This is a genomic window from Candidatus Methylomicrobium oryzae (genome assembly GCF_016745425.1).
GTDB classification, from domain to species: domain Bacteria; phylum Pseudomonadota; class Gammaproteobacteria; order Methylococcales; family Methylomonadaceae; genus Methylomicrobium; species Methylomicrobium oryzae.
Genome location: NZ_JAERVK010000005.1, coordinates 1 through 57,671 on the forward strand (window position 1 = coordinate 1; position 57,671 = coordinate 57,671).

Annotated in this window: 47 protein-coding genes; 35 read left to right on the forward strand and 12 right to left on the reverse strand. The window is 56.0% G+C overall.

The genetic code is table 11. The features are described from left to right. The first annotated feature begins 695 nt into the window (after positions 1-695). The gene (locus tag JJL52_RS21280; RefSeq protein WP_236994106.1) at positions 696-1,133 is read left to right on the forward strand and encodes a hypothetical protein; all 438 of its coding nucleotides are present in this window, start codon (positions 696-698) and stop codon (positions 1,131-1,133) included. 218 nt (positions 1,134-1,351) lie between these two features. On the opposite strand, the gene JJL52_RS06620 is transcribed toward JJL52_RS21280, so the two are convergent. Both JJL52_RS06620 and JJL52_RS06625 read right to left on the reverse strand, forming a co-directional pair. Beyond that, positions 1,352-4,867, reverse strand: coding sequence for a sensor domain-containing phosphodiesterase (locus tag JJL52_RS06620; protein ID WP_202051623.1), 3,516 nt, complete (start codon positions 4,865-4,867; stop codon positions 1,352-1,354). A gap of 155 nt (positions 4,868-5,022) precedes the next feature. Beyond that, complete coding sequence (locus JJL52_RS06625) at positions 5,023-5,883, reverse strand: LysR family transcriptional regulator (protein WP_202051624.1); 861 nt, start codon at positions 5,881-5,883, stop codon at positions 5,023-5,025. A gap of 189 nt (positions 5,884-6,072) precedes the next feature. Between JJL52_RS06625 and JJL52_RS06630 the strand changes: the two genes are divergently transcribed. From JJL52_RS06630 to JJL52_RS06710, 17 genes are all read left to right on the forward strand, one after another. Next, positions 6,073-6,918 (forward strand): hypothetical protein, encoded by an 846-nt coding sequence (locus JJL52_RS06630; protein WP_202051625.1) that lies wholly within the window; start codon positions 6,073-6,075, stop codon positions 6,916-6,918. Positions 6,919-6,944: 26 nt separating this feature from the next. Next, positions 6,945-7,358, forward strand: a complete 414-nt coding sequence (locus JJL52_RS06635; RefSeq protein ID WP_202051626.1) for a hypothetical protein — start codon at positions 6,945-6,947, stop codon at positions 7,356-7,358. 227 nt (positions 7,359-7,585) lie between these two features. Beyond that, positions 7,586-9,154, forward strand: coding sequence for a DHA2 family efflux MFS transporter permease subunit (locus JJL52_RS06640; RefSeq protein WP_202051627.1), 1,569 nt, complete (start codon positions 7,586-7,588; stop codon positions 9,152-9,154). After that, on the forward strand, positions 9,151-10,593 hold the full coding sequence (locus JJL52_RS06645) for an efflux transporter outer membrane subunit (RefSeq protein ID WP_202051628.1): 1,443 nt from the start codon (positions 9,151-9,153) through the stop codon (positions 10,591-10,593). Before JJL52_RS06640 ends, JJL52_RS06645 begins: the two co-directional genes overlap by 4 nt. A gap of 8 nt (positions 10,594-10,601) precedes the next feature. Further along, positions 10,602-11,768 carry an HlyD family secretion protein gene (locus JJL52_RS06650; RefSeq protein ID WP_202051629.1) on the forward strand — a complete coding sequence of 389 codons (1,167 nt, stop codon included), beginning with the start codon at positions 10,602-10,604 and terminating at the stop codon, positions 11,766-11,768. Positions 11,769-11,910: 142 nt separating this feature from the next. After that, positions 11,911-17,781 carry an alpha-2-macroglobulin gene (locus tag JJL52_RS06655; protein WP_202051630.1) on the forward strand — a complete coding sequence of 1,957 codons (5,871 nt, stop codon included), beginning with the start codon at positions 11,911-11,913 and terminating at the stop codon, positions 17,779-17,781. 150 nt (positions 17,782-17,931) lie between these two features. Next, a complete protein-coding gene (locus JJL52_RS06660) occupies positions 17,932-18,546 on the forward strand; it encodes a PIN domain-containing protein (RefSeq protein WP_202051631.1) in 615 nt (204 codons plus the stop codon). Positions 18,547-19,141: 595 nt separating this feature from the next. Beyond that, a complete protein-coding gene (locus JJL52_RS06665; RefSeq protein WP_202051632.1) occupies positions 19,142-19,444 on the forward strand; it encodes a hypothetical protein in 303 nt (100 codons plus the stop codon). 115 nt (positions 19,445-19,559) lie between these two features. Further along, complete coding sequence (gene pbpC / locus JJL52_RS06670; protein WP_202051633.1) at positions 19,560-21,920, forward strand: penicillin-binding protein 1C; 2,361 nt, start codon at positions 19,560-19,562, stop codon at positions 21,918-21,920. Positions 21,921-22,139: 219 nt separating this feature from the next. Next, entirely contained in the window at positions 22,140-22,652 is a 513-nt protein-coding gene (locus JJL52_RS06675; protein ID WP_202051634.1) for an aspartate carbamoyltransferase, read from the forward strand. Positions 22,653-22,895: 243 nt separating this feature from the next. Next, positions 22,896-23,690 (forward strand): prolipoprotein diacylglyceryl transferase, encoded by a 795-nt coding sequence (gene lgt / locus JJL52_RS06680; protein ID WP_202051846.1) that lies wholly within the window; start codon positions 22,896-22,898, stop codon positions 23,688-23,690. A gap of 35 nt (positions 23,691-23,725) precedes the next feature. Next, a complete protein-coding gene (thyA, locus tag JJL52_RS06685; protein ID WP_202051635.1) occupies positions 23,726-24,559 on the forward strand; it encodes a thymidylate synthase in 834 nt (277 codons plus the stop codon). Between the two features lie 153 nt (positions 24,560-24,712). Next, on the forward strand, positions 24,713-25,375 hold the full coding sequence (locus JJL52_RS06690; protein ID WP_236994107.1) for an inorganic pyrophosphatase: 663 nt from the start codon (positions 24,713-24,715) through the stop codon (positions 25,373-25,375). Positions 25,376-25,386: 11 nt separating this feature from the next. After that, complete coding sequence (locus JJL52_RS06695) at positions 25,387-25,656, forward strand: DUF4160 domain-containing protein (protein ID WP_202051636.1); 270 nt, start codon at positions 25,387-25,389, stop codon at positions 25,654-25,656. Further along, positions 25,643-25,888: a DUF2442 domain-containing protein gene (locus JJL52_RS06700; protein ID WP_202051637.1), complete on the forward strand. Its 246-nt coding sequence runs from the start codon at positions 25,643-25,645 to the stop codon at positions 25,886-25,888. The genes JJL52_RS06695 and JJL52_RS06700 overlap by 14 nt, the downstream gene beginning before the upstream one ends. Positions 25,889-25,960: 72 nt before the next feature. Then, positions 25,961-29,443 (forward strand): DNA polymerase III subunit alpha, encoded by a 3,483-nt coding sequence (dnaE, locus tag JJL52_RS06705; protein ID WP_202051638.1) that lies wholly within the window; start codon positions 25,961-25,963, stop codon positions 29,441-29,443. A gap of 237 nt (positions 29,444-29,680) precedes the next feature. Next, positions 29,681-30,067: a DUF488 domain-containing protein gene (locus tag JJL52_RS06710; RefSeq protein WP_202051639.1), complete on the forward strand. Its 387-nt coding sequence runs from the start codon at positions 29,681-29,683 to the stop codon at positions 30,065-30,067. An 86-nt stretch (positions 30,068-30,153) separates the two neighbouring features. Here JJL52_RS06710 and JJL52_RS06715 read toward each other — a convergent pair whose 3' ends face one another. The 3 genes from JJL52_RS06715 to JJL52_RS06725 form a co-directional block, all read right to left on the reverse strand. Further along, complete coding sequence (locus JJL52_RS06715; protein WP_236994108.1) at positions 30,154-30,537, reverse strand: hypothetical protein; 384 nt, start codon at positions 30,535-30,537, stop codon at positions 30,154-30,156. Positions 30,538-30,671: 134 nt separating this feature from the next. After that, on the reverse strand, positions 30,672-31,238 hold the full coding sequence (gene cobO, locus JJL52_RS06720; RefSeq protein WP_336885046.1) for a cob(I)yrinic acid a,c-diamide adenosyltransferase: 567 nt from the start codon (positions 31,236-31,238) through the stop codon (positions 30,672-30,674). Positions 31,239-31,470: 232 nt separating this feature from the next. Continuing rightward, entirely contained in the window at positions 31,471-32,364 is an 894-nt protein-coding gene (locus JJL52_RS06725; RefSeq protein WP_202051641.1) for a carbohydrate kinase family protein, read from the reverse strand. A 160-nt stretch (positions 32,365-32,524) separates the two neighbouring features. Here JJL52_RS06725 and dhaL point away from each other — a divergent pair, with 160 nt between their 5' ends. After that, complete coding sequence (gene dhaL / locus JJL52_RS06730) at positions 32,525-33,169, forward strand: dihydroxyacetone kinase subunit DhaL (RefSeq protein ID WP_202051642.1); 645 nt, start codon at positions 32,525-32,527, stop codon at positions 33,167-33,169. Here dhaL and dhaK read toward each other — a convergent pair. Continuing rightward, complete coding sequence (gene dhaK / locus JJL52_RS06735; protein WP_202051643.1) at positions 33,152-34,141, reverse strand: dihydroxyacetone kinase subunit DhaK; 990 nt, start codon at positions 34,139-34,141, stop codon at positions 33,152-33,154. The genes dhaL and dhaK overlap by 18 nt on opposite strands. Continuing rightward, a complete protein-coding gene (locus JJL52_RS06740) occupies positions 34,138-34,995 on the reverse strand; it encodes an HAD-IIA family hydrolase (protein ID WP_202051644.1) in 858 nt (285 codons plus the stop codon). The genes dhaK and JJL52_RS06740 overlap by 4 nt, the downstream gene beginning before the upstream one ends. A 528-nt stretch (positions 34,996-35,523) precedes the next feature. Here JJL52_RS06740 and hxlA point away from each other — a divergent pair. The 7 genes from hxlA to fbaA all read left to right on the forward strand — a co-directional run bounded on the left by hxlA (position 35,524) and on the right by fbaA (position 43,572). After that, positions 35,524-36,165 carry a 3-hexulose-6-phosphate synthase gene (hxlA, locus tag JJL52_RS06745; protein WP_202051645.1) on the forward strand — a complete coding sequence of 214 codons (642 nt, stop codon included), beginning with the start codon at positions 35,524-35,526 and terminating at the stop codon, positions 36,163-36,165. A 2-nt stretch (positions 36,166-36,167) separates the two neighbouring features. Beyond that, a complete protein-coding gene (gene hxlB, locus JJL52_RS06750) occupies positions 36,168-36,701 on the forward strand; it encodes a 6-phospho-3-hexuloisomerase (RefSeq protein WP_202051646.1) in 534 nt (177 codons plus the stop codon). A gap of 120 nt (positions 36,702-36,821) precedes the next feature. Further along, positions 36,822-38,816: a transketolase gene (gene tkt, locus JJL52_RS06755; protein WP_202051647.1), complete on the forward strand. Its 1,995-nt coding sequence runs from the start codon at positions 36,822-36,824 to the stop codon at positions 38,814-38,816. A gap of 121 nt (positions 38,817-38,937) precedes the next feature. Next, a complete protein-coding gene (locus tag JJL52_RS06760; protein WP_202051648.1) occupies positions 38,938-39,642 on the forward strand; it encodes a hypothetical protein in 705 nt (234 codons plus the stop codon). Positions 39,643-39,645: 3 nt separating this feature from the next. Beyond that, the gene (locus JJL52_RS06765) at positions 39,646-40,953 is read left to right on the forward strand and encodes a hypothetical protein (RefSeq protein WP_202051649.1); all 1,308 of its coding nucleotides are present in this window, start codon (positions 39,646-39,648) and stop codon (positions 40,951-40,953) included. 423 nt (positions 40,954-41,376) lie between these two features. Beyond that, entirely contained in the window at positions 41,377-42,384 is a 1,008-nt protein-coding gene (locus JJL52_RS06770; RefSeq protein WP_202051650.1) for a transaldolase, read from the forward strand. 108 nt (positions 42,385-42,492) lie between these two features. After that, positions 42,493-43,572, forward strand: coding sequence for a class II fructose-bisphosphate aldolase (fbaA, locus tag JJL52_RS06775; RefSeq protein ID WP_202051651.1), 1,080 nt, complete (start codon positions 42,493-42,495; stop codon positions 43,570-43,572). A 79-nt stretch (positions 43,573-43,651) separates the two neighbouring features. Here the strand turns inward: fbaA and JJL52_RS06780 are convergent, their stop codons facing one another. The 3 genes from JJL52_RS06780 to JJL52_RS06790 form a co-directional block, all read right to left on the reverse strand. After that, positions 43,652-44,035 (reverse strand): 4a-hydroxytetrahydrobiopterin dehydratase, encoded by a 384-nt coding sequence (locus JJL52_RS06780; RefSeq protein ID WP_202051652.1) that lies wholly within the window; start codon positions 44,033-44,035, stop codon positions 43,652-43,654. A gap of 593 nt (positions 44,036-44,628) precedes the next feature. Beyond that, a complete protein-coding gene (locus JJL52_RS06785) occupies positions 44,629-45,225 on the reverse strand; it encodes a hypothetical protein (protein ID WP_202051653.1) in 597 nt (198 codons plus the stop codon). 692 nt (positions 45,226-45,917) lie between these two features. Further along, on the reverse strand, positions 45,918-46,430 hold the full coding sequence (locus JJL52_RS06790; protein ID WP_202051654.1) for a hypothetical protein: 513 nt from the start codon (positions 46,428-46,430) through the stop codon (positions 45,918-45,920). A gap of 305 nt (positions 46,431-46,735) precedes the next feature. On the opposite strand from JJL52_RS06790, the gene JJL52_RS06795 reads away from it, so the two are divergent. Then, entirely contained in the window at positions 46,736-47,341 is a 606-nt protein-coding gene (locus JJL52_RS06795; RefSeq protein ID WP_202051655.1) for a peroxiredoxin, read from the forward strand. An 86-nt stretch (positions 47,342-47,427) separates the two neighbouring features. Here the strand turns inward: JJL52_RS06795 and JJL52_RS06800 are convergent, their stop codons facing one another. Continuing rightward, entirely contained in the window at positions 47,428-47,730 is a 303-nt protein-coding gene (locus JJL52_RS06800) for a hypothetical protein (RefSeq protein ID WP_202051656.1), read from the reverse strand. Between the two features lie 127 nt (positions 47,731-47,857). Between JJL52_RS06800 and JJL52_RS06805 the strand changes: the two genes are divergently transcribed. The 5 genes from JJL52_RS06805 (at position 47,858) to JJL52_RS06825 (ending at position 53,707) form a co-directional block, all read left to right on the forward strand. Next, complete coding sequence (locus JJL52_RS06805; RefSeq protein WP_202051657.1) at positions 47,858-49,990, forward strand: AsmA family protein; 2,133 nt, start codon at positions 47,858-47,860, stop codon at positions 49,988-49,990. Between the two features lie 6 nt (positions 49,991-49,996). Continuing rightward, positions 49,997-51,073 (forward strand): A/G-specific adenine glycosylase, encoded by a 1,077-nt coding sequence (mutY, locus tag JJL52_RS06810; RefSeq protein WP_202051849.1) that lies wholly within the window; start codon positions 49,997-49,999, stop codon positions 51,071-51,073. Then, positions 51,057-51,329 carry an oxidative damage protection protein gene (locus JJL52_RS06815; RefSeq protein ID WP_202051658.1) on the forward strand — a complete coding sequence of 91 codons (273 nt, stop codon included), beginning with the start codon at positions 51,057-51,059 and terminating at the stop codon, positions 51,327-51,329. Before mutY ends, JJL52_RS06815 begins: the two co-directional genes overlap by 17 nt. 66 nt (positions 51,330-51,395) lie before the next feature. After that, positions 51,396-52,061 carry a response regulator gene (locus tag JJL52_RS06820; RefSeq protein WP_202051659.1) on the forward strand — a complete coding sequence of 222 codons (666 nt, stop codon included), beginning with the start codon at positions 51,396-51,398 and terminating at the stop codon, positions 52,059-52,061. Then, complete coding sequence (locus JJL52_RS06825; RefSeq protein ID WP_202051660.1) at positions 52,061-53,707, forward strand: ATP-binding protein; 1,647 nt, start codon at positions 52,061-52,063, stop codon at positions 53,705-53,707. The genes JJL52_RS06820 and JJL52_RS06825 overlap by 1 nt, the downstream gene beginning before the upstream one ends. On the opposite strand, the gene JJL52_RS06830 is transcribed toward JJL52_RS06825, so the two are convergent. Then, entirely contained in the window at positions 53,682-54,536 is an 855-nt protein-coding gene (locus JJL52_RS06830) for a fumarylacetoacetate hydrolase family protein (protein ID WP_202051661.1), read from the reverse strand. The genes JJL52_RS06825 and JJL52_RS06830 overlap by 26 nt on opposite strands. A gap of 111 nt (positions 54,537-54,647) precedes the next feature. Here JJL52_RS06830 and rpe point away from each other — a divergent pair, with 111 nt between their 5' ends. The 3 genes from rpe to JJL52_RS06845 all read left to right on the forward strand — a co-directional run bounded on the left by rpe (position 54,648) and on the right by JJL52_RS06845 (position 57,475). Next, a complete protein-coding gene (gene rpe / locus JJL52_RS06835; RefSeq protein ID WP_202051662.1) occupies positions 54,648-55,322 on the forward strand; it encodes a ribulose-phosphate 3-epimerase in 675 nt (224 codons plus the stop codon). 78 nt (positions 55,323-55,400) lie between these two features. After that, entirely contained in the window at positions 55,401-56,888 is a 1,488-nt protein-coding gene (gene trpE / locus JJL52_RS06840) for an anthranilate synthase component I (protein ID WP_202051663.1), read from the forward strand. Further along, on the forward strand, positions 56,885-57,475 hold the full coding sequence (locus JJL52_RS06845; RefSeq protein ID WP_202051664.1) for an anthranilate synthase component II: 591 nt from the start codon (positions 56,885-56,887) through the stop codon (positions 57,473-57,475). Before trpE ends, JJL52_RS06845 begins: the two co-directional genes overlap by 4 nt. The last annotated feature ends 196 nt before the right edge of the window (positions 57,476-57,671 follow it).

Here is a 57,671-nt window from a genome sequence, read left to right on the forward strand (position 1 = left end):
GTGCCACCGGGGCGACAGGCCCTGCCGGCGCCACGGGCGCCGCCGGCGCTCCGGGTGCCGCCGGCCCTGCCGGCGCCACGGGTGCGGCCGGTCCTGCCGGCGCTCCGGGCGTAGCCGGTCCTGCCGGCCCTGCGGGCGCTACCGGGGCCGCAGGCGCTACCGGGGCCGCTGGCCCTGCCGGCGCCACAGGTGCAGCTGGCCCTGCGGGCGCTACCGGTGCGGCAGGTGCCGCCGGCCCAACGGGCGCGACCGGGGCGGCAGGCGCTAGCGGGGCCGCCGGTGCCACGGGCGCTACCGGCGAAACCGGCGAAACCGGCGAAACCGGCGCTACCGGCGCAACAGGCGCTTCAGGAGAAACCGGCGCTACCGGCGCAACAGGCGCCACAGGAGAAACCGGTGCGACGGGTGCTACCGGTGAAACAGGCGCTACCGGTACCGCCGGCGCAACAGGTGCCATGGGTGAAACAGGCGCTACCGGTACCGTAGGAGCTACGGGGGCTACAGGCGCTACCGGCGCAACAGGTGCAACAGGTGCTACCGGGGAGACAGGCGCTACCGGTGCAACAGGTGCTACCGGTGAGACAGGCGCTACCGGTGAGACAGGTCCTACCGGCGCAACAGGCGCTACCGGTGCTTCATCACCAGAAGAAGGATTTTCGGCCGCCATAGTCACCCCTGTGAGCACCCCAGCCACCATGCAACTGACCGGTTGGAGTGTCGCTAGTCCATATTTTGAGGATGGCTTCGGATTTGATGAGATAACGGGTAACTATACTGCCCCCGCTACCGGCACTTACTCCATCAAAGCAACTATCAATTACGCTGCGACTGCGGCAGTAACGGTCAGCCTAGGTGCAGGGGTGAATCCATATTTTGTAGTCAGAAGAACATCACCTGTGGCTACTGATTTGGTTGCTGGTCAAATACCGATATTTGATGTCAACGTAGTGCTTGTTTTGTCATTGAGGACGATTGTAAGCAGCGGCGTTGTGACTCTTGAAGGAGATGTTGATCTTAATGCCGGCGATGTCATCGGCCTCTTTTATGAGGCCGATGGTTTGGTAAGTCCACTCGACTTGGGTGGTACGGGGGTTAGTCCAGGCATTGTTTGGTCGGTGAATCAAGTTAGGTAATATTTCCTTTAGAAACTCTGAACAATTGTTTTTCCGGCTTTGTTCAGAGTGGGAAGAACTAAGTTGAGTTAATCGGGACGGCAGGCCGGTTTCCGGCCTGCCGCATTTACTGCAGTTAACCGGATACCCGCCGACTACAGGCCGCGCCTGCGTCAAAATGCCGAGTTCGCCATTAGGCAAATTAAACCAACCTTCATTGGCTAAATTGCTTCCCCAAGCTAACTACTGCTCAATATAAACTTGCTGCGCTGATCCAACCATTCAATCAAAGATTCTGCAGACATGGGCTTTGCGAAAGCGTAGCCTTGTCCGAATTCGCAGCCCATTTCGAGCAGTTTCTCAGCGTGAGCGTCGGTTTCGACCCCCTCCGCAATGCATTCGCGTCCGAAGGCGCGGGCCAATCCTATTACGCCGCTGAGAATGGCCAAGTCATCCTGATCTTCCAGCATATCCCTGACAAAACTTTGGTCGATTTTCAAGGTTCTGACAGGCAGGCGTTTTAAGTAAGTCAACGATGAATAACCGGTGCCGAAATCATCCAGAGCAAACCTGATCCCCATGGTTTTACAGGCCTCGATGACGGAGGATACACCGACAATATCATTCAATGCGCTTGACTCCAGGACTTCGAGTTCCAAATGGGCCGGATTAATATCCGGATACCTACGCAGTGCGTTGCGGATGTCGTTCAGGAAATTGGGATTCTGAAGATACGCCCCGTCTATATTGATGCTGATGGGGAGTTCGATCCCCGCATTGCGCCATTGCCTTAATTGATCCAAAGCGCAATATAGCACCCAATTGCCAAGCTCGATATGCAAACTGTGTTTACCGATGAAGGGTAAGAATTCGTTCGGATAGACGATGCCTTTTTCGGGGTCGAGCCATCGAATTAAGCCCTCAACGCCGATAACGCGATGGGTGCGCAAGTTGATTTTGGGTTGATAGTGAAGAAGAAATTCATGGTTCTGCAGGGCCAGACGGATGCGTTCGAGGCTTTGATGGTGTTTCCGCAGTAAAAGATCGTGGTCCGCGTCAAAAAAACAATACCGGCTTTTACCCGCCAATTTTGCTTGATACATGGCCTGATCGGCTTGCCGTATCAATTGGTCGGGTTCGATTTTGTCATATTGCGGATAACAGGCCACGCCGATACTTGCCGATATTCGCAAGCGCAAGCCATTGATACAAAAGGGTTTAGTGGCGGCAATCAGTAACCGGTCGATGATTTCTTGGCACATGGCAATATCATTAAGCTCCGGCAAAACCACGACAAACTCGTCGCCGCCGAGTCTGGCCAGGGTATCGCAATGCCGGAGGGCGTGTTTCATACTATCGGCAATGTGTACCAATAGCTGGTCGCCGCAGGCGTGACCGTACCGATCGTTAATTTCTTTGAAACCGTCCAAGTCAATATAAATTAAAGAGACTGTATGCGCATAACGATCGGCATGGGCCAATGCCTGCTGCAGCCTGTCCGTCAATAAAACGCGGTTTGGCAGATGAGTCAAAGGATCATAATGGGCAAGATATTCCAGTTGTTTTTGATGATCCTTGATAGCCGTGATATCGGAAAATAAGGCGACATAGTATTCTACGGCCCCGGCCTCGTTTTTTACGCAATTGATCGAGAGTAGTTCGGCATAGTGCTCGCCCTGCTTATTACGATTCCAAATCTCCCCCGTCCATTGACCTGTGACATGAATCGATTGCCACATTTCCGCGTAAAAATCGGCTTCGTGCAAGCCGGAGCGCAATAAATTCGGATTTTTCCCCAGCACTTCATTTTTTTCGTATCCTGTGATGCGGGTAAAAGCCCGATTCACATCAATAATATTGCAGGCGGAATCGGTCACTAAAATAGCCTCATTCGAATGATCGAACACACTCGCCGCCAAACGTAAATGTTCCTCATTTTTTTTCTGTGCGGTGATGTCTTCATAAACGCCTATCATCCCGATAACGACCTGTTGTGTATCCCGTAACGGCACTTTTGAAGTCCGCAACCACATTTGGTGGCCTTGCGGAGTGGTTTGTAATTCTTCAAAGCCAAGTTTTGGCTTACCGGTTACCATGACATTTTGATCGTCAACCTGATAAAGGGCCGCTTGTTCCTGCCAACACAATTGAAAATCATCTTTACCGAGTATGTCTTGTTCGGACCGGACACCGGCATCCCGAGCAAACAAGATATTGCATCCTAAATAACAAGAACCCTTATCTTTCCAAAAAATCCGCACAGGGACAGTATCGATAATCGTTCTCAGTAGGGCATGAGACTCCATCAACGCCCGTTCGTTGGCTTTGCGTTGATTCTCATGTTCAAAGTTGGTCAATGCAAAATCAATATCGGCTGCCAGTTCCAGCAGAAGTTTGCGTTCCTCTTCGCCAAAAGCGTTTGTATCCGCACCATAGAGCGTGAACCCGCCGATCACTCGGCCATTTCGGTGTAAAGGCAAAGAGGCCGATGCTCCCCAGCCATAAGGTTCAGCTCTTTCGCGCCAATAGGACGTGCCGGAATCTTTTTGAAAATCGTGGCACCAAAAAGCTCTATCCTCCCGCAACGCCGTGCCCGTCGGTCCTCTACCGCTCGCTAAAGATGCATCGGTTGTAATATCGATATCGTCCAGGTATTCGGTTCCGAGTCCGTAACTGGCAACCGGCTTGAGTTGGTACCCATTAGGCTCTATCAACCCTATCCAGACCATTTTCAAGCCGCCGAAAACAACGGTATCGCGGCAAATGACCTCAAATAGTTGTTCTTGACTGGTGGAGCGTACGATGGCCTGGTTGCACTGGCTCAAGACGGCATAAAACCGTGTCAGGCGTTGATTATTGGCTTCCGTAATCCGGCGGTCATTATCCAGGCGAGCCAGATTTTTTTGGGTTTCCGAAAGCCATGCCAGAACACTGTCGCGATGACCGGAGCTGACGGTAATGGGATCAAAAAACTCGCCCTGACCCAGCTTTGTGATCGATTGATACAACTGTTTGACCGAACCGCCCAGCACGTCGGTTAAAACACGGTAAGAGCGATACAATGTCCAAGTCCAAAACACACTGAATGCGATAAACGCGTAACGAAGTAACAGGGCGACGTCTTCAGCGTGACGAATGGAGCTCAGTGTGCGTTTATCGACGAGTTGATAGAATTCCCTAATTGGCCGCATGATCTTGGCTTTGGCCTGAAAATAGGCGTCATCGAACAGCATTCGGATGGCTGTTTCGCGGTTTTCCTGCAGGGACGCGCCGGGTTCGATCAGGCTCATCGCCTTGAATTCGGTTTGAGTTAACTCGTCGGAAGAGCGCTTTGCTTCAGCTAATTTTGCAAATTCCGCTTCGGTGAAACCGACCTGACGGAATAAATCCAATAACGAAATCGCTTGGCCTGAAGGCATTGGCCTTTGGTCATCGGCTAGCACCAAATCCCAATAGATGTATTTATAGTCGATGGGGCGCGGCTGTTTACCGTCCCGGATATCTAAAATCTCTTGAAAGTGCTTCTTATAGAGAGGATTGCCCGTTGCCACATAGGTGCGAACTTTCATGGTCAAATCGGCGGAAGATTGCCGCAATTCGTTGGCCAACAAGAATGCCAGATCGCGCCGCTCGTACGCACGGTCGATCTGTTTTTCGGAATAAACATAGATGCCGAACAAGAGGGCGAGCACAACAAATAGCCCGAGGCTCAGCCATAGATTTTGATAAAGCCTGGTTAAATATCTTCTTTGCATCCGGGACTAAGTTTTGTCGATACTTGCCTGAAACAGGCTATTGGGACTGCCATTTTGTCACCTTGGGCTGCAATATCAAAGATTATTCTCCGCAAGCGGGCGACAGAAAAAAAGCCCCCTAAGGCGGAACGCGCCAGCGGTTCCGCCGGGGAGCTTCAACTGTAACGGGCCTGCCGCTCAATCGCCGCCAGACGGCGCAAATTGCCCAGCACCTGCGTCAGTACCGCCGAATCGGTATCGAGCGGATACACCATATACGACGGCAGTTTGAACTCCGGACTGCCGGGGACGCGGTGCAGACGCCTTGCCCAGACGAAGGATTCGGCCATCCGGATCGGCAGGAAACACGAGCCGCCGTTGGACAAAATCAATTGGATGCCGAGCCAGCCGATATTGACCACTTGCGCGGGACGTTCCATATCGGGATAGAAGCCGCTGTGCTGAGCATAAAACTCGGGGCCCCAATCGACATAGATATAGTCGTCTCCCGGCCAGGGGTCGTTCGGCCGGGTAGTCAACAGTACCAGCGTTTCGTCGAATAAATGCTCGACTTTCAGCCCCGGGCTGTGCTGCGGGGCGTACATCATCCCGATATCCACGGTGCCCTCGATCAGCCGCCGCATCAAATCTTCCTCGAATCCGATCTCACAGCGCAGCGACACATCCGGCAACGAAGCGCGAATCTCGCCGATCCAGCGCGGCAGCATTGTTTCCCACAGCGCGATGCGCGCACCCACGGTAATGCTGGCTCGAAAGCGGCTGGGCAGACCGATATCGTGTTTCGCCTGCTCCAGCGTCAACAGCATCGATTTCGCATGCTTCAGGAACCGCCGGCCCTGCTGGGTCAGATGCGCCCCGGACCGGTTGCGCACGAACAAAGGCACCCGCAGATGCTCTTCCAGGCGCTGGATGCGCATGCTGACGGTCGATTGCGTCACATAGAGACGGTTGGCCGCCTCCTGAAAGCTGCCGTTCGCCGCTACGCTCAAAAAGGTACGGATCTGTTCGATATCCATGGTGGTTCCATTTGTTTTATCGATATTAAAGTCAAATATAAATCATTTGTTTCATTTGTAAATTGAATTTATATTGGATATTAAAAGTGATCGCCCTATTCTGGGTCATTGTCATCCGCTACCGAGTCGGGCGGTCCATTTCGGCGCAGAGATAAATTCTGCTTTCAGGGCTCAGGCAGGAGGTTCGTGATGTTCAAGAAATATGTACAAAAGGGTTGGTATTGGCTGTTGCCGGCGTTGATGCTGGCCGGCTGTCAGACGGCTCCCACGGTCAGATTGCCCGGCGCGGCAGCCTCGGCGATCAAAACGGTCAGAATAGTAGCCGTCGAGGCGCCCCCCCTGGAGGTGTTGCCCGACCAGCTCGAAGCCCGGATGCCGAATTACGCGCATGAATACAATATGGTTTTGCCGTTGCCCGGCATTAGCACTGCGCAGGAGGCCGTTTACCGGAGTCCGGGCGGTATCCTGATCGCCGGCAAGGTCGGGCAAGGCGACAGCGTGGAAATCGCCGACCTGTCGGCGAAGGGCGACGCTTCAGCCCTGGCCGGTTATTGGCTGCCGACGCGTGAACTGGCATCCGCCGCGGAAGCGCAACTGAAGGCCGCGCATATCGCGGCAGAGCTGAAGCCTCAAGCCGCCCGCCTGCCGATCGCCGCCGGAGAGCGCACAGCGTATATCGGGCATTGGCGGGACGCGGTCGATCGATGGTACGCCCAAAACGCGCCCGCATCCCTTGAAGGGGTGCAAACAGCCGACGCGGTGCTTGAAGTCGGCATCGGCCGCTACCGTATTTTCGAAGGCCAGACGTCCCTTCAGGTCTTGCTTAAATTGATCGATCCGCACACGGGCCAAGTGCTCGCCAAGACCAGCAAGAAAACGCTATTGATCGGTGATACGGCAATACCCGCACTGCTCTATCCGCAAGGCGAAAGATTCAAGGGTTTGATCCGCGAAAACGGCGGGCGGCTGATGGCGGAAGCGATGCAGGACATCGGCCTGACGCCGGTGCGCTTGTCGGAACTGACCGTTCCGTAGCCGGAAGCGGCTTGCGGAGAAAGGTTATGAGTATATCGCTGAAACAGAAGATCGGTTTCGGTTCGCTCATCGTAACCCTGGTGTATCTGCTGTCCGATACGTTGCTCGACCTGTTCTTCGAGCTCCTGGATTTGGCTTTCGAAGGTATCGAATACGTCTTCGATGCGGCCATCGAGCATCTGTTCGACACATCGCGCCATACGGCGCAGGTTGTCACTTTTTACCTGCTGTTTCTGATTGCGGCGGTCTTGCTCTACAGGCTGAGCCGCCGGTTGCCGGGTTGGTACGCGACATTCAAGGCCGATTGGGTTGATGCACGGCATCAGTTGTGTGCAGAGACGCTGGATTATTGGCATACCGCATCGGTATCGGATTTAGTGAAATGGGGATCGGCCGTCACTATCGGCGTGGGCATACTGATGTGGGGACTTTTGATCTGACGGGACTAAAAAGATTGTGGTACCTGATTAATTAATGCGTAGAGGCGCCGGCGGCGGTTAACAGGCCGGTCTTTTAAGGCCGCCGGCGATAGCGGGCCAGTGCCGCTCTCACTTTATCATAGTATCGATTCGCTGTTTTTTTGAGAATGTATAAAAACTTATGCTGCGGATTTTCCGTATGACCACATGCTTCGCAACCGCCATCCCCGTCAGGAAATCTTCATAGCATGGGCCTCATTTATAGTAAACGGCTGCGCGGCTGGCGCTTCGCGCTGTTCAACCTGTGCCTGGGCCTTGGTCATGCGGTCGTAATTTTCAATGCGGGGGCTTATATCGCGATGCTGCCGCGCGTGGCGGGCGGGCTTTCGATTCCTCCCAGCTTCGCGACCTGGACCCAGACCGACTACATGACCAGCCTGGCGCTCGGTTTTCCTGTCGGCGCCTGGCTGGCGCGGCGTAAAGGCGAATGCCGGCCGTTCGTCTGGGCCTTTCTCGTGTTTGCGCTCGCCTCGCTGGTATGCGCTTTTTCCGCTTCGCTTTACCCTTATCTGGCGGCGCGGATCGTACTCGGTTTCGCGGGCGGCGTAACTCTGCCTTTGGGCCAGACGCTGGTCCTGAAAGAATATCCCGACCGCAAAAAATCGGCCGGGATTGGCGTCTGGAGTCTGTTCACGCTGACGCCGTTCACGTTTGGCCCTCCGCTCGGCGGCTGGATCGCGGACCATCTGGGCTGGCGCTGGCTGTTTCTGTTCAATGTTCCTGTCTCGCTCGCGATCGCCGGCATCGTCGGCGCCTTGCTGTACGGGCGCGGCGCAAAAACCGCCTTCAGCCATTTCGACTGGGTCGGCTTCGGCCTGTTGGCGGTCGCGATGGGCAGCTTCCAGACCCTGCTGAATCAGGGCAACGACTGGGACTGGACGAACTCAGGCTACCTGAATGCGTTGATCATCATCTGCATCGCCTCCCTGTTGTACTGGATCGTCTGGGAAATCGGCAGCCGCCGCCCTTTTCTGGATGTGCGTTTATTCGCGCATCGCAATTTCACGATCGGCGTGCTGCTGCTTTCGGCCGGCTTTCTGTTTTTTCAGGGCCTTCTCTCGCTTCTGATCGTGCAGTTGCAGCTGACGATGGGCTATTCCTCGTTCCTCGCGGGCCTGGTGTTTTTGCCGATGGCGATTTTCGCGAAGCCGGTCGCGGGAGTCTTTCATGAAGTCGTCAAACGCTTTGATGCCCGCCCGCTGGCCTGCGCAAATCTGCTCGGCTTCGCGGGCGTTTACTTCTGGTTGAGCCGTTTCGACGATCCCGCGTCTTTCGACCGGTTGTTCTGGCCTAAATTGATCGAAGGCATTTGCCTCGGCACGTTCTTCGGGCCGCTGACCGCATTGATGCTGCACGGCGTGCCTCCGGCCCAACAGCCCCGCGCGGTCGATATGGCAGGCCTGATGCGGATCGCGGCCGGCGCGATCGGCATTTCGCTGCAAACGGTCGTGTTCTACCGGCGCGCGCCTTTCCATATGACCCGCCTGGCCGAGACCCTGACGCCGCTCGATCCGCCTTACGGCCTGGCAATGGATACCCTGACCGGCGCCGGGCTTGCGGAACCGGCCGCCACGGTGCAATTGGCGAAAATCGCCAAGCAGCAGGCGGCCATTCACAGCGTCAACGACGCTTTCTGGATCGCCGGCTGTGCCTTCACCGCGATGGCGCTGCTGGTCTGGCTGGCGCAGCCGACCCGGGAACCGCGGCGCCTCCCGTGGGTGCGCCGCGCACTGGAACTGCTCGCGAGGGAAGTATGAACGCATTACGGCGGCGTTTTGCCGTGTGTCTGAGCGTATTGCTCCTGGCCCCATCCTGCGCCTGGCTTCCCGAACCCGGCGTGCGCGCCGGCAAAATCCCCATGCCGCGCCTCGATAAAACGCTGGCGGCGGCTCGACAAGAGTCGCCGACCAACGCGCGCTGGCCCTCGGAGAAATGGTGGCAAAGCTTCGCGATACCGGCGTTGGACCGCTTGGTCGAAACCGCGCTGGCCGACAGTCCGACCCTCAAAACCGTCGAGGCGCGGCTGCGTCAGGCGCAAACCGGGGTCGATGCCGAAGCGGCCAACCAGTATCCGACCGTCAGCGCCAATATCGGTTTCAGCGCCCAACGCTTTTCCGCCAACAGCGTGCAGGCCAAACTGGCGGGCGAACACTTCCGGCAACTGTTGATCAATCCGTTTGTGCTGCGTTATCACCTGGATTTGTGGGGTGAGGACAAAGCGGCTCTGGAAGCCGCGATCGGCAAGGCGATGGCTTCTGAGATCGAACTGGCCGACGCCCGTCTGCTGCTGTCGGCCGCGGTCGCCGGCGCCTATTTCGATCTGGCTTCGGCATCGGCCCGGCTCGACGCCGCCGCACGCCTCACCGCCGACCGGAGCGAATGGCTCAAATGGGCCGAATCGCGGCTCTCTACCGGCCTTTCGTCCACTGCGCCGTTGTTGAAAGCGAAAATGGACCTCAACGATGCGAAGCAACAGGAGGCGGGGATTCGAGCCGAAATCCAGCTGCTGCAAAACCGTCTTGCGGCGCTGGTCGGGAAAGGGCCCGACTGGGGACGGCAAGTCGCGGCCGCCGCCCTGATCCTGCCCCGGCTGCTGCCCTTGCCGAACGATCTGCCGCTGCATCTTCTCGCGCATCGTCCCGATGTGCAGGCCGCGCGGCTGCGCGCCGAAGCCGAAGCGAAGCTGATCGATGTCGCGAAAACGGCATTTTATCCCGATGTGAATCTCGTCTCTTTTGCGGGGCTGCACAGCGTCAGCATGACCGATGTAATCTTGCAGGGGTCGAGCCTTGCTTATGCGGTCGGTCCGTCGATCGACTTTCCGATTTTCGAAGGCGGACGCCTGCGCGCCGAACTCCAGTATCGGGAGGCCGCCTACGACGCCGCGATCGAACGCTACAACGGCCAGGTACTGCACGCGGTGCAGGAAGTCGCCGACGCGCTGGCCGGCTGGCAAAAGATCGATGAACAGGTGAACGAGCAGCGGCAAACGCTCGCCGCGGCGGAGAAGGCGCGGCAGTTGGCGGAAAGCGCATACCGTTCCGGGCTGAGCGACCGCCGCGGTCTGATCGAAGCGGATACGGCCGCCTCCCTACAACGTCTCCGGCTGGCCGGCCTGGAAGGCGATTATTGCAAAACCGCCGTACAACTCGCCCGCGTCCTGGGCGGCGGCTATCTGAATAAGGCCGTTGAATAAAGGAAACCATGCATAAAACGATACGTCCCAGGGAAATCCTCCGGCGCCGCAAGCGCCGGCTGGCCGCCGTCACCTTGACGTTACTGCTGAGCGTCGCCGCTTATTTGGTTTACTGGTGGCTTGCGAACCGCGAATGGGTCGCGACCGACGACGCTTTCGTGACCGGCCACCTGATTACGCTGAAAGCGCAAACCGAGGGCACTGTCGTCGAAATCCTGGCCGAAAACACGCAGCGGGTGCGCCAGGGGCAGGTCCTGGTGCGCCTCGACGGCGTCCGCGCGCAGCTGGATTTCGAAAAGGCGCAGGCCGAGCTTGGCGAAACGGTCCGCCGTCTCGAAAAACTGACTGCGGGAATTCAAACCTTGCGGCAGCGCATCGCGGCCAGGCAGGCGGCTCTGAACCAGGTCCGCCACGATTTGGACCGCTATCTGGCTGCCTTCCGCGACGGCGCCGCTTCCGAACAGCAGGTGCAAAACGCCAGGGACAAAATCCAGGAACTCGAAGCCGCGATCAAGGAAGCCGAAGCGGAGAAAACGGGCATCGAAGCCGAGGTAGGAGGCGTCGACATCGACCAACATCCTTCGGTCGAAAAAGCCAAAAGCAAACTGCGCCAGGCGTACCTGGAATATAAGCGCCGCCATATCGTCGCGCCGGCTTCCGGCTATGTCGCGAAACGCCGCGCCGAGGTCGGCGACCAGATCAAGCCCGGCGCGCCGCTGCTGGTGATCGTGCCGCTCGACGATCTCTGGATCGAAGCGAATTTTCTCGAAAACCAGATCGCCGGCATCCGCCCCGGCCAGCCTGCCGAAATCCGGGTCGACGCTTACGGCGACCGCCTTGTGTACCACGGCCGCGTACAGGGCATCAACCCCGGCACCGGCAGCCCGTTCGCGCTGTTGCCGACCGACAATGCCACCGGCAACTTCATCCACATCGCCGAACGGGTCCCGGTCCGTATCGGCCTCGATCCTGAGGAATTGCGGAAGAATCCGCTGCAGCCGGGGCTTTCGACCCTGACCCGGATCAGGACCAGCGAAAAAGGCGATGCGCTGCTGGCCTCGCATACCGAAACCGCAAGTGCGGCCTATCGTACCGGCATTTACGAGCACGAGCTGGATGACGTTGAGAAACGGATCCTCGATATTGTGTCGGCTAACCGGTTTAACGTCCGTTAACCTCTTCTGAAAGCGATGAATACACTCCAAATATAACTTCCGTTTCTCCTTCAAAGCCGGATCGCATCCCTGTTGCCCGAATCACGGATAGAGTACAATCTCAGCCGCTTCGTTGCCCTTGTCTTCTCAGGAGAATCGATCGATGGCCAGGTTGTTTGCGGTGTTGTCCTCATTATGGCGCTATTTGCTGCTCGGCTGGCGCGGCCTGTTCGGCGTCTGGCACTGGGATAGGCCGGCCTGGGTTCATCGATCGAGCGGCTGGCTCGAACCCCGCATCCGCTATCTCCAAAACCATCTCTGGCAAAGCATCCTGGCCCTAACCCTGGCCGCAGGGGCCGGCGCGGCAAGCTGGTACGGCTATCAACTGTGGGAAAGCCGCCCCAAGCCGGTGTCGGTCGACTTTTCAGTCGCCGCGCCCGAGCGGATGAAAATCGAGGAAAAAAACGCCAAACCGAATCCCTTGGTAATTACCTTCCAAGGATCGGTCGCGCCGCTGGATCGGGCCGGAAAGGACATTAGCGAAGGCGTCTCGATCAAGCCGGAAGTCAAAGGCCGCTGGCAGTGGCTGGACGACCGCCGCCTGGCGCTGCAACCCGACCGGGAATGGCCGGTCGGACAAACGTTCGAAGTCGCTTTCGAAAAACATCTGGTCGCGAAACAAATCCGGCTGGCGCGCGACGAATTTTCGTTCGCGAGCCCGGCTTTCACCGCCGCGCTCGACAAAGCCGAATTTTATCAGGACCCGCTGGACCCGGTGCTGAAGAAGGCGATTTTCCAGATCCGCTTCAGTTATCCGGTCGATAGCGCCTCGCTCGAAAAAGCGGTCGAGATATCGCTGATCAGCGCGCAGGATCCGAAAATCAAACCCGAGCCGATTCCTTTCACCGTCAGCTACGACAAACTGGGGCTGAACGCCTTCATTCACAGCCGGCCGCTCGCGATTCCCCAGCATCCGCAGCAGGTCAATTTTTTGTTGAACAAGGGCGTCAAGGCGAAAGGCGCGGAGGCGGAAACCGCGTCCGAATTACGCAGCGAAGCGCGCGTACCGGGCCTTTACGACGAACGGATGATCGAGAATATAGAGCTTACGGTTGCGCCGAATCTCCAGTCCGGCCAGCAGGAACAGGTTCTGATCGTGACTACGTCGGTGCCGATTCATGAACAGGAAATCGTCAAAGCGGTGCAGGTCCGGCAATTGCCCGAATTCGCACCCGAGACGCCCGAAGAGGAGCGCGATCACCCGACTTACTGGTCCGTGGATCAGGTTAGCGCGGAAATCCTGAAATCCGCCCAACCGGTCGACCTGCACACGGTTCCGGCCGAAAACGAGTACGGCACATCCCATGCGTTCCGGCTCGAAGCCGATGTCGGCCGTTATCTGTATGTAGCCGTTTCGAAAAACTTGCGCTCGTTCGGCGGCTACCGGCTGCCGAAACCGCTTTACCGGACTCTGCAAGTGCCCGAGTTTCCGAAGGAGCTGCACATCATGGGCCAGGGATCGCTGTTGACGCTGAGCGGCGAAAAGAAAATCGCGGTGATGAGCCGCGACCTGAAGGGCTTGAAAGTCGAACTGGGCCGGCTGTTGCCGGACCAGTTGCAGCATCTGGTCACCCAGACCTCCGGCGATTTCGCGCATCCTGAATTCAGCGGCGATCTCGGGCAGGACAACTTGACCGAACGCTTCGAGCTCAAGCTGCCGCTGCCGGAGGCCGGGCAAGGCAAGCCGCATTATCAACCGGTCGACCTGAAAACCTATCTGGTCGATGCGGAGGGGCAGCCGAAACGCGGCATTTTCCTGCTGACCGCAAAAAGCTACGATCCGGACAAGCCTGAACAAGAGGAAACGGACGATACCGACGGGCCGGAAGAGAAGCGACTGGTGCTGGTGACCGATCTCGGGATGATCGTGAAAACCGAACGGGACGGCTCGCAGGTCGTTTTCGTGCAGTCGATCCGGACCGGCGAACCGCAGGAAGGCGTTGAGGTTTCGGTGATCGGCAAGAACGGGCTGACTCTGATGAAGGGGCTAACCGATGCGGACGGCAAGGTCCGCTTCGCGAAACTGGCAAAACTCGAACGCGAACGCGAGCCGGTCTTTTACCTGGCCTCCGACCGCGGCGACATGAGCTTCCTGCCGCTCGGCCGGGACGACCGCAACCTGAATCTTTCGCGCTTCGACATCGACGGGGCGGCCAATGCGGTCGATCCGGGAGAACTCAGCGCTTATCTGTTCTCGGATCGCGGCATCTACCGCCCCGGGGACGCGTTCCATATCGGGATGATCGTGAAAGCGGAAAAATGGGACATCCCGCTCGACGGCCTGCCGCTGGAGGCCGAAATCCTCGATCCGCGCGGCCTCGCCATCAAAAAAACGCGGCTGAACCTCGGCCGGGGCGGCTTCAACGAGCTCGCGCACGAAACGCTCGACAGCTCGCCGACCGGCACTTATACAGTCAACCTGTACACGGTCAAGAACGCGAAGTCGGACAAATACCTCGGCTCGGTGTCGGTCAAGGTCGAAGAATTCCTGCCCGACCGGATGAAGGCGGCGATCCGGTTTTCGCAGCCGGTTCCCGAAGGCTGGGTGAATCCGAAAGACTTGCAGGCGACCGTAAACGTGCAGAACCTGTACGGCGCGCCGGCGGAAAACCGGGCCGTCGAGGCCAGTCTGACCTTGAGCCCCAGGTTGCCGGAATTTCTCCGGTACAAGGATTACCGATTTTACGATCCGCACTACGCCGAGCACGGCTACGATGAAGAGCTGGATCCTGTAGAGACCGATGCGGGCGGCAATGCATCCTTCAGCCTGGACCTGGAAAAATACGCGAAGGCGACCTACAAGCTGCATTTACTGGCGCGCGCATTCGAAGCGGAAGGCGGCCGCAGCGTCGCGGCCGAAGCGGATATCGTCGTCTCCGACCTGCCGTATCTGGTCGGCTACAAGGCCGACGGTGCGCTCGATTTCGTCGCCCGCAATGCGAAACGCAACGTCGAACTGATCGCGGTCGATCCGAATCTGCAAAAAACCGCCGCCGACCAGCTGACGCTCGAGCTGATCGAACGCAAGGCGCTGTCGGTGCTGATCCGTCAAGACGACGGCACTTACCGCTACGAGTCGCGAATCAAGGAAAGCAGCCTGCACAAAGCGCCGCTGGCCCTGCCGAAGGAAGGCCATACGCTGGCGCTCGACAGCAAGACGCCGGGCGATTACGTCTACCAGGTACGGAATGCGGAAGGTACGGTGCTGGCCAAAATCGCCTACAGCGTTGCCGGCCTCGGCAATGTGTCCCGGACGCTGGACCGGAATGCGGAACTGCAGCTGACGCTCGACAAGCCGAGCTACGCGCCGGGCGAGACGATCAGCGTGAATATCCGGGCGCCTTATACCGGCGCGGGGTTGATCACGGTTGAGCGCGACAAGGTCTACGCGAGCCGCTGGTTTAAAGCCGACACCCAGTCGACCGTGCAGACGATCGATGTACCGAAGGAACTGGCCGGCAACGGTTACGTATCGGTGCAATTCGTCCGCGATCCGGGCTCCGACGAAATTTTCATGAGCCCGCTGTCGTACGGCGTCGCGCCGTTCAAGATCAACCTCAATGCGCAAACGCAGCCGTTGACGCTCGACGCGCCGGAACGGATTAGGCCCGGCGAACGTCTGCCGATCAAGGTAACCAGCGCCGGCCCGGCGCGGGTCGCCGTGTTCGCGGTCGACGAGGGCATCCTGCAGGTCGCGCGCTATAAGGCGCCCGATCCGCTCGGCCATTTCTTCCGGAAGCGCATGCTCGAAGTCGACACATCGCAGATTCTCGACCTGATCCTGCCCGAATTCACCAAACTGCTGCAACTCTCCGCGCCCGGCGGCGACGGCGAGGAAGAGGAAGCCGCCTCTTACCTGAACCCGTTCAAGCGCAAACGCGACAAACCGGCGGTGTATTGGTCCGGCATCACCGATATCGACGGCGAGAAAACCTTCAGCTACGACGTGCCGGACACCTTCAACGGCGCGCTGAAGATTTTCGCGGTCGCGGTCGGCGATCTGAAGATCGCCAGCATGACCGGAAGAACCCAGGTGCGCGGCGACCTGATCGTCACCCCGAACGTGCCGTCGATGGTCGCGCCGGGCGACCAATTCACGGTCAGCACCGGCATCGCGAACCACGTCGAAGGCAGCGGACCGAAAGCCGAAGTCAAGGTTAGGCTGGCCGTGCCGCCGCAGTTGCAGATCAAGGGTAATGCGGAGCAGACGCTCGCGATCGCGGAAGGCCATGAAGGTGCCGCCACCTTCATCCTGCAGGCCGCAACAGATGTCAAAGCCGTCCTGGGCGATGCGGAACTGCGCTTCAGTGCGGAAAGCGGCGGTAAATCGGCCAAATTGAGCAGCCATCTCAGCCTGCGCCCCGCCGTGCAGAAAATGGCAAACCTGAGGTTGGGCAACTTCAAAGGCAAACAGGAAGTGAAAGAGCTGCGCCGGCTGTATCCGGAATACCGGAAGGTCAGCGCCGGACTGTCGCCGTTGCCGCTGGTCGCGATGCCGGGATTGACGGCCTATCTGGACAATTTCAGCCATTACTGCACCGAGCAGTTGACCAGCAAGGCGATGCCGGCAATCGTGCTGCGGAAGCGCCCGGAATTCGGCGACAAGCCTGAGCCGGCCAATGCCGAGATGGATATATCGAGACTGCTTTCGGTGCTGCGCACCCGCCAAAACGGCGAAGGCGGCTTCGGCTTGTGGACCGCCTCGCCCGATGCGCACGAATTCGTTTCGGTCTACGCGACCCACATGCTGCTGGAGGCGTCCGCGAACGGGCTTCCGGTGCCCGCCGACATGCTGCGGCAGGCGACGGATTACCTGCGAAACCTGTCCGCGAGCCCGGCGGAAGACCTGACCGGCCTGCGCACGCGCGCCTATGCCGCGTATCTCTTGACCCGGCAGGGCAACGTCACGACTGCCGCATTGGCCGGGATTCAAGAAACGTTGCGCGCGAATTACAAGGATGAAGAATGGCAGGACGACCTGGTCGCGGTCTATCTCGGGGCCAGTTATCAGTTGCTGCAGCAGCCTTCGGTCGCTGCTGAGTTGATCAAGATTCCGGCCGAGTCGCTCGGAAACTCGGCCGGCACATTCGAGTTCAACGACTATTACGATCCCTTGATCTATCAATCCCAGACCCTGTATGTGCTGGCGAAGCATTTCCCGGACCGGCTCAAAAAGCTGCCGCCTTCCCTGTTCTCTGCGATCGGCCGGCACTTGCAGGAAGACCGCTTCAACACGCTGTCCTCGGCGTATCTGCTGCTCGCTTTCGACGCCTACCTGGACGCGCTGCCGTCCGAAGAGGCGCAGCATCTTTCGATCACCGCGATCGACGGCAAAGGCCAACGCCAGACCCTGGCTCTTCCGCAAAATTTCGCGCCGCGCGTAGCGTTCCCTCTCGAAACTGCTGCGCTCGAATTCGAAGGCGGGAGGGGTATGCCGCTGTATTACGCGGTTTCCGAATCGGGCTTCGATATCGAGCCGCCGAAATCGGAGGTGCGTAACGGCCTTGAAATCGTCCGGAGTTTCCTGGACGACGAAGGCAAGCCGCTCGATAAAATCCCGCTGGGTGCTGAACTGACCGTTTCGATCCGCGCGCGGGCGATCGATCGCGACTTTATCGACAATGTCGCGATTGTCGATCTCTTGCCCGGCGGTTTCGAAGCGGTGCGGCAGAATCCGGCTGAGAAAGAACCGGCTGATTCCGAAGAGGATGCGGGAGAAGAAAATGTCCCAAGCTGGCTGGACCGCCTGAAAACCGGCGGCAACTGGACGGCCGATTATGTCGACATCCGCGAGGACCGGGTGCTTCTTTACGGCACGCTGAATAAGGACATGGCGGAATACCGCTACCGTGCGAAGGCGACCGCCGCCGGCATTTTCAACGTGCCTCCGGTTTATGCCGAGGCGATGTATCTACCGACTTTACGGGCACATTCCGGGTCAGGCACTGTGCGTGTTGACGAGAAAGATCCGTAGGATGGGTTTCGGCTGGCGCCTCTACCCATCCTACACGTTACAGGCTAAATTTGTAGCATATAAAATTTTTATAGTGCCGTTTTAATTACAATGTCTATTCAAGCCGCCGCTACTGCATTCGAAACGGAAAAACTACAGCATCGGATCCTGATGATCGATCTCGAAAATTGTCCAAGTCAAATTGGACATTTGATGGACGACTTGAAGCAGTATGCGCAAGTCGTTATATGCTATGCGCAAAGCGGGGCCAAAGTTCCGCTGGATTGGATCATGCCATTAACAGCACTGGTTAATGAAAAACGTTTGGAAATCGTCAAGATGCCTAATGGAGGTAAGAATGCCGCTGATTTTGGGATTGCTTTTTGGGCCGGAACTTTAATGGCGCAAACAGGCGCTGATACCCACTTCGATATCCTGTCCAACGATGCCGATTTGGATCATGTCGTTCGCCTGCTAAGCAGCCAGCAACGTAGCGCTAAAAGGATTACAACCCAAAAACCAAATGATCCCGTATCAAATAGTACTTTTATCCTGCCGACTTCAGTGCAGACATATTGCTTGCACTTGGATACTCATCAAAAGAACCGTCCTGTCAAAAAAGAAACTTTACTTAACCACATCAAAAGTAAATTTAATGGATCGGGTATCGATGCGGAAAAGCTATTTGAAGATCTGTGTAAACAGGGAGCTATTAAACTTGTCGACAATAAAATCAATTATATCCAGAAAAAAATCAGCGAACTGGCCAGCACGGCTGCTAAATGACATTTCCAGTTTTCAGAAAATCAGCATGCCATAAGATGTGCCGATAAATGCAGGACCGTAGGACCACAGGATGCGCTGACGACTGCATGGATGCAGGAGCTAGAGCAATGCATGGAGCAATTGCCGAGGAACGAAGGGCATCATTTCGCGTAAATTCAATTGATGCGCCTCCTGCGTCGGCACATCCTACGAGAGGTTTTTCGGCTTGGCTGCTTTGGGGCTGTATTCTTACGCTCAGACGCATCCCCCTTCCCAGAATCAACCGTTATCTTTATCTACTCGGGGAACTCCAACGCCTGAATTTAGCTTACGGTTGGCGTTTTCGGCTTGTTGACGTCACTCGATCAGTTTCTCTTCCAAGTGCCATTTACGTCGACCGGATTTAAGCCAAGCACAAACCCAACGGGTTAGGATAAGGGTTTCTCAACTAAACCTTCGGGCATAGATGCAATAAAAAATGTTTTCCCGATGCTCAAACTCATAGGTTTAACTTTGCGCGCATCGGCTAAAAAGATGCTCTAAACCCGGTTTTTTCAGGTCATCTGGTAAAATTCATCGTCTTCTATTAGTCCGCAACATTTAAGAGCCACTGATTATGCAAAATTATACTGTTCGAACGAAGTTTGCGATTTCATGTTTTATTTTAGCCCTTAGCGGCTGTGCCTCCGAACCGGCGCCGGCCCCGGAACCGCTCATTTCCGGCGAGGAAATGCTGCGCGAAAGCCAAGGCATCGCGAATTTAGGCGACAGATGGAAAAAAGGCAAGCAGTTGGTTGACCGGGGCAATGCCATGATCGCTGAAGGTCAAAATAAAATTAACGAAGGCAGGCGAATCGTCGAAGAGGGAGAAAGAGTCATGCGCGAAAGTGAGGAAAGCTATAAGAGTATCAAAAAATAACCGCGCGGAAATCTCTGACGAAATGCTGTCCAGGTTGGGCTGACGTCAGAAAGCCCAACCAGTACTTTTCCAGGCAGAGCATGTTGTCATTGTCTGAAACAAGGATGGCTGATAAATGACCCACAATCAAGCCGGCCTACTGCGCAACCCGTTGCATGCGAATAGGTGGTTTCGAGCCGCCGTTCTCGGTTTAGCGGCAGTTTGGCTTGTTCTTGGGGCGGTTAAGTATTTCCCCAAATCGTCACTTTCGGATTCCTACCCCAAATCAACCGCGATCTATGCCCGGTACGGGGAGCTGCTGCGCCTGACCTTGGCGAGCGACGGCCAGTTCCGGCTGTGGACTCCGCTGGAACAGATTCCCGTCCACCTCCGTACCGCCGTCCTGCTCTACGAAGACCGCTGGTTCTACCGGCACCCCGGCGTCAATCCCTGGGCCTTGGTACGCGCGGCCTGGGCAACCTTGACGAACAGCGGCCGGCAAGGCGGCTCGACGATCGCGATGCAGGTCGCCCGGCAGTTATACCGGATCGACAGCCGCAGTTATTTCGGGAAACTCCGCCAGATTGCGCTCGCGCTGTGGCTCGACCTTCGCTATAGCAAAGACGAAATATTGGAAGCCTATCTGAACGGCGTTTCGTACGGCGGCAATATCGTCGGGATCGGGGCGGCGAGCCGGATTTATTTTCACAAACCGGCGATGGAGTTGAACCGGGTCGAAGCGCTGACGCTGGCAGTGATCCCGCAAAATCCTGCGCGCCGCGTCCCGATACACCATGAACTGCCGAAGACGCTGCTGGCCGCCCGGCAACGTCTTTGGCAAAGCTGGCTGGAGGAATTTCCGGAAGACCGCCGCTATGCCGCCGATCTGGCTCTGCCTTTACCCGTGTACAGCCGCTCCGAATTGGCGATCGAAGCCCCGCATCTGACCGACCTGTTGTTGCAGCGCTGCGCCGGAACCGACGCAATTCACAGCGGCCTGGACTTGAGGGTGCAAAAGAGCTTGGAACGTTCGATCCGCCATTTCTTGGCAGCCGCCCGCGACAAAGGCATACGCAACGCCGCTGCCCTTTTGATCGATGCAAATTCGATGCAGGTGCGGGCGATGGTCGGCTCGGCCGATTACCGAAATGCCGCGATCGACGGCCAGGTCAACGGCACGCTGGCGAAACGCTCGCCGGGTTCGACTTTAAAGCCGTTCGTCTATGCGCTGGCGCTCGATCAGGGACTGGTGCATCCCCGTACGATCCTGGCCGACCTGCCGACCGCCTTCGGCCCTTACAGTCCGGAAAATTTCGACGGACGCTTCATCGGTCCGGTTACGGTGCAGGATGCGTTGATTCGCTCCCGCAACGTGCCCGCGGTCCGGATTGCAGCCAAGCTTTCCCGTCCTACGCTCTATCAATTCCTGCAGCGCGCCGGCGTGTCAAGGCCTCGGGATGAGCCGCATTACGGTCTGTCGCTGGCGCTCGGCGGCGGCGAGGTGACGATGGAAGAGCTGGCCGAGCTTTATGCGCTGCTGGTCAATCAGGGGAAACTCGGCAGGCTCGATTATTGCGGTAGCCCCGACCGGGCGGAACCGAACGCTCCCGAGCCCTTGGCGCTGCTGAGCCGCGCCGCGGCCTACATTACGCTCGCTATGCTGAAGCACAATCCACGTCCCGATTCGAAGCGTCCGGACCGGCCCGATACGGCCTGGAAGACCGGCACTTCCTGGGGATTTCGCGACGCCTGGAGCATCGGCATCGCGGGGCACTATGTGCTGGCCGTCTGGGTCGGCAATTTCGACGGCACTAAAAACCCGGCCCTGGTCGGCGGCAAAGCGGCCGCACCGCTGTTTTTCTCGATTACGGACAGCCTGCGGGCCCAAAGCCTGTTGCCCGGACTGGCGGACCCGATTCCCTCGGTCAAGCCCGATGCGGTTGCAGAGGTCGAGGTCTGCGCCGCCAGCGGCGACCTCCCGAACGCGGACTGCCCGGTACGGGCGAAGACTTGGTTCATTCCGGGCAAATCGCCGATCCGAACCAGTACGCTGCACCGCGCGGTTCATTTCGACCGGCAAACCGGCCGCATCGTCTGTCCGGACGCCCCGCAAAGCCGGCGCGAAATCGTCGAATTCTGGGACAGCGAGATGCTCCGCCTTTTCGAACAGGCCGGCATGCCGCGCCGCCCGGCTCCGCCATTGCCCGAGTGCTACCGGAACCCGGCGGAAGAGGACGGCGGACTCCGGATTATCTCGCCTTCGAAATCCGGCATCTACGCTTTCCGTCTCGGCAAACCTTCGACCCTGGCCTTGAAAGCGACCACGGCCGCGAACGGCAGCATTTATTGGTTCGCCAATCGAAGTTTCATTGCCAGAACGGCTCCTTCCGAAACCTATTCCTGGCTGCCCGGCCAGCCCGGCCATTACCTGATCAGCGCGGTCGATGCAGACGGTCATGCCGCATCGACCGAAATCCGGGTCGAATTGGCGCCCTGAAACCGAGGTTTGCGAGCTCTCGCAACGCAGAAACGCATCCGGATCGAAATTATCCGTGCCGATCGTACCCGAATGGCGGAACCTAGAGTCCATCCGGCCGGTCTTGGTAGATATCCCGAAGCACGGCTTTCAGGGATCTCTGAAGTACCCCGTCCGAACGTTTTCAAAAATCCGGCGTGCCATGGGCCGGCCGGGTACAAATACACGAGGAGAACGATAATGAAACACGCAGCCTTAATTTCGATGGGACTTTTATTTTTCGCAGCGTCCGCGTTCGCCGAGGAAAATGCGGCGCCGCAGCGGCGGGAGGATGTCGAGCAGCGCCGCCAGGAACTGGTGCCGTATAATCCCGCCCAGGCGCTGGAAACTTTTTCGAAAACCGTTCACGGCGGGGTCTTGCACGTGGTGACCAAATCGGACAATCCCGAACAGGTTAAATTGATCCAGGGGCATCTGAAAGAAATGGCCGAAGAGTTCAGAAAAGGCGATTTTTCCAGCACGATGCGGATGCACGGCCCCGAGATGCCGGGCCTTCAGCAATTGAAAACTGCGCCGACCGACGACATCCGCTATGAATACAAACCGCTAACGAACGGCGCGCAAATTCATTTTTCCACCGAATACCCCCAGTATGTGCAGGCACTGCATGAATGGTTGGATGCCCAGGCAAAGGATCACGGCAACGCTCCGGTGCCCGAGCACATGAAACACCATTCGGGCATGTCGGAATAAAGGCACCGGTCTCGCTTCGAGACGGCCGGTTTCTTTACCATGCCAAAGTCGACCCTAAGCGGCCGGCAACGGCGTGGAAGCGGCGTTTTATGCTACGAGAAATATCCCCGGCTTTTCCATAAGCGGCCGACGACGACGCTTTCCGCGCTTTGCATTTCCGACAATGCCGTTATCCACCTGAAATTCAAGGTATGCCCATGTATAATGGACCTTTGTTTGATTTTCCAACTCGTCCTGGTAACCATGCTGACTTATCCGCAAATCGATCCGATCGCCATCGCCATTGGCCCGTTAAAAATCCACTGGTACGGTTTGATGTATCTGGTCGGATTCGCCGGCGTCTGGATATTAGGCAAGAAACGGGCCGAAAAACCCTGGTCGCCGATCAAGCCCGAGGCAATCGAAGACCTGGTCACTTACGGCGCGCTCGGCGTGATCCTGGGCGGACGCATCGGCTACACACTGTTTTACAACCTGCCCGAATTCCTGCATAACCCCTTAGTGCTATTCGAGATATGGAAGGGAGGCATGTCGTTCCACGGCGGCATGCTCGGTGTGTTTGCCGCCATGTGGTTTTTCGGCAAGCAGCAGAACTGCACGATGCTGCAGCTGACCGACATCATCTCGCCGCTGGCGCCGATCGGCCTCGGCGCCGGCCGGATCGGCAACTTCATCAACTCCGAACTTTGGGGACGGCCGACCGATGTGCCGTGGGGCATGGTATTCCCGAACGGCGGTCCTTTGCCGCGCCATCCGTCCCAGCTTTACGAAGCGTTTCTGGAAGGCGTGGTGCTGTTCGCGATCCTCTGGATCTATACCGCCAAACCGCGCCCGAAGATGGCGCCGACCGGGATGGCGCTGTTTTTTTACGGCTGCTTCCGCTTCTTCGTCGAATTCTTCCGGATGCCCGACGTGCAGTTGGGCTATCTGGCGCTCGACTGGGTCACGATGGGGCAGATCCTGTCCACGCCGATGATCCTGATCGGCGCCGGGATGGTTTACTGGGCTTACCGCAATCCGGTTCCGCAAAACGTTTGAATCCGCATGACGACAGGACTTGAATTCGGAATTTCATGCAACCTTATCTCGATCTACTGAACAAAATCCTGCACGAAGGCACCCGGAAGGGCGACAGAACCGGAAGCGGGACCTTATCGATCTTCGGGCACCAGATGCGTTTTCCGCTGGCCGAAGGGTTTCCTTTGGTCACCACGAAAAAAGTCCATCTGAAATCGATCATTCACGAACTGCTCTGGTTCCTGCGCGGCGATACGAATCTGGCCTACCTGCACGAACACAAGGTTACCATCTGGGACGAGTGGGCCGACGAAAACGGCGATCTCGGCCCGGTTTACGGCCGTCAATGGCGTGCCTGGCCGCTGCCCGGCGGCGGCACGGTCGACCAATTGAAACAGGTCGTCGAACAGATCAAGACTACCCCGAACAGCCGACGGATGCTCGTTTCGGCCTGGAACGTGGCCGATTTGCCGGACGAAACGATCAGTCCGCAGGCGAACGTCGCACACGGCAGGATGGCGCTGGCGCCGTGCCATGCGCTGTTCCAGTTTTACGTCGCGGAAGGCAAGCTGTCGTGCCAGCTCTACCAGCGCAGTTGCGATACCTTTCTGGGCGTGCCGTTCAATATCGCGAGCTACGCCCTGTTGACGCACCTGGTCGCGCAGCAGGCCGGCCTCGGCGTCGGCGATTTCATCTGGACCGGCGGTGATGTACACTTGTACCTGAACCATCTGGAGCAGGCCCGGCTGCAATTGAGCCGTACGCCTTATCCTTTGCCGCGGCTGGTCCTGAAACGCAAGCCTGATTCGCTGTTCGATTACCGGTACGAGGATTTCGAAATCGAAGATTATCGGGCGCACGATCCGATCAGGGCGCCGATTTCGGTTTGATGCCGGGGTTTTCGCGACTCCGGCCAGTCTATTTTATGCATCACCTCGATGGCGCATGCGCGATCGAGGCAGCTCATCCGTCTATCCGGTTTTACGCTGCATCGAGGCTACAGTTTATTTGTTCGATTCATCGCCTTCAAACGGAGCATGGCAATGAAACAAGACCGCCCCTTTATCGACCCCAATTACATGAACAACTACCATTACAAAGCCCATCCCTGGCACGGCATCAGCGCGGGCGACAATACGCCTTCGGTGGTCAACGCCTTCATCGAGATCGTGCCGACCGATACGGTCAAATACGAAATCGACAAACAGAGCGGCTACCTGAAAATCGACCGGCCGCAAAAATTCTCGAACATGGTCCCGACCTTGTACGGCTTCGTCCCGCGCACCTATTGCGGGAGTAAGGTCGCCGAATTCGCCGCCTTGAAGTCGGGGCGGATGGGCATCAAGGGCGACGGCGACCCGCTCGACATCTGTGTGCTGAGCGAACGCAGCGTATCCCACGGCGACATCATCCTGCAGGCGATCCCGGTCGGCGGCTTCCGCCTGCTCGACGGCGGCGATGCGGACGACAAGATCATCGCCGTGATGAAGGGCGACGAATTTTACCGGCAGTGGAATGACGTCTCCGACTGCCCGAGTTCTTACATCAACCGGCTGATGCATTATTTTCTGACCTACAAAAATCTGCCCGGCGAGGAGTCCACCTGCGAAATTACCGACGTGTACGGCCGCGCCGAGGCCCATGAAGTGATCAAGCGCGCGATGCAGGATTACATGAGCCTGTTCAACGGCATCGAAGATTTGTAAGAAATAATGATATGCCTGAAATAGCAAGATTTTACGGAATCATCATCAAGTTGTTTTTTGGCGATCATCCGCCACCCCATTTCCATGCTGTGTATGGCGAGTACGTTGGATTATTTAATATCGAAACGTTGGAAATGATCGAAGGCGATCTCCCGAACAGAGCTAAGAAATTGGTATTGGAGTGGGCGAGCACGTATAAAAGCGAACTCAAAGAAATGTGGGTGCGCCAGGGGAGTTCCATAAACTTCCTCCACTGGAATAATTGCCATGCATATTCCTAAAATAACCACGGCCTTCGCAGTTGATGATCGCACGCTTATCGTTCAATTTGATAACGATGCCCGAAAAAAATACGACATTACACCATTGCTGGATAAAGCGATGTTTGCACCTCTCAGAAATGTTTCACTATTCAAATCCGTTAAGGTCGAACAGGGTGGCTATGCAGTCGTCTGGAACGATGAAATCGACATCAGTGAATATGAATTGTGGATTCACGGTGAAACTGCATAATCGAAACAGGCTGTTTGCGATGCCCACAATCGGGTTTGCACGCCAACTTTTAGGCGCAAATAATTAATAAGCATGCCGCCCAAATTCATTCACCTGCGCCTGCATAGCGAGTTTTCGCTGGTCGACGGCATCGTCAAAATCAAACCGCTGGTCAAGCGCCTCGCCGAATTGAACATGCCGGCCGCGGCGGTGACCGATCACGTGAACCTGTTCGCGCTGGTCAAATTCTACAAAACCGCGATGGGCCAAGGCATCAAGCCGGTCGCAGGCGCGGACGTGCTGATCTTCAATCCGGACGAGCCGACCAACCCGTACCGCCTTACGCTGCTGGTCAAGAACCGGCAGGGCTATACCACGCTGACCGAACTGATTTCCAAGGCCTATCAGGAAGGCCAGCATCAGGGCGTGCCGATGCTCAAATACGAATGGATCGAGGCGAACCACAGCGGACTGATCGCGTTGTCCGGCGCGATGGCCGGCGATGTCGGCCGCGCGCTGATCGGCGAACGCAAGGAGGATGCGAAACGCCAGGCGCTGTATTGGGCAAACCTGTTTCCGGACAGTTTCTATCTGGAACTGCAGCGCGTCGGCAAGCCCGGGGAAGAGCATTACATCGCAGCCGCACTCGATTTGGCGGTCGAGGCAGGCCTTCCGGTCGTCGCGACGAATGACGTGCGCTTTTTGCATCGGAAAGACTTCGATGCGCACGAGGTCCGCGTCTGCATCAACCAGGGGCGCGTGCTCGACGATAGCCGCCGCCCGAAGGACTATACCAACCAGCAGTACTTGCGCAGCCCCGAAGAAATGTGCGAGCTGTTCGCGGACATTCCGGAGGCGCTCGAAAACACGGTCGAAATCGCCAAGCGCTGCAACATCACGCTGACGTTGGGCAAGAACTTCCTGCCCGACTATCCGGTGCCGGAGGGGATGACGATCGGCGACGTGATGGCCGAAGAATCGCGCAAGGGCCTCGAAGAACGGCTGCGCCAGCATCCGCCTTACGGCAGCGGTACCGAGGAAGAAAACCGCAAGGTCTACTACGACCGGCTCGAAACCGAGCTGCGCGTGATCACCCAGATGGGTTTCCCCGGCTACTTCATGATCGTCGCGGACTTCATCCAGTGGGCGAAGAACCATCAGATCCCGGTCGGGCCGGGCCGGGGCTCGGGCGCGGGCTCGCTGGTCGCGTACGTATTGAAGATCACCGATCTCGACCCGATCGAATTCGACCTCCTGTTCGAACGCTTCCTAAACCCCGAGCGGATCTCGATGCCCGACTTCGACGTCGATTTCTGCATGGACCGGCGCGACGAGGTGATCGACTATGTTGCCGAGCATTACGGCCGCGACCAGGTTTCGCAGATCATCACCTACGGTTCGATGGCCGCGAAAGCGGTTACCCGCGACGTCGGCCGGGTGCTCGGCTTTTCGTACGGCTTCGTCGACCAGCTCGCTAAACTGATTCCGTTCGAGCTCGGAATGACGTTGGACAAGGCGCTGCAGGACAGCCCCGACCTACGGCAGCGCTACGAAAACGAGGAAGAAGTCCGCGCGCTGATCGACATGGCGCGCTCGCTCGAAGGCATGGCCCGGAACGCCGGCAAGCACGCGGGCGGGGTCGTGATCGCGCCGACCAAGCTGACCGATTTCACGCCGTTGTACTGCGAACAGGGCGGCGGCAACCTGGTCACCCAATTCGACAAGGACGACGTCGAGGCGGTCGGCCTGGTCAAGTTCGACTTTCTGGGGTTGCGCACCCTGACGATCATCGACTGGGCGCTGCAGACGATCAACCGCAAGAAAGCGGAGCTTGGCGAACCGCCGGTCGACATCGCTGCGATTCCGCGCGACGATCCGGCCTCTTACGAGATTTTGAAGACCGCCCAGACCACCGCGGTATTCCAGCTCGAATCGCGCGGGATGAAGGAACTGATCAAAAAACTGAAGCCGGACTGCTTCGACGACATCATCGCGCTGGTTGCGCTGTTCCGGCCCGGCCCGCTCGAATCGGGCATGGTCGACGACTACATCAACGTCAAGCACGGCGCCAAGGCCGAATACGCGCACCCGATCCTGGTTCCGATCCTGAAACCGACCAACGGCGTTATCCTGTATCAGGAACAGGTGATGCAGATCGCGCGGGAAATGGGCGGCTACACGCTCGGCGGCGCGGATATGCTGCGCCGGGCGATGGGCAAGAAAAAGCCCGAGGAAATGGCCAAGCAGCGCGAGGTGTTCACGACGGGCGCGGTCGCGAACAATATCGACGAAAGTATCGCGACCTACATCTTCGACCTGATGGAGAAGTTCGCCGGCTACGGCTTCAATAAGTCGCATTCGGCCGCCTACGCGCTGGTCGCCTACCAGACCGCCTGGCTGAAGGCGCATTATCCGGCCGAATTCATGGCCGCGGTACTGTCGGCCGATATGGATAACACCGACAAGGTCGTCGTGTTGATCGAAGAATGCCGGCGTATGAAGCTGCCGATCGAACCGCCGTCGATCAACGACTCGAGCTTTCGTTTCACGGTGAACAAGGCCAATAAGATCGTTTACGGCCTCGGTGCCCTCAAAGGCGTCGGCGAGAACGCGATCGAGGACATGATCCAGGAACGCGAGGAAAACGGTCCTTACAAAGACCTTTACGACCTGTGCAAGCGCGTCGACCTGCGCAAAGTCAACCGGCGCGTGCTCGAAGCCTTGATCCGCGCCGGCGCGTTCGATACCTTCGACCCGAACCGCGCCGCGCATCTGGCCGAACTCCCGACCGTCTTGAAGGTCGCCGAACAGCACGGCAAAATGGCCGAAACCGGCCAAAACGACCTGTTCGGCCTGCAGGAAGCCGGCCCCGAGGAAGACGCGATCGCGGCTTATTCGACCTACGTCGAACCCTGGCCCGAACAGGAACGCCTGAACGCCGAAAAGCAGACCCTCGGCCTGTTTCTGACCGGCCATCCGATCGCGCAGTACGAGGCCGAAATCAGCCAGTTTACCCACGGCAGCCTGAACAAGCTGAAATCGGACATGGAACGCAGCAAGGGCAAAACGGAAGCACGCATCGCGGGCCTCGTCGTCGAAATCCGCACCCGCCAGTCCAAGAACGGCAAGACGATGGGCTTTGCGCTCTTGGACGACCGTACCGATCGGCTGGAGGTCGCGGTGTATCCGGAAACCTTCGAACGGCACCGCGACATCTTCACCCGAGACGTGCTGCTGGTCGCCGAAGGCGCGCTCGCAATGGACGACTTCACCGGTACCCCGCGCCTGACCGCCGAAAAGCTCTACAGCATCGACCAGGCCCGTAACGCCTTTGCGCGTGGTTTGCAGTTGATCTGGAATGCCGGCGTTAACGGCAATTCGCTGGTAGACCAATTGAGTCCGGCATTGGCGCCTTATAAAGGCGGGGCCTGCCCGGTTTTAATCCAATATCGCTCGGCAGAAGCGCAGGCGACCGTCAGGCTGGGCGATGAGTGGCGGGTGTTTGCGACCGAGGAGTTGCTGTTGCGGTTGAAACGGCAGCTTGGGAGTGAGGCGGTTGAGGTTAAATACCGATAATTGCGTAGGTCGGGCAACAGCTTTATCGTTGCCCGACGTTCAGCCGTCAATAAAGGTAGGGAATTAGGCAAAGTAAAACACATTGCCGTATTAAAGCATCGAATTGTCGGGCATAAAAAGCATGCCCGACCTACAGGACTAAACGCGATAAGGCGCATTAGCCACAGCATGCGGTGCAATACGGCTATCGCCTATTACGCCCTATGGATGGATTCTTCAATCACACGAGGGAAACAAATGGCGATAAAGATCGTAAGATTAGGCAGTTCCCGTCAGGATCATGAAGGCCTGCGCATCGGCACGGTGAGGCGTCCTCCACGGGGCGTCAGAAAGGAAGATTATACGTCGAAAAACATTTATGACGTTTGGTTTCCGAATCTCTCTCCGAGCGAAGCATTGCTGAAAGAATTCCTCGCGACGGAGGACGAAAAATCCTGGAAGGCTTTCAGACGGAAATTCCTGGCCGAAATGAAGGGGCCGGAAGCGAGCAAGGACCTGGACCTGCTCGCCGCGCTTTCGCATCATACGAACCTGGCGATCGGTTGTTATTGCGAGGATGAAAGCCGCTGCCATCGTTCGCTATTGAAGGAGCTGCTCTTGAAACGAGGGGCCGAGGTTGAATAAGAACCCGTGTAAGGGGTGGGAGCCTAACTTGATGGGAATGAAGCGGAAGCCATGTTAAGCATGGCTTCCGGAACTGAAACGGCCGTTTAGATTTGTTTTTTGATGATGGTCTTGCCATCGATGACCAGTTCGGAAATGCCGCCCAGCGAACCGTGCAGGGTGCAGGAAGCCTCCTTGAATTTCTTTTCGCCCTTCCATTTCAGGGTGATATAGGTTTCCTTGTCGGTTTGAGGATCTTCAGCGGGAAAGAATACTTCTTCGCCGGTTTCTTTCAGAATCGCGGCCGGGCATTTCTGGTTGGCCATTTGCTGGATCGCGACATAATTTCTGAGCATCGACTGCGCTTCGACTTGCTGCGGCGATTCCTGCTTGCTGACTGCAACGACGACAAAGCCGATTACAAAGACGCCGATCACGGCCCACATCAGCTTGGTAGCATCGCTCATTTTTTCTTCGGTCTGTTCACTCATTTGGCACCTCTGATTTGTTATTGATGAATTATCCCAGTTAGGCTTGGCCCGGTTGCCCGGTTAACTTCCCTACGAATTCTAAGCGAATTGCGCTTTTCCGGCAATGCAAAGTGCCGGATCCCGAAAAACAAGGCCTAGAATTCTATTCCTTGTTCCGCCTTGATCCCTTTTTCAAAGGCATGTTTGACCTGAGTCATTTCGGTGACCGTGTCCGCGATCGCAATTACTTCGGGTGCGGCGTTGCGGCCGGTCAAAATCAGGTGCATCCAGCGCGGCCGGTGCTGTTCGATGAATTCGGCGATTTCCCGGCCGCTGATCCAGCCATAGCCGCAGCAGTAATTGATTTCGTCCAGTACAACCACATCGAATTCTTCGGACAGGATTTTCCGTTTGCCGAACTCCCAGATTTCGCGGCTGGTCTTGATGTCCTGTTCGGGATTTTTGGTGTCCCAGGTAAAGCCGTCGCCGAGCGCATGCCATTCGATATTCTCGAAACGCTGAGCGGCTTTTTGCTCGCCGGTTTGCCACTGGCCTTTAATGAACTGGATCACGCAGACTTTCATGCCCCAGCCGGCGGCGCGGAATGCCATCCCGAACGCGCTGGACGATTTGCCTTTGCCCTCGCCGGTGTTGACGACGATCAAGCCCTGACGTCTGTCTCTTGTTTTCATGGTGTAGTTGGTTTTCTGATGGAAAGAGATATTGAATGGTAAAAAGGGTTATGTGCCGTAGGGTACGCTGTGCGTACCTGATCCTGATCCAAGGCAACGGCCCAATTCATGCTTTAAAAAAGGTACGCACAGCGTACCCTACGCCGGTCTGTATTTTGCCAGTATCGTAAGGCAGGCTACGTATATCTTTTTAAAGCTAAGGACAGGCCCTGTTCAAAGCAACGACCAGACCATGCTTCAAAAAAGATACGCCCAGCGTACCCTACTGTGCGAGCAGGTGGCTATGTTCGGCTCGTGTCGGCAAGCCCGGCCGCGCGCCCATCTTCGTGCAGCACAGCGCGCCGGCCGCGCTGGCGTAACGCAACACATCCTCCCAGCCCATCCGCTGCGCGACAGCCGCCGCGAAGGCGCCGTGAAACGCATCGCCGGCCCCTGTCGAATCGACATCGGTGACTTTGAAAGCGGGCATGAAGCCCTGTTCGGCGCCGCGGCGCCAGTAGAGGCCTCTTTCGCTGAGCGTGATCACGACGTTCGGAGCGCTATCAGCCAATTGGCTCAGCGCAAGTTCGACCGAGCCGGCGATCTGCAGGGCGAACTTTTCCGAACAGACCAGGTAATCGACCAGGGTCATTAGTGCCTGCGTGCCTTCGTGCAGAGAGCCTGCATCGAGTACGGTCGGAATCTGCCGGCTGCGCAGTTCCCGGCAATAGGGGGCGGAAACGCGGGGCTCGTGCCCGTCGAACAGCACCACTTGCGGCCGAATGCCGCTGAAGTCCAGCGCATCGGCGGGTAGGGGATGGGTGCCGATTTTATAGTTGATCAGCGCGCGCTTGCCATCCGGTTTGACGAGCACCGTCGAGATCGGCGTGGGAGCGGCGCCGCGCATGACCAGACGGGTATCGACACCGTGATCGTGCAATTCCTTAAGGTGCTTGTCGCCGTAGAAGTCTGCGCCGAGATAGCCGGCGAAAGCGGCTTTCAAGCCCAAGTTTGCGACCATCACTGCCGCGTTCGCGGCCGGTCCGCCGCCACAGTCGATAAAGCCGGTCGCAAAAGTTTTTTCGTCCGCGGCCGGGTGATGATCGACCGAGAATACCAAGTCGTAGGAAGCATGGCCGATACAGAGTACATCGGCATCAATCAGCGGTTTTTTCATCGGTGCTTGGAGTGGACAGCGCAACAAAATGGGCGTTATTCTAATCGAAAACCGTAACCGTCTCCCTGCCGTTTTTGATCCGTTGCGCGGCCGAAGCTGCGCTATCGGCGAAATATTTCCATCGGGAGGTCGAGATAGTCTTATTTCATGGAGGTCATGTATGAATATCAGTCCCGAAATTTTGCCCCGCTTGATCGAGGCGGTTGCCGATACAATCAAAAAAAATGCCGAGGAAGTGACCCAACTCGACCAAGCGATCGGCGACGGCGATCATGTGGTCAACTTACAGCGCGGCATCCATGCGCTTAAGGCGCAAAGCGCGGAAATCGGGCAGACGGATTGGGTAGGGGCATTGCAGAAAATCGGGATGACCCTGATGTCGACGGTCGGCGGGGCTTCCGGTTCGCTGTACGGGACCTTGTTCGTGACGATGAGCAAGTCGCTGCGGGACAAACCGGTCGATCGGCAGCGCTTTGCCGATGCGTTCGTGCAAGGCGTCGAGTCGGTCAAGCTGCGGGGCAGGGCGGATGCGGGCGAAAAAACGATGCTCGATGTACTGATTCCGGCCGCGCAAAGCCTGCAAAAATCGGCCGCTGCCTCCGAAGGATTGAAGGAGTCGCTGGACGAGATCGTCAGGACCGCCGAAGCCGGCGTCGAGGCGACCCGCAACATGCTCGCGACCAAAGGCAGGGCCTCTTTTCTCGGCGAGCGCACGCTCGGCCATCTCGACGCGGGCGCTAAAACCGCGCAGTTGATGATTTCGGCGATTGCGGAAGCGCTTGCGTCTTCAGCAGCCCCAACGTAACGCGGCAGTATGGACCGGCGCGTCCCAAAGACGGACCAGTTCCTCGTCTAGCCGTGTCAGCGTCAGCGAAGCGCCGGCCATGTCCAGCGAGGTGGTGAAATTGCCGACCAGCGAGCGGGCGATCTTCAGGCCGCGTTTCTCCCAGTGTTGGGCGGCCAACTGATAGAGCAGATGCAGTTCGATCAGGGGCGTGCCGCCGAAGCCGTTCACATGCAGCAGCATGGATTGGCCGGGCTGCGGATTCAGTTCTTCGTCGATCGCGTGCGCCAACTGTTCGACGATTTCGCTCGCGCTTTTTAACGGAACCGTCTCGCGTCCGCGCTCGCCGTGGATACCTACGCCCATTTCCATTTCGTTCTCTCCAAGCTCGAAAGTCGGCTTACCGAGCGCAGGCACAGTGCAGCTGGTCAGTGCAACGCCGATCGAGGCGGTGGCCTCATTGACCCTGTCGCCCAGCGCTTTGCAGGCGGCCAGATCGGCGCCCGTTTCGGCAGCCGCGCCGACCATTTTTTCGACGATCAGTGTGCCTGCCACTCCGCGCCGTCCGATGCTGTGCGTTTTGGGCAGGGATACGTCGTCGTCGACCAGTACGGTGGCGTTCGGCGCTTCGAACATTTCAGCCGCGATTTCGAAATTCATTACGTCGCCGGCATAATTCTTCACGATGAAGAGCACTCCGGCGCCTTGGTCGACTGCCTGCGCTGCGGCCAGCATCTGATCCGGCGTCGGCGAGGTGAAGATTTGTCCGGGGCAGGCCGCATCGAGCATGCCGAGGCCGACAAAGCCGCTGTGCAGCGGTTCGTGGCCGGAACCGCCGCCGGAGATCAATGCGACTTTTCCGGGTTTGGTCGGCTGCAGGCGTTTGATGAAGTGCGGCTGGAGGTTCAGTTCGACGATATCCGCATGGGCTTTCGCAAAGCCTTTCAGGCTGTCTTCGAGCAGGCTGTCGAGGTCGTTGATGAATTTTTTCATGGATGTGGCTCCGGCTGTAGGATGGCTTGACTGCGCAAGGCTTCGGTGACGGCGATGATGTCCTGCATCAGCCAGGTCGGCCGATAATCGGAAGCGCGAAGGTCTGCTTCGCTCGAAATGCCGCTCAGCACCATCAGGCTGCGGATGCCGGTGCGTACCGCACCGAGGATGTCGGTTTCCAGGCGGTCGCCGATCGCAATCGTTTCGGCCGGATCGGAACCCAAAAGTTTCATCGCCTGGCGGTACATGATCGGCTCGGGTTTGCCGATGATCGTCGGCGAGACGCCGGTCGCGGCGGTCAGGGCGGCCAGGATCGCGCCGTTGCCGTGTGTGACTCCGTACTCGGTCGGCAGTGTCGTATCACCGTTGGTGCCGACGAATTTGGCGCCGGCCCGTATATTCAACGTCGCTGTCGCCAGCTTGGCCCAAGTCAGTGTCGAATCCTTGCCGCAGACGACGATGTCCGCGCCTTGCGCATCAGGGGTCTTGGGCGTGGGCAGTTCGTAAAGGCCGGTCAACGTAAATCCCTGTTCGCGCAAGGGACCCACGGCGCCGTCCTCGCCGACCACGAACACGCGGGTCGAGGCCGGGTCGTGGAGTTCGGCAAGGTGCAGAGCGGTCGCCATGCCGGAGGTGAGTATTTGATCCTTCGAAACGGTGACGCCCATGCCGGCAAGTTTCGTGACATATTGATCCTGCGTCTGGCTGGCGTTGTTGGTCGCCAGGAGGAAGCGGATGTCGAGATCGCGCAGGGTTTCGAAAAACGCGCACAATCCAGGCTGGGGGACGGAGCCGTGCCAGAGCACGCCGTCCATGTCGATGATCATTGCGCGAATATTATTGAAAGGCTCCATTCATTATGTCTCTCAAAGCGCAGCTGTCCTTCTGGCTGATGACTGCTGCGCCCTTCTTCTCTCCGGTATGATCCGGAACGGTTAAAATCGGGGGCCGGCTGCCCGCATACTTTAAAAAAGGTATGTTAGAGCGCTCGATCCGGTCGCAACAGCTTGGCATAAGTTTCCGGTGCTTGTCCAGTCCGTACGCTTAAAGGTGTAAGCCGAGAGAAATGCGACTATGGTCAAAGTGAGCCGGGGCGAGGCGAGCCGGGCTGGTTTGCTCCCGGAAAAACCAAAAAACCGATCGAGTAGAGATCGTGCCGGGGCTGAGGAGACAGATGCAGCAAAACCGAGTAAAATTGAAACATTTATGAGCAAATATGTCTGGCTCGGGCTGGTTGTCAAATTGCCCGGAAAAGCCACCAGAAGGCGCCGTGGCTGTATTCGGCAAGGATCATTGACATGACTCCCCTTTCTAATTTACAGTAGCGTTCGCATTAAACAGGTAACCCACCTATTACAATAACAAACCATTGGAGCAATAACATGGCAAAACCATTAATTCAAATCGCTTTGGACTCTCTGGACTACAACGCAACCATCCAGCTGGCTGAAACCGTCGCGCCTCATGTCGACATTTTCGAAATCGGCACGCCTTGCATCAAACACAACGGTGTTAATCTGGTTAAGGATCTGCGCGCCAGATTCCCGGATAAACTGTTGCTGGTCGACCTGAAAACGATGGACGCCGGCGAATACGAAGCAACCCCTTTCTATGCGGCCGGCGCCGACATCTGCACCGTGCTGGGCGTATCCGGTCTGGCGACTTGCAAAGGCGTTATCAAAGCGGCTAACGCTCATGGCGCCGAAGCGCAAATCGACCTGATCAACGTTGAAGACAAAGTTGCTTGCGCACGCGCTTGCGCGGAAGCCGGCGCTCACATCATGGGCGTACACACCGGTCTGGACGCACAGGCTGCAGGCCACACTCCTTTCGGCGACCTGAGCGACATCGCCAGATTGGGTTTGAACGTTAGAATCTCTGTCGCGGGCGGTATCAAGGCTTCGACCGTACAAGACGTTGTTAGAGCCGGTGCGAACATCATCGTTGTCGGCGCTGCAATCTACGGCGCTCCATCCCCAGCTGACGCAGCACGCGAAATCCGCGAATTGGTTGAAGCTGTATAACGATGCATCAGCAACTTATCATAGACAAAATTTCGGGCATTCTGTCGACGACCGATTCTTCCTACGATCAACGTCTGACCCAGATGCTTGATAATGCCAAGCGTATATTTGTTTCAGGCGCCGGTCGCTCCAAGCTCGTTGGCAATTTTTTTGCGATGCGGCTGGTGCATGCCGGTTACGATGTCAGTGTTGTGGGTGAAATTGTCACGCCCAGCATCAAAAGCGGCGATCTGTTGATTATCATTTCAGGCTCGGGCGAAACCGAGCAGTTGATAGCCTTCACGAAAAGCGCGAAAAAAGTCGGCGCGGACATTGTGTTGATTTCGGCAAAGAGCAGCTCAACGATAGGCGACATGGCCGATGCGGTTTTCCAAATCGGTCAGGCTGAACAATACGGCAAAGTGGTCGGCATGCCGATGGGTACCGTTTTCGAACTGTCGACCCTGTTTTTCCTGGAAGCCACCATTTCTCATATCATCCATGAGAAGGGTATCCCGGAAGAAGTCATGAGAGAAAGGCACGCTAACCTAGAATAGCGAAACCAAGAACGGGCGGCCCAGGCTGCCCGTTCTTTTCTCATGTGTTTGGCGACCAAATCAAGTGACGCTGAATAGGCTGATTAACTCAACATCATTATACCAACGAAGGAGAAGACTATGGCTTCGCGCCGTGTTTTAGCTAACGCCATTCGCGCTTTGAGCATGGATGCGGTTCAAAAAGCAAATTCGGGTCATCCCGGCGCCCCGATGGGTATGGCGGATATTGCCGAGGTTTTGTGGAACGATCATATGCACCACAATCCGGCCAATCCAAAATGGCCAAACCGCGACCGTTTCGTGCTGTCGAACGGCCACGGCTCCATGCTGATTTATTCCCTGCTGCACCTGACCGGTTACGATTTATCGATCGAAGATCTGAAACAGTTCCGTCAGTTGCACTCGAGAACACCAGGCCACCCGGAATACGGCTATGCGCCTGGCGTTGAAACGACGACCGGTCCTCTGGGACAAGGCATCACCAATGCGGTGGGCATGGCGATTGCCGAAAAAGCTCTGGCCGCGCATTTCAATAAGGACGGTCATAAAATCGTCGACCACAAGACTTATGTGTTTTTGGGCGACGGCTGCTTGATGGAAGGCATCTCTCATGAAGCTTGCTCGCTGGCGGGTACGCTGGGTCTTGGCAACCTGATCGCGTTCTGGGACGACAACGGCATTTCGATCGACGGCCATGTTGAAGGCTGGTTTACCGACAATACGCCGAAACGTTTCGAAGCCTACGGCTGGCATGTCATTCCGGACGTCGACGGCCATGATGCGGAAGCGATCAATAAAGCGATCGAGTTTGCGAAAGCGATGACCGACAAGCCGACGCTGATCTGCTGCAAGACCACGATCGGTTTCGGAGCGCCGAACAAGGCCGGTACTCATGCCTGCCACGGTGCGCCATTGGGTCAAGAAGAAATCAATTTGACCAAAGCGGCTTTGGGCTGGGATCACGACGCGTTCGAAGTGCCTGCGGATGTTTATGCAGGCTGGGATGCAAAGGCGAAAGGCGGTGCTGCAGAGACAGCCTGGAATGAGGCGTTTGCGGCTTACAAAGCGGCGCATCCTGAACTGGCGGCCGATTTCGAGCGGCGGATGAACGGCGACCTGCCTGCCAACTGGCAAGCGGACGCGGACAGCTTTGTCGCTGCCGTCAACGCCGAAGCGAAAACTACCGCAACCCGTCTGTCGTCTTTGGCATCGATCGAAGGCTATGCCAAATTGCTGCCGGAAATTTTCGGTGGTTCGGCCGACCTCGGCTGTTCGAACATGACCGAATGGTCCGGTTACAAGCCGATGCGCGCGAACAAGCCGGATGCGAACTATGTGAACTACGGTGTACGCGAATTCGGAATGGCGGCGATCATGAACGGCATTGCCCTGCACGGCGGCCTGATCCCGTTTGGCGCGACCTTCCTGATGTTCTCCGAATATGCGCGTAACGCATTGCGGATGGCTGCGTTGATGAAGATCCGTTCGATCTTCGTTTTCACTCATGACTCTATCGGTCTGGGCGAAGACGGTCCGACGCACCAGCCGATCGAGCAAACTGCAACTTTGCGGATGATTCCGAGAATGCATGTTTGGCGGCCTTGCGACGCAGTCGAAACAGCCGTTTGCTGGCGTGCAGCAATCGAGCGTAAAGACGGCCCATCGACGCTGGTGTTCTCGCGGCAGAACCTGCCGCATATTCCGCGCAGCGAAGAGCAGATCAAATTGATTGCTCGCGGCGGCTATGTGTTGAAAGACTGCGAAGGACAGCCGGACGCGATCATCATCGCCACGGGTTCCGAGGTCGAATTGGCAGTGAAAGCGGCGGAAGAGCTTGGTGCGAAAGGTAAGAAGATCCGCGTCGTTTCGATGCCGTCCACCAATGTTTTCGATGCGCAGGATGCGGAATACCGTGAATCGGTATTGCCGTCGACTGTTACCAAGCGGGTTGCCGTCGAAGCCGGCGTAACCGAGTTTTGGTGGAAATATGTCGGCTGCAACGGCAAGATCGTCGGTATCGATCACTTCGGTGAATCGGCGCCGGCTGGACAACTTTTCAAGGAGTTTGGCTTCACTGTTGAAAACGTAGTCAAAAACGTGGAAGCTGTACTTTGATTGAAAAAAGACGGGATGACTCTGTCATCCCGTCGGTTGACGAGATCTTGGGCGCGGGCAGAGGCATAATCCGGTGCTCAAGATCCCGATCCACATACTACGACTTATTAGGGTGAACAACGTGAAAATTATAAATATAACGAACGGTGCTTTTGCGGCTTTACTGTTAGCCAGCTCTGTTGCAGGAGCAGATTCTCAATATCCTGCTTCCGATTTTCAGCCGAAGGTGGTTTATCAGGATCCCGAGTACAAGCATCAGGCAGCGGCCGCTCCAACGGCGTCCAAAGCGGTGGACTCACAATATCCGGCATCTGATTTCCAGCCGAAAGTCGTCTACTCGGACCCTAACTACAAGCCTGCTGCAGCCGATGCTGCGCCTGCCGGCAGACCCAAGAATGTAGCTGTCGAAGAAAGCGCGCCTGCAGCGACGGCAAGCCAGCCGGCAGCTCCGGCAGTCACTGCGGCGGAAGAAGCCAAGCCTGCGGCCGAAGCCAAAAAGGAAGAGTCCAACTTCGTCTATCTGATCGGTCTGGCAGTATTGGCGTTCGTCGGCGTGATCTTTTTCAAGAAGCAAGCGCAGCCTGAGGGCCATGCGCCGAATGGTTCAGCGCGTTCAGCTGCAGGCGGTGCGACCGGCGTAGCGAAATATCTGAACCGCAAAGCCGGAACCGGCGTATCCAGATACTTGGAAAAACAAGTCAAGTCCGCTGCGGCATCCGCTCCATTGACTGGGGTTGCCAAGTACATGGCAAGCCAGAAGGCTTCCGAAAGTGCGCCATCACAGCCGGTTTCCCGCGTCGAAAAATATCTGCGCGACCGGGGGTAAGGGATGGATCAGGCTTACTTGATCAGCTTGGTCGAGGGATTGTATCCCTTCGGTAAGCGATCCAAAACAGGAACAAGAAAACAGCAATCATTGGTTCACTCCGGGGATGTTTACGAACAATCTTCCGGAGCGGCCGAGAACATGCCGGTCGTTGCGGCCAGTACTGGCGTCGCTCGCTATCTGAGCGCCCAGCCTCTGGAGTCCGGTGTAGCGCGGTATGTGAAAAAAAATAAATCACAGCCTGCTACAGGTGTCGGCAAATATTTGGTGATGCAGTCGATCAAAGGGCGGGAAGAGGCGTGCATCACCGGCGTCAGCAAATATCTGGCGCGTTTCGACAACGATACGCCCGCCAGCGGTGTTGCAAAATATGTCGCTAAACAGATCATCCAAACCAAATATCTGCCGAAGCGTACTACGGTCGGTCGGTACATCACCCGGCAGGAAATTGCCGAAGCGAAGCTTGCCGCATTGACCGGCGTTGCGAAATACCAGGCCGAACAGGACTTGTTGCAAAGAAGGCTCGATGCGCAGAAGCTGATCGAGCGTTATCTAGTAGAGGAAGCGCGTATCGCGGCTGAAAAAACCGCGGCAATGTCAGCTCAACCGGAAACTGTCGTGGAAGCCCCGCAGCCTGCAGAAGCCTTGGAAGCGCCTGCGGAAACCGGCGTCGGACGGTATTTTCAGCAACAGGCGAAAATTGAGAGCCAAAAACCGCCAGTCAGCAAAGTTGCCAAGTACATCGCTCAACAAGTCGTTCGGGACAGCCTGAAGCCACGCCAGAGCGGCGTTGCCAAATATTTGGCAAAAAGCCGGGTCTATAAGTCGAAGCCGGTCGTGAGCGGCGTTGCCAAATATCTGGAAGCGCAGGCACAGCTTGCAAAAACCAAACCTGCGTTTTCAGGCGTTGCCAAATATTTGATTAGGCAGAGAATATCGATTCCAAATACATCGGCTAAAATCAGCGGTGTGACAAGATATCTTTCCAAGCAGGCACCGACCGTCGGCGGCAATACCGTCATGAGGCAACAATCCGTTTCTCAAGAATTTGTGTTGACGGGGGTTGCTAAATACCTGAGCCGTCAAAACACGGCGGATCATGAAAGCCCTGAACCTATCTTCGTACCGGTCGAGAGATGCTTGGAAGGCGAATTCATTCCTGCAGCGGAAGCGGTGGAAAATGATGCCGTCACACCCAAAAATGCGAAGGCTACCCGGGTTTCGAAATATATCAGCGAGCATCAGGCTCCGGCGGAAAAAGCAGCTAAAAAGCCTACGGGCGTTGAAAAGTACCTTCAGCAAACCGCCTGATTCGCAGGCGGATATTTGAGCCTGTGTTCGTTTGAGCCACAGGCTCATGCATCCGGTCCGCTGGTCACCACGGTTGGAGTTTGGTTCGGGCAAACGGGAAGCTAGAACTAACTTTTTCAGAGTTTGTCTTTAAACATAGCATCGAGCTTTTATAGCGCGATAAGTTGCTATGGCTATTGCGGCGCATGTCGCTTGGGTTATCCATCCTCCGCCCTTCCGTCAATCGACCTCTGTCACGGAGTCCACAGGTGAAGCCCCGCAAACCCTAGACCCTTTTCAATATATTGCGCTTGTATATGAAAATTGGCGCCAAAAACCGCCTTCTGAATTGGATCATTCAGTAGTTTCGTACAAATACGAGTTGTGATAATATTGAGGAGGTATTTGTTTTTTAATTATAATTATTCATTTAAGGTGCACATTATGGCTAAGAACTTATTGGAACAACTCAGGGAAATGACCGTAGTCGTCGCCGACACCGGGGACATCCAGGCGATCGAAACCTTTAAGCCGCGCGATGCGACGACCAATCCTTCGCTGATCACTGCGGCAGCCCAAATGCCCCAATATCAAAGTATCGTTGACGATACTTTGAAAGGTGCGCGCGACACGCTGGGTCGCGGCGCGACTCCGGCTGAAGTTGCTAACCTGGCGTTTGACCGTCTGGCAGTGTCATTCGGATTGAAAATTCTCGAAATCATTCCAGGCCGGGTTTCAACCGAAGTTGACGCCCGTCTGTCCTACGACACTGAAGCAACTATCGCGAAAGGCCGAGAAATCATTGCGCAGTACGAAGCGGCCGGCGTTTCCAAAGAACGCGTACTGATCAAGATTGCTTCAACCTGGGAAGGCATCCAGGCGGCGGCGGTTCTGGAAAAAGAAGGCATTCACTGCAACTTGACGTTGCTGTTCGGCATGCATCAGGCGATTGCCTGTGCGGAGAACGGCATCACGCTGATTTCTCCGTTCGTCGGACGCATCCTCGACTGGTATAAAAAAGATACCGGCCGCGATTCTTATGCACCCGCAGAAGACCCAGGCGTCGTTTCCGTGACCGCGGTTTATAACTATTACAAGAAATTCGGTTACAAGACCGAAGTTATGGGCGCGAGCTTCCGTAACATTGGTGAAATTACCGAACTGGCGGGTTGCGACCTGTTGACCATCGCGCCGTCTTTACTGGCCGAGCTGCAATCGACCGAAGGCGAACTGCCGCGCAAGCTGGATCCTGCGAAATCCGCCGGCATGGAGATCGAAAAAATTACAATGGACCGCGCGACATTCGATCGCATGCATGAAGAAAACCGCATGGCGACAGACAAGTTGTCCGAAGGCATCATCGGTTTCGAAAAAGCTTTGGAATCTCTGGAAGAGCTGTTGGCCAAGCGTCTGGCCGAGTTGGAAAATCAACCGGAAGCCGTCGAAGCGTAAGTCATTGAAGTTTCCGGCATCGGCAAGTCCGGTGCCGGTTTCTTTTGCCCGATGAAAATGTGGCAGGATGCTTTTGCACCTTAGCTTAACAATTTTTAACAATTCATTATGTCGAAAAAAATTTTAGATGTAGTTAAACCCGGCGTTGTGACCGGAGAAGATGTGCAGAGAGTGTTTGCGATCTGCAAAGAAAATAACATGGCGCTGCCGGCAGTCAATGTGATCAATACCGATTCGATCAATGCCGTACTGGAAGGCGCGGCGAAAGCCAAATCAGCGGTAATCATCCAGTTCTCGAACGGCGGCGCATCTTTCGTAGCCGGCAAAGGCCTGAAGTTGGACGGTCAAAAAACCGCGATTCTGGGTGCCGTTTCCGGTGCCCAGCACGTGCATCTGATGGCCGAGTATTACGGCGTGCCGGTTATTCTGCACACCGACCATGCGGCAAAAAAACTGCTGCCATGGATTGACGGACTCCTGGATGCGGGCGAGAAACGGTTCGCGGAAACCGGAAAGCCTCTGTTTAGCTCGCACATGCTGGACCTTTCCGAAGAAAGCCTGAAAGAAAACATCGAGATTTGCGGCGAATACCTGAAGCGCATGTCTAAAATGGACATGACGCTGGAAATCGAGCTGGGTGTAACCGGCGGCGAGGAAGATGGCGTCGATAATTCCGACGTGGATCATTCCCAGCTTTATACGCAGCCCGAAGACGTGGCTTATGCCTATGAGCATCTGAGCAAGATCAGTCCCCGCTTCACTATCGCGGCTTCGTTCGGCAACGTACACGGCGTTTACAAGCCGGGCAACGTTAAACTGACTCCGAAAATTTTGGATAACTCGCAAAAGTATGTGTCGGAGAAATTCGGCTTGCCGGCCAAAACCCTGAATTTCGTATTCCACGGCGGTTCGGGTTCTACTCCGGAAGAAATTGCCGAATCGATCAGCTACGGTGTCGTGAAGATGAATATCGACACCGACACCCAATGGGCAACGTGGGAAGCCATCATGAATTTCTACAAGAAAAATGAAGGTTACCTGCAAGGCCAGATCGGCAACCCCGAAGGCGACGACAAGCCGAACAAGAAGTATTACGATCCGCGCGTTTGGCAGCGGGAAGGCGAGCTCGGCATGGTCAGCCGCCTGCAGCAGGCCTTCATGGATCTGAACTCAGTTAACTCGCTGTAACTGGTTCGAAAGCTACAGGCTTGCGGAGCGCCGCAAGCCTGTAGCGTATCCTTCCAAAAAGCGCGGCATCGCGCCGTATTCAGTCGTATTTGAGGTATTTGAAGCGAGGATCGTCCGGGGTTCCCTCTAAGGCTCCGCCTTCTTTACCCGGTTGCCACATTACCACTTCTTCTATCTTGTGCGCCAGCTCAAAGTCTTTATTCGTAATGCCTTTGGCAGCATGATTCATCAGCTTGACGATCACGAAAGCATAGGAAACGCTCAAATCGGGGTGATGAAAAGCGGCTTCCGCCAAATGGCCGACCGTGTTGACTACCATCAGCGTGCCTTTCCAGCCGCTGGTTTTGTATTTGCGGCGTATCCAGCCGTTTTCGAGATACCAATGCGGCAATTCTTCCTTCAGCCGCTCTTCCACTTCGTTATCTGAATAAGTTTCTTCGTGTTTGCGTTCGCGCCAGCCCATGATCAACCTCCTGCCTACTGGATGACAGGGGGATTGTAAACCATTTGTTGTTTTTCCGGAGAATTATATTCGCCAGCGGCGATCGGGAAGTCGGAGAGCTCGGCAACGATGCGTTATTGGTGAGCAAACGATTGATTCATATGGAACATGAATTACCGTTGGTGCAAAAGAAGAATTACGTGAAACTTTTCACAAAAATAGTTGTTTAGTAAATACAAAAGGTGTGCATAGTTCGACTTTGAGCTAATGTTTCAGTATGGGAAGAGGTTTAGAGCTTGTCTTCACAGAAATCTTTTTCGGGTAGGGTATTTTTACAGCCTTACAGCTTACACACAAAGCATTATGTTGAAATTATTCGATAGAAGGACATGGTCATGTTCAAGAAATTAATGGTAATCATCAATTTATTAGGCAGCCTCTGCGTATTTATCGTAATGTGTATATCGAAAGGTCTACACAAATCGAAAAAAATACAGGGAGAGCCGTCCGTCGGAAATCGGTCGGTGAGACAATAGAGGATTAATGCTCCGCGTCGCGTTAACGTTCCGCAGTAAATGGCCGAAAAATTTGACGGATGGGTTTTTCGGCGGTATTTACTGGGTGAAACGGGTCATATCGCAGCCTTTCTGATAAAAAGTGAGCGAAGGAGGAAATGGCGTAACCTCGATCATTAACGTCGTCTCGCGAGTAAAAGCCGACAGGGGACGTGTTGCAGCCTCATGGAAATTTTTTATTAATTGTTCGGCCAGTCTTTCCTGCATCACGTCATCGCCCAAGGAAAAAGGATCGGCCGTCAAATTGGTCTGATTAATCGCTTGCTGCAAAATTTCGGTAGAGAAATTTTGTATTTTAGTTTCAAAATCTTTGAAAATTTCTTTCGGCTTTTCCTTCTTGATGCGTTCAATGTCGTGCGGGTCCGCATAAACCAAGAATGAACCGCTGGCTCCCTGTAGCTCGTTTTTACAGACCCCGCCGTCCATGATTCTGACTAAATTTAGCGGTTTGCCGTTTTTGGTAATGGTCAAGGGAGGGTCGGTGTAAGGATTGTGATCGGGCGGCAGTTCCTCTTGCTGAATCTGCGGTTTAGGTTCGATTGCTGCGACGGTATCCGGCTGCGGGGTAGGTTCGGTCGCGCATGCACTTAACAGCGAAACGGCGAGAGTGGTAAAGATTTTTGCCCGGGTATTCATATTTAGCTGAAGAAGTAAAATGGATGGCGGAGACTTGGCAAAGCCGCCACGAAGATTTGCGTATTATAGTTATGAACCTGTCACCGATAAAGCTTGGTCGAAGTTGGATGAGGCCGTATTAAAGCCATCTTTGGATGACGAAATACCCTATATAAATCGAATGGGTCGGATTCGTCCGTATGGCCGGGTTTGTTTTCGGTTTTTCCGCGACAAGCTCGGTAAGGATATGCTTCGTCGAGCTCGGTCTATGGGGGGAATACGCGAATGCCATTTTCGGTGCACGATAATGGCAATCATCCGGCCCCATCCATCCAGTAAAAAAATGAACGCATTGAGTGTGCGTAGTTACCCTGTAGGATGAAGGAGATAGGCATTCTGTGCGCCGGTACCTGGATTATTAAGGGTAACGGATGGTAAAACGGCTTGTCGGAAGGACATAAGGAGATGCGAAAGCATATGTCGGCCCGCCGATTTGGCGAAAGCCGATTTGAAGAGATGTAACGCTGGGCGGAATCAATCAGTAAGCATTCGAACAGGGATTAGTCGGGGCGCCAGAATCCCGGTAGCGTCTGTCTGCTCTGAAGAAGCCTTGCTCCTGTGGCTTCTCCGGAGCTGGATAAGGGTTGCGATGGCCGCCGACCGGAAGCTTGGGCGGCGAGATTGATCCGGCGCAACCCGCTAGGGGACCGGCTTTAGGCTACAACGCGCAGCGCTTCGTCTTCGTAGAGGCGTTTTTTCTTCCAGCCCGCGAATTTGCTTTCGTCGAATTCCAGATCATTATCAATCGCGTATTCGTAGCAGCTTCTGAACAGGCGGGCGGTACGGAAAGCGTGCAGTTCGTCGTCCGCGGTAATTTTCGCAATATTGCCGACCTGGAAGGTCTTATTTTTCGATTTGCCGTTGTGAACCCAGAATACGGTATAGCACAGGTAGCTTTTATCCTTCCGATGATCGTATTTGATCGTTTTCGAAACGCCGGTGACGCCGGTTGTGGTTTTATTCTTCGGCGGCTTTAAAAAACGGGTTTTACTGCCTTTCAGCACGACCAGCATCTGATCGCGCCAGAGAATAGCGGCCTGTAAGGATTTGGCTTTGTTTCCCCATAGTTTATGGGAAAAATACCGACTGCTTTCTTTGCCGCGGCGGACAATACGTACTTGATAACCGAATACGTCCGGTTCGGTAATGTGTTTATTTTTTGCCATGGAAGTGACCCCTCACAAAAACGACATCAGTCTAATAGCGGTAAAGCTAGGTTGCCTATAAACGTAGCGGCTTTAGTTCTAATAATTGAAAGAGTACAGCCACTATATTTGTAATCCAATGATTACAAATTATGCCTAAAGTTCTGACAAATGCAAGAAAAAAATGACAAATTTATGAAAGCCTTAAGATTCGAAAAAATAATTAATTCCGACCGTTTTGGTGTAGAATGCAGGGATTCCACGCTAGCGTGGCTGAACTTGATATGATAACTCTTTGCTTTTTATAACTATTTGGAGAAAAAACGATGAGCGTTCTAGTTGGTAAACAAGCCCCGGATTTCACCGTTCCCGCCGTGTTAGGCGATGGTCAAATCGTTGATTCTTTCAGCTTTTCCGAAGCTACTCGCGGCAAATATGCCGTTATCGTCTTCTATCCCCTGGATTTTACGTTCGTTTGCCCCAGCGAATTGATCGCGCTGGATCACCGCATCGACGAATTCAAAAGCCGTAACGTGGAAGTGATCGCCGTTTCCATCGACTCGCATTTCACTCATAATGCGTGGCGTAACACCCCGGTCGGCAAAGGCGGCATCGGTCCGGTCCGTTACACGATGGCGGCCGACATCGCTCACAATATCTGCAAAGATTATGATGTCGAAGCGGAAGGCGTTGGCGTAGCTTATCGCGGTTCTTTCCTGATCGACAAAAACGGCGTCGTGCGTCATCAAGTGGTCAACGATTTGCCGCTGGGTCGTAACATGGACGAATTGATCCGTATGGTCGATGCGCTGCAATTCCACGAAGAGCATGGCGAAGTTTGCCCGGCCGGCTGGAACAAAGGCGATACCGGTATGAATGCAAGCCCTGCCGGGGTTGCGGAATACCTGGAAAAAAATGCCGAAAAGTTATAAAGAGTTTTAGAAGACTGCCATAAAGGCAGTTGTTTTCGGGCGCATTGCATCGCTGTAATGCGCCCTTGGCAGGCCGGGTCGCAGGATTAGTTGTCGTTGCCCTGCGCCGATTCTTTCGAGGCATTTGCGATCAGCTTCTTGCGAACGAAAATGCTTACAATGATGCCGGCGATGGCCGGAATTTGAGTCACCAGAAAAAGTGAAGTCGGGCTTTTGGTCAGCATGTCGCCGATCGGGTGCAGCACCGACAGTTTGACCAGCCACCAGGTTAGCCAGTAGCCGACCAGTCCTATTACAGCCCATTGCAGCGTCGGCTGTCCTCTTTCTTTCGCGGTTAAATAAAACCAGACCAGAACTGCCACTCCGGCGAATTTTGCTAGGTATAACATCGTCTCACCTTTTTAGTTCGTTATTTTGATATGCTGCTGCCGGTTTGTCCGGAACGCAGCGATCGGGCGCTAATCATATTCCATATTCGGCCTTTACGGCATCATTATTAATCGCAAGGTGAGAATTATGAGAAAAACGCAGAAAGTGTTTGCCGTCATCTTGGGCATATTGGCGTTATTGCTCGTCTTCGCGATCGCGATCCTGCCGTTTGTTGTCGACCCGAATCAGTTCAAGCCTCTGATAACCGAGGCGATTAGGGAAAAAACCGGACGCGAAGTCGAATTTGCCGGCGATTTGCAGCTGTCGGTTTTTCCTTCGACGGGGTTATTGATCGAGCGGATCCGGATCAAAAATGTTCGGGTGTTTCCGGAAACGGATTTTCTGAGCATCGAGCAGAGCGAAGTTCGGGTCAAATTGTTACCGCTGCTGCTGCAAAAGCGGATTGAAATCGACCGCATCGACCTGCAAGGTTTACGGCTGCATCTGATCCGTACAGAGGCAGGCCTCAATAATTGGAGTTTTGAGAGGTCTAAAAGCAGTGCGAATGCAGCTGTTCCTTCGGCTCCTCCGGCGGCGACCGCGCCGCCTCAAGAAGACGCGGGGCTGCAGCTTTTTGCTATCGGCGGCGCCTCGTTGAAAGATTCGGAAATAGTTTGGGACGATCGGCAAGCCGGCAGATGCCTGGAAATCGACGGGATCAATCTGGATGTGGGGGCTTTCAAGTGGGATCAATTTACCGAGGTGGCGCTGAAGTTCTCGATCCTGGAGCCGGAATCCGGCTATCAGGATCGGATCGCTTTGCACAGCCGGGCGATGCTCAAGCAGAATCCGGTTGCCGCGAATCTTGCCGGCGCCGAGTTGATATTGACTCGGGAGGCGAAGACTCAGCCGGGTAAAGCGTTGGCGGCCAAGTTGACCGCGCCGGAAATTATTTTCGAGAAAGACGCGCAAAAACTCCAGGCTTCCAACCTGCATTTCGAGTCGGCTGGCGTGTTAATCGAGTCCAGCTTGAGCGGCGCTAATCTATGGAGCGATCCCGACATCCAGGCCGGCATAGAAGTAGCGGAGCTCAATCCGCGCGAAGTGTTGCCACGCTTCGGCATTGCGGTTCCGAAATTTCAGGATGCGCTTGCATTTACTCGCTTGCAGGCCGACTTCAACCTGCGCGCAGCGAAAGATACGCTGGCTATCGGCGCATTCCGCTGCCGCCTGGACGATACGCTGCTGCAAGGCGAGGCGCATCTTGAAGATTGGAAGGCACCGTCGATCCGTTTTAATTTAACCGGCGATGCGGTCGATGTCGGGCGCTATCTGCCGCCGAGTGAGAAAAAAAACAAGCTGGTCAGCCCGTCCGCGGCGATTGCGGCGGCGCTTGCGAAGCTGCCGGCGGAGCGGATGCGGAAGCTGGATGCACAAGGCGAGCTGCATTTGCGACACTTGAAAGTAAACGGTATTGCCGCTGACGATCTGCATTTGCAGTTGGGAGCCCGAGAAGGCGTTATACAAACCCGTCAAGGTATCGGCCGATTTTATGGGGGGCGCTATTCGGGTGGCGTCGATCTCAACGCAAAAGGCGGCGATACGGCAGTGGCCTTGACCGAAAAGATCGATCGGGTCGATATTGAAGCTATTCTTAAGCTAATCGGGAGTAAAATCGGCATGAGCGGCGCACTGACCGGCTCGGCGACTTTGCAGGGGCAGGGAAGGGATTTGAAACAGATCAGGCACGGACTGAATGGAAAGCTGGCCTTCGGGGTCAAGGATGGCGCGATCAGAGATGTGAAGTTCTTGAAAGTCATCAATCAAGGCATCGGTTTGCTCAATCAGGCGCCGCTGCCGGCAGGCTATGGCGACGGGCTGAAGTTTTCCGAGATATCGGGCTCGGGTTCTCTGGCCGAAAGTATCCTGCGGAGCGACGATCTGCTGGTCAAGGCGCCCTTGTTCCGGATAACCGGCAGCGGTTTTACGAATGTCGATACCGGTCTGGCGGATTACCGTTTTGTCACGCACCTCGTTAAGGCGCAGGCGACTGATACCGAGCCGGAAAAATTTCACAGCACGCCGATTGTGGTGGATATGTCCGGAACGCTGGAAGATCCCCGTTATCGACTGGATATGAAAGCCTTGCTGACCGAGAAGAATAAGGCCAAAATCGAGAAGTTTCTCGATAAAAACACGGATAAAATAGACAAATTGAAAGATAAACTGGATAAGAAATTAGGCCCCGGCGTCGGCGATTTACTGGACCGGTTGTTCTAGTTGCAGATGATCCGCGTGAACAATTCGACATTTAACGAGCGCGTACTTGCCTGGTTTGACCTGCATGGACGCAAAGATCTGCCCTGGCAGCAGGACAAGTCGCCCTATCGGGTCTGGGTTTCCGAGACGATGCTCCAGCAAACCCAGGTGGCCACCGTAATTCCCTATTTCAATGCGTTCATGGACCGATTCCCGACCGTCGAAGCGCTGGCGGAAGCGGGTATTGACGAGGTATTACGCTATTGGTCCGGATTGGGCTATTATGCGCGGGCCCGTAATTTGCATAAGGCCGCGCTGATTATCGCCGAGCGGGGAAGTTTTCCCGATACCCTCGAAGAGCTTCAGCAACTGCCCGGGATCGGCCTGTCGACAGCCGGCGCGATCATGAGCATTGCCTATGGCCGCAGCCATCCGATCTTGGACGGCAATGTCCGGCGGGTGCTGGCCCGTTACCGGGCCGTATCGGGCTGGCCCGGCGAAGCAAAAGTAAACCGGCGCTTATGGGAGCTCAGCCGGGCATTGACGCCCGAGCACCGGGCGGCGGATTATACGCAGGCGATCATGGATCTGGGCGCGACGGTCTGTACCCGCAGCCGACCTTCCTGCGGAGCCTGTCCTGTGAACGCAGACTGTTTGGCGTTCGGGAGAGGGCAGGTGGCCGACTTTCCAGCGCCCAGGCCGGCCAAGACTTTGCCGGTCAAACAGCGGATTTTTTTGCTGCTCACCGATAGGCATCGGCAGGTTTTTCTCGAAAAACGTCCGCCGGCCGGAATTTGGGGCGGTTTGTGGTGTCTACCTGAGTTCGAGAATCCCGATCAGGCCGTGGCTTGGTGTCTGGACCGTCATTTAGCGGTCATCGAGCAGTATGCGATGGACGGACGGCGTCATACCTTTTCGCATTTTCACCTGGATTTTACGCCACTGGTGATTCTGGCTGACGGCATCCCCGCCGGTGTCGGCGAAACAGGATCGGCGATCTGGCATCCGCTTGAGGCGATTGCCAGGCTGGGTCTGCCCGCGCCGATCAACCTATTGTTGAAACAATATCAAAACCGCGAGGACAAACATGGCAAGACTGGTTAAATGCGCAAAATTGGGGATAGAACTGGAAGGCTTCGACGAGCCGCCGTTTCCGGGTCCCAAAGGGCAGGAAATCTATGAAAAAGTATCGAAACAGGCCTGGCAGCAATGGATCGCCAAACAGACGATGCTGATCAACGAATACCGCTTGGCCAGCTTCGACCCGAAAGCCAAGGCTTTTCTGGCGCAGGAGCGGGACAGGTTTTTGTTCGAAGGCAACAACGAGATGCCGGAAGGTTATGTGCCTCCGCAGCCGTGAGCCGGCGAGTTGGCGCGCCATCCGTATAAGACGGCGCGCTGTATTTAAATGAGATAGAGAAATTGCATGAGACTTTTGTTAGTTGAGGATGACGAAATCCTCGGAGAAGGACTGGCGACCGGCCTGAAAATGGAAGGCTATGCGGTCGACTGGTTCACTACCGGAAAGCTTGCCGAAGAAGCGCTGAAAAATAACCTTTATGAGTTGATCGTGCTGGATTTGGGGTTGCCGGACATGGACGGTATGGACCTGTTGCGCGATCTGCGCAGCCGCAAGGACGAGACGCCGGTGATGGTATTGACCGCCCGAGACACGGTTCCCGATAGAGTGTCGGGACTCGACAGCGGCGCGGACGACTTCGTGATCAAACCGTTCGACCTGACCGAAGTCTGCGCCCGTTTGCGCGCGCTGGCCAGACGGCACGAAGGCCGCAGTACGCCGACGATTGAGCATAAAGGGCTGGTGCTGGATCCTGCCGCCCACATCGTGACTTATAACAATGAAAGAGTCGACCTGTCGCAGAAAGAGTTCGAAATCCTGAGTTTTCTGATGGGCAACATCGGCCGTGTCGTCTCGCGGGCGCGCCTGGAAGAGAGCCTGTATTCATGGGACTCCGACATCGAGAGTAATACGGTCGAAGTGCATATTCATTATCTCAGGAAGAAACTCGATCCCTCCTTGATTCGGACGGTCAGGGGGGTTGGCTATATCATTGACGCCGAAGAAGGCTGATGAACTACTCCCTACGGCAACTATTGCTGGTATCGCTACTGTCGGCAACGATGGTGGTCTGGGGCGTTACCGCTTACTCAAGCTATAAAGCGACCCGTGACGAGGTTGCCAAACTGTTCGATGCGGAACTGGCCCAGTCCGGTAAAGTCTTGTTGGCTTTTGTGGACAGCCTGCTGCTGGACGGTTCATTGCCCGATTATTGGAAGCAGGGACGACTGGCGCATGGAGGGGAAAAGAGCTCTTTTACCGAAACGTATAAAAGAAAACTGGCCTATCAGCTCTGGTCCGAAGAAAAGGGCGTGCTGTTGAGCTCCGGCAAAAAACCGGGCCTTCCGGAAGACGGCCTGAAGGAAGGCGACCAGGATGGAATGGTATGGCATGTTTTCAACGATTCTCTGAAAGACGATGCGTTTCGCCTGAAGTACGAAAGAAAAGTCGCCTTTCAGTTATGGTCCAAAGATAAAGGGCTCCTGCTGCGCTCCGAGAGCGCGCCCCAGATCCCATTTACCTTCGCCAAGGAGGGATTCAGCGAGGTGCAAAGCGAGGGCAGCCTGTGGCATGTCTTCAGTGTGTCGAACAAGACGGGCGATTATGTGATCCATGTCGGTCAGCAGGAAGCGATCCGCCAGCAATTGACCGACGAAATCTCCGAACAGCTAGTCACCCAGTTCCTGGTCGGGATGCCCGTGCTGGCGCTGGTGATCTGGTTTATCATCGGCAATGCGCTGGCGCCGATGAATCAATTGCAAAAAGCGCTGGCGCAGCGCGAAGTCAGCTACCTCAAACCTTTGTCGGTCGACAATCTGCCGAATGAGCTGGTGCCGATGGTGAATGCGCTGAACAGCCTCTTCGCTCAGCTTGAGCAAGCTTTCGAGCATGAGCGCCGCTTTACCGCCGATGCTTCCCATGAGCTGAGAACGCCGCTGGCGGGGCTTCTGACGCAGGTGCAGGTTGCGCTGAAAACGCAGGACGAGCAAATCCAGCGCCAGGCTTTGAAAAGGATAGAGCAGGCGGTCAACCGGATGAGCTACATGGTCAAGCAATTGCTGACCTTCTCGCGGATCGATTCCGGACCCGAATTTCTCGAAAAGACCGGCGTAAAATTGTCCTCCGAGATCATTCAGGTGATCACGGACCTGGAGCACGACGCCTACAGGAAATCGATCGATGTCGAGTTCATCGAGAAATCTTCCGCCGAAATCATCGGCAATCCGCCCTTGATCAATATCTTGATCCGCAATATCGTCGACAATGCGATCAAATACACGCCCGAATACGGCAATATCCGGATCTATCTGACCGACAAGGAAAAGCATGTGGAATTGCGCGTCGAGGATTCGGGGCCGGGCATCAAGCCCGACGCCTACGAAAAGTCGCTCAAGCGTTTCCACCGTCTGGCCGAAACCGCCAGCGTCGCGCAGGGCACCGGGCTCGGCTTTTCGATCGCGCAACGGATCGTCGCGATCCACGGCGCCGAATTCAGCCTCGGCGTGTCGGAACTGGACGGTTTGAAGGTGACGGTGCTATTCCCTTATCCGCGAAGAAAATCCGATAAAGCGGCCGCCCACAAATCGGGCGGCTCGGCGCCGGCGGGCGCACTGCCTAACAAGAAAAGAAACTTCACGGCTCCATCACGACCGGGTTAACCAGCGTGCCGATTCCTTCGATTTCGATTCTGACCGTTTGTCCCGGCTTTAAGTAACCGCGCGGGTACATTTTGACGCCGACGCCGGCCGGCGTGCCGGTGCTGATTACATCGCCCGGCTCCAGCGTCATCGCCTCGGACAGATAGGCGACCATCTCATAGCAGTTGAACAGCATCTCGCCGGTATTCGCGTTTTGCCGCAACTCTTCGTCGACCCAAGTTTTCAGCTCCAGGTTGTGGGGGTCGGGGATTTCGTTCGCAGTGACGATCCACGGCCCCAAAGGCCCCGCCGTATCGAACGACTTGCCGATCATCATGGTCGGCGAGCGCGCCTGCCAGTCGCGTACGGACACGTCGTTCGCGATCATGAAGCCCGCGATCACTTCATGGGCTTTTTCGGCCGGCACATGGCGGCAGCGCCGGCCGATCACGAACGCCAGTTCGCCTTCGTAATCGAGCTTGTCCGATACCCGGGGGCGCTGAATCGCATCCCCGGTCCCGATCACGCAGGTGCTTTGCTTGGTGAAGAAGCTCGGGTACTCGGGCCGGTCCTTGCCGGTTTCGGCGATATGGTCCGCGTAGTTCAGGCTGATCGCGAGATATTTGCCGGGCCTCTGAATCGGCGCCTCGAGCTTGACATCCCGAAGCGGAATGCGCTGATTGCCGCTGTCGATCAATGCCTGCATCGCTGCGAGCGCTTCGCTTCCCAAGGCCAGAAAATCGATCATTCGCGGCGGAATGGCGGGATTACCCAGACTGTCGACGACGGTATCGTTAACGACGGCGCCGAGGCGGGTAGATTGAGCGTGCGTAAAGGTAACCAGTTTCATCGTGAAAATTTTTCCATCACATTGCAAACGGTTATTGTATATCGAAGCCTAGCCGTAAAAAAAAAGTTATAATGGGCCGTTTTAACCGAGATTAACCGCGAGGAGACGATAATGAACGAAAACTGGATCGCGCCTTCCATTCTGTCCGCCAATTTCGCCAAATTGGGCGAGGAAGTGGATAACGTCCTGGCCGCCGGGGCCGACATTGTGCATTTTGACGTGATGGACAACCATTTCGTCCCGAACCTGACCATCGGTCCTCTGGTTTGCGAGGCGCTCAGAAAACACGGCGTAACCGCCCCGATCGACGTGCACCTGATGATCGAGCCGGTCGACCGGATCATTCCCGATTTCGCGAAAGCCGGCGCCAGCATCATCACCTTCCATCCGGAAGCGTCCGTGCATATCGACCGCACCCTGCAGCTGATCAAGGACAACGGCTGCAAGGCGGGTCTGGTATTCAATCCGGGCACCCCGCTGCATTATCTGGATTACGTGATGGACAAGCTGGACATGATCCTGTTGATGTCGGTCAACCCGGGCTTCGGCGGCCAGTCGTTCATTCCGTCCGCGTTGACTAAACTGCGCGAAGTGCGCAAGAAAATCGACGACAGCGGTTTGAACATCCGCCTCGAAATCGACGGCGGCGTAAAAACCGAAAACATCCGAGAAATCAAGGAAGCGGGCGCCGATACGTTCGTCGCGGGATCCGCGATTTTCGGCAAGCCGGATTACAAGAAGATCATCGACGACATGCGCGCCGAACTCGCGAAAGCCGGTAAATAAAATTTATAGGGCAGGTTGCCGGTCCGCCCTACACTTGTCGTTCATACCGTTGTGCAAAACGCAGTTTGAAGAAACAGAATGACCCCGGAACAATTCAATCAATACGCCCGCCAGGGCTACAACCGCATCCCGGTTAGCCGGGAAGTGCTGGCCGATCTGGATACGCCGCTCAGCGCGTACCTGAAATTGGCCGACGGCGCTTATTCCTATCTCTTCGAATCGGTGCACGGCGGCGAGCAATGGGGACGCTATTCGATCATCGGACTGCCCTGCAAAACGATCGTCAAAGTGATCGGCAACCGGATCAACCTGGAAAAAAACGGCGAGATCGTCGAAACGGCCGTGCTCGACAATCCGCTGCTCTGGATCGAAGAGTTCAAGGCACGCTTCAAGGTGCCCGACATCGACGACCTGCCGCGCTTTAACGGCGGCCTGGTCGGCTATTTCGGCTACGAGACGATTTCGTATATCGAACCGCGGCTCGCCAGCCACGGCAAACCCGATCCGCTCGGTAATCCGGACATCGTGCTGATGGTGTCCGAGGAAATGCTGGTGTTCGACAATCTGTCCGGCAAATTGCTGCTGCTGACGCATGCGGACCCGGCCGAAGACCTGGCTTACGAGCGGGCGCAGCAGCGCCTGCACGAGTGGTCGATCAAGCTGCGCGAAGTGCAGGCCAAGCCGGCTAGGCATACCGCGCCCAAAAAGGTCAACGAATCCGATTTCGTCTCCGGCTTTACCCAGCAGGGTTTCGAGGAAGCGGTCTGCAAGGCGAAGGAATACATTACCGACGGCGACATCATGCAGGTGGTGCTGTCGCAGCGGCTGTCGATTCCGTACACCGCCGCGCCGCTGAACCTGTACCGGGCCTTGCGCTGCCTGAATCCGTCGCCGTATATGTTCTTCCTGAACCTCGGCGACTTCCATATCGTCGGCTCGTCGCCGGAAATCCTGGTCCGCCTCGAAGACAACATCGTGACGGTTCGTCCGATCGCGGGCACCCGCCGCCGCGGCGCGACCCAGGAACAGGATCTGGCGCTCGAAAAAGAACTGTTGGACGATCCGAAAGAAATCGCCGAACACCTGATGCTGATCGACCTCGGCCGCAACGACACCGGCCGCGTCGCCGAAATCGGCAGTGTGCAGTTGACCGACAAGATGATCGTCGAACGTTACTCGCACGTGATGCATATCGTCTCGAACGTGATCGGCCGATTGAAACCGGGCAAGAACGCTTTCGACGTACTCGCTGCGACCTTCCCGGCCGGCACCGTCAGCGGCGCGCCGAAAATCCGCGCGATGGAAATCATCGACGAACTGGAGCCGGTCAAACGCGGCGTCTACTCGGGCGCGGTCGGCTACATCGCCTGGTCCGGCAATCTCGACACCGCGATCGCGATCCGCACGGCCGTGATCAAGGACAGCATGCTGCACATCCAGGCCGGCGCCGGCATCGTCTATGACTCGATACCGCGCAACGAATGGGACGAAACGATGAACAAGGGCCGGGCGATCTTCCGCGCGGTCAGCATGGCCGAAGCCGGACTCGAAGGAGAAGGAGCATGAGCGCAATCAAAGTGGTGATGATCGACAATTACGATTCGTTCACCTACAACCTGGTGCAGTATCTGGGAGAGCTCGGCGCCGACGTGACCGTCGTGCGCAACGACCAGGTTACGGTCGAAGACATCGAGCGCCTGTCGCCCGATAAGATCGTGATTTCGCCGGGTCCCTGCACGCCTCGGGAAGCCGGTGTTTCGGTCGAGGCGATCATGACATTCGCCGGCCGCTACCCGATTCTCGGTGTCTGCCTCGGCCATCAAAGCATCGGCTACGCCTTCGGCGGCAACATCATTCACGCTAAAGCGATCATGCACGGTAAGACCTCCGAGGTTTACCACCATAATGTCGGCGTGTTCAAGGGGCTGAAAAACCCGTTCACTGCGACCCGTTACCATTCGCTGGTGATCGAACAGCAAACCCTGCCCGACTGCCTCGAAGTGACTGCCTGGACCCGGAACGAAGCCGGTAATATCGACGAAATCATGGGCGTCCGCCACAAAACGCTTGACATCGAAGGTGTGCAGTTCCATCCCGAGTCGATTCTGACCGAGCACGGACATGATCTTTTGAGGAATTTTTTGGAGAGATAACTCAGAAGATTTTTTCAAGATGAAGCTCAATATAAAAAGCAGATGAGTATTGCGATGAGTGGGTGCTTGTACATTTTAACTGATGGGAATAATACGAAAATCGGTATTACAACCGATTTTAATAACAGAATGTCATCTTATGATAAGTACAGGTGCAAAATAAACCTGGTATTTTTAAGGCTGCTTACGAAAAGCC

Bases quoted from the DNA above. Each gene is read 5' to 3' on its own strand.
- JJL52_RS21280 (WP_236994106.1), top strand. From the start codon at position 696: ATGCAACTGACCGGTTGGAGTGTCGCTAGTCCATATTTTGAGGATGGC.
- JJL52_RS06620 (WP_202051623.1), bottom strand. From the start codon at position 4,867: ATGCAAAGAAGATATTTAACCAGGCTTTATCAAAATCTATGGCTGAGC.
- JJL52_RS06625 (WP_202051624.1), bottom strand. From the start codon at position 5,883: ATGGATATCGAACAGATCCGTACCTTTTTGAGCGTAGCGGCGAACGGC.
- JJL52_RS06630 (WP_202051625.1), top strand. From the start codon at position 6,073: ATGTTCAAGAAATATGTACAAAAGGGTTGGTATTGGCTGTTGCCGGCG.
- JJL52_RS06635 (WP_202051626.1), top strand. From the start codon at position 6,945: ATGAGTATATCGCTGAAACAGAAGATCGGTTTCGGTTCGCTCATCGTA.
- JJL52_RS06640 (WP_202051627.1), top strand. From the start codon at position 7,586: ATGGGCCTCATTTATAGTAAACGGCTGCGCGGCTGGCGCTTCGCGCTG.
- JJL52_RS06645 (WP_202051628.1), top strand. From the start codon at position 9,151: ATGAACGCATTACGGCGGCGTTTTGCCGTGTGTCTGAGCGTATTGCTC.
- JJL52_RS06650 (WP_202051629.1), top strand. From the start codon at position 10,602: ATGCATAAAACGATACGTCCCAGGGAAATCCTCCGGCGCCGCAAGCGC.
- JJL52_RS06655 (WP_202051630.1), top strand. From the start codon at position 11,911: ATGGCCAGGTTGTTTGCGGTGTTGTCCTCATTATGGCGCTATTTGCTG.
- JJL52_RS06660 (WP_202051631.1), top strand. From the start codon at position 17,932: ATGATCGATCTCGAAAATTGTCCAAGTCAAATTGGACATTTGATGGAC.
- JJL52_RS06665 (WP_202051632.1), top strand. From the start codon at position 19,142: ATGCAAAATTATACTGTTCGAACGAAGTTTGCGATTTCATGTTTTATT.
- pbpC (WP_202051633.1), top strand. From the start codon at position 19,560: ATGACCCACAATCAAGCCGGCCTACTGCGCAACCCGTTGCATGCGAAT.
- JJL52_RS06675 (WP_202051634.1), top strand. From the start codon at position 22,140: ATGAAACACGCAGCCTTAATTTCGATGGGACTTTTATTTTTCGCAGCG.
- lgt (WP_202051846.1), top strand. From the start codon at position 22,896: ATGCTGACTTATCCGCAAATCGATCCGATCGCCATCGCCATTGGCCCG.
- thyA (WP_202051635.1), top strand. From the start codon at position 23,726: ATGCAACCTTATCTCGATCTACTGAACAAAATCCTGCACGAAGGCACC.
- JJL52_RS06690 (WP_236994107.1), top strand. From the start codon at position 24,713: ATGAAACAAGACCGCCCCTTTATCGACCCCAATTACATGAACAACTAC.
- JJL52_RS06695 (WP_202051636.1), top strand. From the start codon at position 25,387: ATGCCTGAAATAGCAAGATTTTACGGAATCATCATCAAGTTGTTTTTT.
- JJL52_RS06700 (WP_202051637.1), top strand. From the start codon at position 25,643: ATGCATATTCCTAAAATAACCACGGCCTTCGCAGTTGATGATCGCACG.
- dnaE (WP_202051638.1), top strand. From the start codon at position 25,961: ATGCCGCCCAAATTCATTCACCTGCGCCTGCATAGCGAGTTTTCGCTG.
- JJL52_RS06710 (WP_202051639.1), top strand. From the start codon at position 29,681: ATGGCGATAAAGATCGTAAGATTAGGCAGTTCCCGTCAGGATCATGAA.
- JJL52_RS06715 (WP_236994108.1), bottom strand. From the start codon at position 30,537: ATGAGTGAACAGACCGAAGAAAAAATGAGCGATGCTACCAAGCTGATG.
- JJL52_RS06725 (WP_202051641.1), bottom strand. From the start codon at position 32,364: ATGAAAAAACCGCTGATTGATGCCGATGTACTCTGTATCGGCCATGCT.
- dhaL (WP_202051642.1), top strand. From the start codon at position 32,525: ATGAATATCAGTCCCGAAATTTTGCCCCGCTTGATCGAGGCGGTTGCC.
- dhaK (WP_202051643.1), bottom strand. From the start codon at position 34,141: ATGAAAAAATTCATCAACGACCTCGACAGCCTGCTCGAAGACAGCCTG.
- JJL52_RS06740 (WP_202051644.1), bottom strand. From the start codon at position 34,995: ATGGAGCCTTTCAATAATATTCGCGCAATGATCATCGACATGGACGGC.
- hxlA (WP_202051645.1), top strand. From the start codon at position 35,524: ATGGCAAAACCATTAATTCAAATCGCTTTGGACTCTCTGGACTACAAC.
- hxlB (WP_202051646.1), top strand. From the start codon at position 36,168: ATGCATCAGCAACTTATCATAGACAAAATTTCGGGCATTCTGTCGACG.
- tkt (WP_202051647.1), top strand. From the start codon at position 36,822: ATGGCTTCGCGCCGTGTTTTAGCTAACGCCATTCGCGCTTTGAGCATG.
- JJL52_RS06765 (WP_202051649.1), top strand. From the start codon at position 39,646: ATGGATCAGGCTTACTTGATCAGCTTGGTCGAGGGATTGTATCCCTTC.
- JJL52_RS06770 (WP_202051650.1), top strand. From the start codon at position 41,377: ATGGCTAAGAACTTATTGGAACAACTCAGGGAAATGACCGTAGTCGTC.
- fbaA (WP_202051651.1), top strand. From the start codon at position 42,493: ATGTCGAAAAAAATTTTAGATGTAGTTAAACCCGGCGTTGTGACCGGA.
- JJL52_RS06780 (WP_202051652.1), bottom strand. From the start codon at position 44,035: ATGGGCTGGCGCGAACGCAAACACGAAGAAACTTATTCAGATAACGAA.
- JJL52_RS06785 (WP_202051653.1), bottom strand. From the start codon at position 45,225: ATGAATACCCGGGCAAAAATCTTTACCACTCTCGCCGTTTCGCTGTTA.
- JJL52_RS06790 (WP_202051654.1), bottom strand. From the start codon at position 46,430: ATGGCAAAAAATAAACACATTACCGAACCGGACGTATTCGGTTATCAA.
- JJL52_RS06795 (WP_202051655.1), top strand. From the start codon at position 46,736: ATGAGCGTTCTAGTTGGTAAACAAGCCCCGGATTTCACCGTTCCCGCC.
- JJL52_RS06800 (WP_202051656.1), bottom strand. From the start codon at position 47,730: ATGTTATACCTAGCAAAATTCGCCGGAGTGGCAGTTCTGGTCTGGTTT.
- JJL52_RS06805 (WP_202051657.1), top strand. From the start codon at position 47,858: ATGAGAAAAACGCAGAAAGTGTTTGCCGTCATCTTGGGCATATTGGCG.
- mutY (WP_202051849.1), top strand. From the start codon at position 49,997: ATGATCCGCGTGAACAATTCGACATTTAACGAGCGCGTACTTGCCTGG.
- JJL52_RS06815 (WP_202051658.1), top strand. From the start codon at position 51,057: ATGGCAAGACTGGTTAAATGCGCAAAATTGGGGATAGAACTGGAAGGC.
- JJL52_RS06820 (WP_202051659.1), top strand. From the start codon at position 51,396: ATGAGACTTTTGTTAGTTGAGGATGACGAAATCCTCGGAGAAGGACTG.
- JJL52_RS06825 (WP_202051660.1), top strand. From the start codon at position 52,061: ATGAACTACTCCCTACGGCAACTATTGCTGGTATCGCTACTGTCGGCA.
- JJL52_RS06830 (WP_202051661.1), bottom strand. From the start codon at position 54,536: ATGAAACTGGTTACCTTTACGCACGCTCAATCTACCCGCCTCGGCGCC.
- rpe (WP_202051662.1), top strand. From the start codon at position 54,648: ATGAACGAAAACTGGATCGCGCCTTCCATTCTGTCCGCCAATTTCGCC.
- trpE (WP_202051663.1), top strand. From the start codon at position 55,401: ATGACCCCGGAACAATTCAATCAATACGCCCGCCAGGGCTACAACCGC.
- JJL52_RS06845 (WP_202051664.1), top strand. From the start codon at position 56,885: ATGAGCGCAATCAAAGTGGTGATGATCGACAATTACGATTCGTTCACC.